Genomic DNA, 57671 nt, shown 5'->3' on the forward strand with positions numbered 1-57671 from the left:
CCATGCTGGCTCTCCCGGCCTTACGGAAAAACGTCGGCAATTTTCCCGCCGGACCAGCCCACACCTGACCATTTGCGTTTTTTGTTTAAACAGCAAAACAGATTTAACTGGAAGTCAGAGCGTTGAAGCGATGACTCCGGTCCGGCTGAAAATCGATGAGTCGTTGACGGCTGACCGGGTCTGCCCGCAGGGATGCGGGCAGAGGGGACGGCCTGCATGGACGCAGGCTCGCCCCCGACCCGACAGGCAGACGGCATAAGACGAATGAATCGCATCGCGACGATTTTCCCGCCAGGAGCCTGGGTTGCAAGGGAGGCGGCGGTGAGCCTCCCTTGCACGTTCACGGGTACCTGTGCTTCAGAAAAGTGAAAAGCTGAAGTGAACGGAACCCTGAGTCGGAATCACATGCTCTCCATAATGCTTAACTGACAAGCATTACGCTTCTGACGCGGTTTTTTTATGCCTGCCGCCCAGCTTTCCGACCTTCGTCACACTTCCTGATTGCTGGATTATATGTCCAGTAAAAGCATTATTTGTCTGATAACGGTCGCTACTTGCCTCGGACCATAATTTCTCTCGTTAACTATTACGAGGAAATGAATATGAGCAAAAAATTAATTGCTGTCTGTGCGTGTCCGATGGGGCTGGCTCACACCTTTATGGCGGCGCAGGCTCTGGAAGAAGCGGCGGTTGAAGCCGGTTATGAAGTGAAAATCGAAACTCAGGGCGCTGACGGAATTCAAAATCGTCTGACGGCGCAGGATATTGCTGAGGCGACGTTAATCATCCATTCAGTTGCCGTAACTCCGGAAGATAACGAGCGTTTTGAGTCGCGTGATGTCTACGAAATTACGCTACAGGACGCGATAAAAAATGCGGCCGGCATCATTAAAGAGATCGAAGAGATGGTTGCCGCTGAACAACAATAATCATCGACAGGGAACTACGTATGGCCATTAAAAAACGCAGTGCAACCGTTGTGCCTGGCGCATCTGGTGCGGCAGCGGCAATAAAAAATCCACCGGCCTCCCGCAACAGCTTCTGGGGCGAACTTCCGCAACATGTGATGTCGGGTATTTCACGCATGGTGCCGACGTTAATTATGGGCGGGGTAATTCTCGCCTTCTCGCAACTGATCGCTTATAGCTGGCTCGATATTCCTGCTGACACTGGCATCATGGATGCGCTGAACAGCGGAAAATTTACCGGTTTTAATCTCTCATTATTGAAGTTTGCCTGGCTGTCGCAATCTTTTGGCGGCGTGCTGTTTGGTTTTGCTATTCCGATGTTTGCCGCGTTCGTTGCCAACTCCATCGGCGGCAAGCTGGCGTTTCCGGCGGGGTTCATCGGTGGGCTGATGTCTACTCAGCCTACGCAGCTGCTGAATTTTGACCCATCAACGCTGCAATGGGTAACCAGTGCACCCGTACCCTCTACCTTTATTGGCGCGCTAATTATCTCGATTGTTGCCGGGTATCTGGTGAAATGGATGAACCAAAAAATCCAGCTCCCTGATTTCCTGCTGGCGTTCAAGACCACCTTTTTGCTGCCCATTCTCTCTGCCATTTTCGTCATGCTGGCGATGTATTACGTGATCACGCCGTTTGGCGGCTGGATCAACGGCGGCATCCGTACTCTGCTGACTGCAGCAGGAGAGAAAGGCACGCTGATGTATGCGATGGGGATTTCCGCGGCCACAGCGATTGACCTCGGCGGGCCGATTAATAAAGCCGCTGGATTTGTCGCCTTCAGCTTTACCACCGATCACGTTCTGCCGGTCACCGCGCGCTCTATTGCGATTGTTATTCCGCCGATTGGCCTCGGGCTGGCAACGCTGCTTGACCGCCGCTTAACGGGTAAGCGTCTGTTCAGCGCCCAGCTCTACCCGCAGGGAAAAACGGCAATGTTCCTCGCATTTATGGGCATCAGCGAAGGGGCTATCCCGTTTGCGCTGGAAAGCCCCATCACAGCAATTCCCTCCTACATGGTTGGCGCCATTGTCGGATCGACGGCTGCCGTCTGGCTGGGTGCGGTGCAGTGGTTCCCTGAGTCGGCGATCTGGGCATGGCCGCTGGTGACCAATCTCGGTGTCTATATGGCAGGGATCCTGTTAGGTGCGGTGATTACCGCGCTGATGGTGGTGTTCCTGCGTCATCTGATGTACCGCAAAGGCAAATTGCTGATTGAAAGCCTCTGATCAAAAGGATTGTAACCATGAGCTTACTTGCCTCGCTGCGTGACTGGCTGACGGCGCAACATCTTGATGCGATGCTGCTGTCATCGCGACAGAATAAACAGCCGCATATGGGGATCTCCAGCAGTTCAGGGTATGTGTTTATCAGCCATGAAAGCGCGCATATCCTCGTCGATGCCCGTTATTACACCGATGTCGCTACGCGTACTCAGGACTACCAGATCCATCTCCTCGATGGCACGCAGACGTTGTATTCACGGGTGAATCACATCATTGCTGACGAAAAGCTGCAAACGGTGGGGTTCGAAGGCGAGCAGGTAAGCTGGGAAACGGCAAAGACATGGGCAGACAAACTGCATGGAAGACTGGTGAGCGCCGTGCCGGACGTGCTTCGGCAGGTGAAAACGGCACAGGAAATAGCCTGTATCCGAGAAGCCTGTCGGATTGCCGACCTCAGCGCTGAGCACATACGGCGTTTTATTAAACCTGGTCTGCGTGAGCGCGAGATTGCCGCCGAACTGGAGTGGTACATGCGTACGCTCGGCGCAGATAAAGCCTCTTTTGACACCATTGTCGCCAGCGGCTGGCGCGGGGCGCTGCCGCACGGCAAAGCCAGCGACAAGCGTGTCGAGGCGGGTGAGTTCATTACGCTGGATTTTGGCGCACAGTATCAGGGGTATTGTTCGGATATGACGCGAACGTTTCGCATACCCGACGCCAACCAATCTGCAGAAGAAAGCGCACTATTTTCGATTTATCAGGTTGTTCTGGAAGCGCAACTGGCGGCGGTGGCGGCAATTCGACCCGGTGTACGTTGCCATGAGGTGGACGCCGCCGCCAGGCAAGTTATTACGCAGGCGGGCTATGGTAATGAGTTTGGTCACAATACCGGACACGCTATCGGCATTGAGGTCCATGAAAACCCACGTTTTTCGCCCACCGATTCGACACCTTTGGTGGCGGGAATGCTGCTCACCGTTGAGCCAGGTATTTATCTGCCGGGGCAGGGCGGAGTACGTATTGAGGACGTGGTACTGGTTACGCCAGACGGCGGCGAGGTGCTCTACACCATGGCGAAAACATTGTTACACACGGGAGAGGCGTGATGGACTTATCGCTACTGAAGGCGCTGAGCGAGGCTGATGCGATCGCCTCCTCAGAACAGGAGGTGCGGCAGATCTTGCTCGAAGAAGCAGATCGTCTGCACAAAGAAGTGCGCTTCGATGGGTTAGGATCGGTGTTGATCCGCCTGAATGAATCAACCGGTCCGAAGGTAATGATCTGTGCGCATATGGATGAAGTGGGATTTATTGTGCGCAGTGTCTCCAGTGACGGGGCGATCGATGTCTTGCCGGTGGGAAATGTGCGTATGGCGGCCAGACAGTTGCAGCCGGTGCGAATTACCACTCGCGAAGAGAGCAAAATCCCGGGCCTGCTCGACGGAGATCGCAGTGGCAATGAGGTGAATGCGCTACGGGTGGATATTGGCGCACGGTCTTATGACGAAGTACTTCAGGCCGGCGTGCACCCAGGCGATCGCGTTACCTTTGACACGACTTTTCAGGTTTTGCCGCACCAACGCGTCATGGGCAAAGCCTTTGATGACCGGCTTGGATGTTATTTGCTGGTCGCGCTGCTGCGCGAATGGCATGGCGCCGATCTCCCTTGCGAGGTGTGGCTGGTAGCCAGTTCCAGTGAGGAAGTTGGACTGCGCGGAGGGCAAACGGCCGCGCGTGCAGTTGCCCCCGATGTGGCGATCGTGCTGGACACCGCCTGCTGGGCGAAAAATTTTGATTGTGGCGCGGCCAACCACCGACAGCTCGGCAAAGGCCCGATGCTGGTGCTGAGCGATAAATCGCTGATTGCGCCGCCAAAGCTGACGGCATGGATTGAAAGTGTGGCCGCTGACGCGGGTATACCGTTACAGCTCGATATGTTCAGTAATGGCGGCACCGATGGCGGGGCTGTACACGTCAGCGGAACGGGGATCCCGACGGTTGTTATGGGGCCAGCCACACGGCATGGGCACTGTGCGGCATCGATTGCCGACTGTCGTGACATCATCCAGACGCAGCAGTTGCTGTCGGCGCTTATTTCACATCTTACGTGCGAAACCGTGGCTCATCTGACGGATTTCAGGTGCTGATTTCGCGCTAATCAGGAGTTGTTATGCTAACGATTCAATTTCTTTGCCCGTTACCCAATGGCCTGCATGCGCGTCCAGCATGGGAGCTGAAAGAGCAGTGTAGCCAGTGGCAAAGTGAGGTGATGTTTTTCAACCATCGTCAAAACGCCAAAGCGGATGCGAAAAGCTCGCTGGCGCTGATTGGCACCGGGACGCTGTTTAACGACAGCTGTAGCTTAACCATCACCGGTCATGATGAAGAACAGGCCAGACGGGCGCTGGAGGAGTACATTCAGCAGCGGTTTATCGACAGCGACAGCGTTCAGCCTGGGGCGGCGGAACTGGCGGCGCATCCGTTGCCGCGTTCGCTGATTCGGCTCAACCCGGATTTGCTGTATGGCACCGTGCTGGCAGGCGGCGTGGGGGCAGGTCAGCTCACGCTGTGGCAGAGTGATAATCTGGAGAGCTATCGCGCGATTGCGGCGAGTGCGGAAGACAACGCCAGGCTGGAGCACAGTCTGGCGACGCTGGCGGAGCTGCTCAATCAGCAACTCCGCGAGCGCGATGGTGAGAGTAAAACCATTCTCAGCGCGCATCTGTCTCTGATTCAGGACGATGAGTTCGCCGGGAATATTCGCCGATTAATGCTCGAGCAGCATCTGGGGTTAGGGGCGGCGATTATCACCAATATGGAACAAGTATGCGATAAGCTGTCGGCTTCCGGCAGCGATTATTTGCGCGAACGCGTCAGCGACATCCGTGATATCAGCGAACAATTGTTGCACATTACCTGGCCTGAAAAGCGGCCACGCCATGCGCTGGTGCTGGAAAAACCAACGATTCTGGTTGCTGAAGATCTGACGCCCAGTCAGTTTTTGAGCCTCGATTTGCAGCATCTGTCAGGCATGATCCTTGAGAAAACAGGGCGCACCTCGCATACGCTGATCCTCGCTCGGGCGTCGGCAATTCCGGTGCTTAGCGGCTTGCCGCTGGACGCGATTAGCCGCTATGCCGGGCAACCCGCGGTACTGGATGCCCGATGTGGCGTCCTGGCCATTAATCCAAACGATGCCGTTCGCGGCTACTACGCGATTGCGCAGAAGCTGGCTGATGAATGCCAGCGTCGGCAAGCGCTTGACGCCGCCCAGCCCGCGTTAACCAAAGATAATCAACGAATTGACGTTGCAGCGAATATTGGCACCGCGCTGGAAGCGCCGGGGGCGTTTGCCAATGGCGCGGAAGGGATTGGGTTGTTTCGCACAGAAATGCTGTTTATGGATCGCGACAGCGCTCCCGACGAGCAGGAACAGTTTGAAGCCTACCAACAGGTGTTGTTGGCTGCAGGCGACAAGCCGGTTATCTTTCGCACGATGGACATTGGCGGCGATAAGAACATCCGTTATCTCAATATTCCGCAAGAAGAAAATCCGTTCCTGGGCTATCGCGCGGTGCGGATTTATCCCGAATTTGCCGGGCTGTTTCGCACGCAGTTGCGCGCCATTTTACGCGCGGCCACCTTCGGTAATGCGCAGTTGATGATCCCGATGGTGCACAGCCTCGACCAGATTTTATGGGTAAAAAGCGAATTGCAAAAAGCGCTGGTGGAGCTGAAAGCGGAGGGTTTACGTCATGCTCCGACAATTTCATTGGGGATTATGGTTGAAGTACCGTCGGTGTGTTACATCATCGACCACTTCTGTGACGAGGTGGATTTCTTCAGCATTGGTTCAAATGACATGACCCAGTATCTGTACGCTGTCGATCGTAATAATCCTCGCGTGTCGCCGCTATATAACCCGATTACGCCCTCGTTCTTGCGGATGTTGCAGCAGATTATCCGCGTGGCGCACGAACGCGGTAAATGGGTAGGCATTTGCGGTGAACTGGGCGGGGAAAGTCGTTACCTACCGCTGCTGTTGGGCTTAGGGCTTGACGAGTTAAGTATGAGCAGCCCACGGATCCCGGCGGTGAAAAGTCAGCTTCGTCAACTTGACGGCCAGGCGTGTCGCGAACTCGCTATGCAGGCCTGCGAGTGTCGCAGTGCTCAGGAGATAGAAGATTTGCTGAACCAGTTTGCACCGCAGAAAGACGTGCGCCCGCTACTGGCGCTGGAGAATATTTTTGTTGGCGAGCCTCTTGCCAACAAAGAGCAGGTGATCCAGTTCTTATGTGGCAATCTTGGGGTAAATGGACGCACCGAACATCCGTTTGAGCTGGAGGAAGATGTCTGGCAGCGCGAAGAGATAGTGACTACTGCCGTTGGTTTCGGGGTTGCTATCCCACATACTAAATCCCAGTGGATCAACCATTCCAGTATCAGCATTGCCCGGCTTGCTCAGCCGATAGACTGGCAGTCCGAGATGGGCGATGTTGAGCTGGTGATCATGCTAACGCTGGGGGCTGATGAAGGCATTAACCACGTGAAGGTCTTCTCGCAGCTGGCGCGTAAGCTGGTGAACAAGCAGTTCCGCCAGTCGTTGTTTGCCGCGACCGATGCCGAAAGCATTCTGGCGTTGCTGCAGGCGGAACTGACGTTTTAAACGCCACTGTGAGGAGCGTTTTCCAGCCTACGGTAATGGGATTGCAGGCTGGGCAAAACGCTTTTACAAGAGGAATTTTATTAATCCGCGGTGTGTTGAATCGACAGTTTCCCGGCCCTTAACAACGTCATCTCTTGTTTGCAGAGCAGTACTACCGCCTGGCGACCTTTTACGCGTCGGGCGGTGAGCGCTCTTTTTACGGTCCGACGATCCGCACCTGATTCCAGCATCTGAAGACATATCAGGGAAAGTGCACGTCTGTTTTTCATCGAATATTCACTTTGTTGAGTAAGCCTGCACGTTATGCGCGAAAGGGCATTATTTTACAACGATACAAGTGGATATGACTAACGCGTTGGTGTTGCCTCAATCAACGTGCTGACTGAAAACGGGCGCCGTACTCGCCCGGCGTCAGGCCAAACTGACGGCGGAACAGGCGGCAAAAATAATCACTGTCCTGATACCCGCAACGCTGTGCGACTTCGCTAATCGACAAATGATATTTCTGTAAGATAATGCGCGCCTTCGCCATTCTCACCCACCGCAAATACTCAACAAATCCCATGGTGCCATGCTGGGTAAATACTTTTGATAAGTGATTCGGTGTGATATTGAAAAAATGCGCTACGTTTTCCCGGTTCAGCGGCTGGGCATAGTTGTCCTGGACCCAATTACATATGCTGTGATAGAGAAATTCAGAGCGCGGGCGCGCTATATCAGGCCGGGTGTTTACCACGCTGCGGCACAGGTGCAGCAGGCTCAGCACCAGCGGCTGAATAATATCCTGGGCCTGTGGTGAGCGGCTTAAATGGGTTAATGCGGTAAGCATCGCCTCGCCTTCACCGCGCTGCGGATGCGGTAACTCAATGCGACGTACGGGACGTAGCAGCGATGCGGTTCGGTTGTCATAAAAAGAGAGGCCCAGCCAGGCCGGTGAAAATACCAGGCTCAAGAGCATCACCGGTTTATCGCTGCCTGGTAAATTCGCCGCTTTCGCCGGGATGAACAACATGTCGCCTTCCGCCAGGCTGTGCTGCTGTTTTTCCAGTTGGTTGCTGTACTCTCCGCGCAACACGATATCCAGGCGGGGCAGGTCAATACATAAACTGCCGGTCGGTAATGTGGCTAGTTGCCTGGCGAACCATACGCGCCCCAGACGCTGCGGGTTTAACACCAGGCCGCTGAACAGATCGGCAAAAAACTGTTGGTCGGCGGGCAGGCCTGGCTCTTTCATTGCTCTTTCTCTGCGCTATAAGTGCATTAACTGTCTGAACTCTTTCACTTTACTCCGACTCACCGGGATTTCAAATTCCAGGTCTTTTAAGCGCAAAATGTAGGTGTTGTTAAACCAGGGTTCGATCTCGCGGATTTTATTCAAATTCACACAGAATGAGCGGTGGCAGCGGAAGAAATGCGCAGCAGGCAGTTTGCTGCAAAACTCGGTGATGTTCATTGGCATCACATACGACTCGCGCCGGGTATAGACGAACGTCATCTTTTCATGGGCTTCAGCGTAGTAGATGTCGTTGATCGGGGTTACGATGATCCGCTCATCTTTGATCAGGTTGATCGTATCGTTTTCACGGGGCGCTGGGCCAGATGGTGAGGTTCCCGCTTGCTGCTGTTGCCAGGCGGCCTCCAGCTTTTGCAGCATGCCGACAATGCGTGATTCCTGATACGGTTTCAAAATATAGTCAAAGGCCTCCAGTTCGAAAGCTTCTACAGCGTGCTCTTTCCATGCGGTAATAAACACAATAAAGGGCTTATGCGCGAACTGGCTGATGTTTTGCGCCAACAGTACACCATCCAGCGAGGGAATATTGATATCCAGAAAAATAGCGTCAACGCGGTTGTGCTGGAGATATTTCAGCACGTCAAGACCGTCGTCAAATGTACCGACAATCTCCATCTGGCTGTGCTCTTTTATCAGCCAGCTTAGTTCCTGTTGGGCCAGGAATTCATCTTCGACAATGATGACTTTCACGACTTCACTCCTGGTTAAAGCAATAATGTGGCCGGTGCGGCTGCGGGCGAGTGCTGATTAGGCACATAAAAGGCAATCTCTGTGCCTGGCTCCAGACGGCGGATCAGTAATCCTTCACCGTAGAGCAGCTTAACGCGATGATGCACATTCAACAGGCCAATTTTATTACCCGGCATTTCATTGGACTCGACCCGTTCAATCACTTTCGGATCGATACCATGACCGGTATCCCGCACGGCAATCCGTACCCGGTTCCCGCACTCTGCAACGCTGATGGTGACCACGCCTTTCCCTTTGCAGGGTTGAATACCATGGACGATGGCGTTCTCAACAAGCGGCTGAATCAGTAGGCTGGGAATATAACAGCTTACCTCTTCATCAATATCATAAATAACCGTCAGCTTGTCGCCAAAACGGGCCTGTTCGATGGCGATGTAATCCTTGATTTGATACAGCTCTTTCTTGATGTCGATCTGCTCATCATCTTTTAATTCAATATTATAGCGAAGATAGCGCGACAAATTAAAAATGAGCTGACGCGCAGTGTCCGGGTTAAGCCGCACCGACGAGGAAATAGCGTTCAGGGCGTTAAACAGGAAATGGGGATTTATTTTACTCTGCAGTGCTCTTAGCTCTGCCTTATTTGCCATTTCGCGTAACTGTTCCGCCCGAGAAACCTCAAGCTGAGTCGAGATAATTTGCGACAGGCCGATGGCCATTTCCTGCAATGAGGAGGTGATCTGGTGAGCGTGACAGTAGTAGATCTTTAGCGTGCCGGTAACAACGCCTTTCTCCCACAGCGGGATCACCAGCATGGAGTGTATTTCCGGTGTCCGATGCGCTTCATCATTGTTTTTTATGATGATTTTACCGTAATTGATCGCCTGTCGCGTGGTAGGGCTGACGAAATCATCGTTATCGCGGTAATTCAGTTCACCCACGCCAACGTAGGCCAGAACGTGCTGGGTATTGGTAATAGCGACGGCATCAGCATGAATATCATGGCGAATAATCTCGCATACCTGGCGGAGCGACTCGCTGTTGACGTGACGGAAAAGCGGCAGGGTTTTGTTGGCGATATCCAGCGCCAGCTTGGCCTGCTTCGCGGCGCTGGCTTCTTTCTCACCTTCCACGCTTTGAACCAGCATAACGATAAAGCCAATACAGACGCTGCCCAGGATCATTGGGATACCGATTTTCGAGACGATATCCAGCCCCAGTTCGGTGGTGGGTGCCCAGGCGACGACGAGGATCATGGTCAGAGATTCGCATAGCATTCCGCCTAAAATACCTGCGCGCCAGTGCTGCGCTTTGGGGATCTTACGGTTGATCCACCCGGCAATGCAGCCGGCCAGAATACTGGTAATAAAGCAGGGTAGGGCGGTGACGCCGCCAATATCAATCAGGTAGCGGTGGGTGCCGGCGATGAGCCCCGTAATGATGCCGACCCACGGACCGAACAGAATTCCCCCTGACATGACCGCGATAATACGTACGTTAACCAGTGAGCCTTCAACCGGTACGCCGGACCAGGTACTGAACAGGGCAAACATCGAGAAAATCGCGGTGACGGCGAGCAACTCTTTCGGGGAGTGAGCTGACTTGTGCAACAGTTCGCGAAACAGGCGGATACGAATCAGGAAAAACAGACAAAACAGCATCAGCGCTGCCCGGTCAAATACCGCCAGCAGCATATTAAATATTTCGTGCACGGGTGACTCTTGCGCAGGGGTTAAACCTCTATGATAGGCAACCTGAGTCTGGATGACCAGCGCCCGCGCAGTCTGCGGCTAATGAGGAAAAACCTTAATATTAAAAGGGGATTGTTGCATTGTTGTTGTATTTACAATACCTGTCTTCTAAGCGCAAAGAGCAAGGTAATGTTTTCAACAACAAAATGTTAAATGATGGTAATTTTTAGCTGTGTGTGAAAATGAATATTTCCTCATTATGTTTTCCTGTTCCTCATTTGTGTCGAAAAAAATATTTTGTTTTGCCTCTCGACAGAAGGAAATTATTCAGGCTATTTTCTAAACGTGCCACCATCGTGGCAGCGTCGCTCGGACGGTCCGGGCGCTAACGTTAATCTGAGGATATTATGGCTGACTCCCGCCCTGAACGTCGCTTTACGCGTATTGATCGCCTTCCCCCTTACGTTTTTAACATTACAGCTGAACTGAAAATGGCTGCGCGTCGGCGCGGCGAAGATATTATCGATTTCAGTATGGGGAACCCGGATGGGGCCACACCTCCTCACATTGTTGAAAAACTGTGTACCGTGGCGCAGCGCCCGGACACGCATGGCTATTCCACGTCTCGCGGCATCCCGCGTCTGCGTCGGGCGATTTCCCGCTGGTATCAGGAACGCTATGACGTTGAAATTGATCCCGAATCCGAAGCGATTGTGACTATTGGTTCCAAAGAGGGACTGGCGCACCTGATGCTGGCAACGCTCGATCATGGTGATACGGTTCTCGTACCCAACCCGAGCTATCCGATCCATATTTATGGCGCGGTGATTGCCGGGGCGCAGGTACGGTCAGTGCCGCTGGTGGAAGGTGTCGATTTCTTTAATGAGTTGGAGCGCGCGATCCGTGAAAGCTACCCGAAACCGAAGATGATGATCTTAGGTTTCCCGTCCAACCCGACAGCACAGTGCGTCGAGCTGGAATTTTTCGAAAAAGTCGTCGCGCTGGCTAAACGCTATGACGTGCTGGTGGTTCACGATCTCGCCTATGCCGATATCGTTTACGATGGCTGGAAAGCGCCATCGATTATGCAGGTACCAGGCGCTCGTGATGTCGCGGTTGAATTTTTCACCCTGTCGAAAAGCTACAACATGGCGGGCTGGCGTATCGGTTTTATGGTCGGCAATAAAACGCTGGTCAATGCGCTGGCGCGCATCAAGAGCTATCACGATTACGGGACGTTTACACCGTTGCAGGTTGCGGCAATCGCGGCGCTGGAAGGCGATCAGCAATGCGTACGGGATATTGCCGAGCAGTATAAACGCCGTCGCGATGTGCTGGTTAAAGGGCTGCATGAGGCCGGTTGGATGGTTGAGATGCCAAAGGCCTCAATGTACGTTTGGGCGAAAATTCCTGAGCAATATGCCGCGATGGGGTCACTTGAGTTTGCCAAAAAATTGCTGAACGAAGCGAAAGTATGCGTTTCGCCGGGGATTGGCTTTGGTGATTATGGTGATACACACGTGCGTTTTGCCTTAATTGAAAACCGTGACCGTACCCGCCAGGCGATCCGCGGCATCAAAGCGATGTTTCGCGCAGATGGCTTACTGCCTGCCAGTGCGAAATCGGCTATTGAAAGTACCGACTAACCAATCGTGAGATCCCCAAAAGCAAACAGGAGCCTGATGGCTCCTGTTTTTTTGCTGCGTCTTTTATTTAGATCATCAGGGCGAACGTACCGGCCCAAACGATGACCATAAAAGAAATGCCCATAAAGAAATATTTCACTTTTCATCTCTCCGCGTACCTGGGTACGTCTGAATGAACATATGCTTACCTGACAGAGAGCTGATGCACGCGCAAACGAAATGGAGAATATCCCTCGTTTGCCTGGCGGCATCACCTCAGAATTCTGAGCTTTAGTGCTCCAGACGGCGCTAATGTACGCCTAAAAATGAGGTGAGACAAGAGGCATTTTTCTATTTAATTTTAATAACTTACAAGTGTCGTGATTCGGCGACAGTTTAATTTCTGCCGGTAATAAATTGCTATTGAGCGACGTAATGATTAGTCGGAGAATTCTCATATCACCATAATATGAATACGGTTAATTTTTCGCGGAATTCAATAATGAAAAGGTTAAAAATGACCAGATTAATGATGTTAGCACTCGTTCTTACGCCAGTGGCGTCGATGGCGGCCTCTCCGTTGGCGTTTAATTTCAGCTGCGCAAGTATTGGTGGTGTGAATAGTGATGGTAAAGGCAACGTTTGGATTGATGGCTCAAAGGCAACCGTAAAGAGCTTCAATGACAACTACTGGGAAGCCAAAAGCGGGAAAAATACGCTTTCCATCTCCCGTAAAGATGACGGCAACCCGGAAGTTTCATGGACAGGGCCAAATCGTAAGCACGGCATTTGTCAGCCTGAAGACAATATTGACTATGCTCCGGGGGAAAAATTGACCCACAGCGGTCCTTCTTTCTCTTGCTCAGCGGTGGCAAAGGGAAGTATTGAAGAGGTTATTTGCCAGAGTCCATCACTCTCCGCGCTGGATGTTAAGTTGAACGGGGTCTACAAACAGGCGTTGGTTAAATCGAAAAATAACCCAACGCTGAAAGCGGAGCAGCGCGGCTGGGTTAAAGGACGAAACGAGTGCTGGAAAGAGCAGGATAAACCAGCCTGTATTGCTCGTAACTACAATGAGCGTATGGCTGAACTACAGAACGAGTGGGGTGTTAAGTAATTCAGCCACAGACAAAAAGAAAGGCCGTAAGGCCTTTCTTTTTAGATATATAACGAGGCTTCACCCATGGGGCGGGTTTTGAAGCGACGGTGGATCCAGAGATACTGCTCGGGCGCGCGCATGATCTCTTTTTCGATAATTTTATTCATATAAGCCGCAGCCTGGCTTTCATCTGCCGGGTAACCTTCCATTTGTGGTGTGATAAACAGGCGGTAACCTGAGTTATCTGCTTTTCTCACCATGGTTACGGTCAGCATCGCTGCGCCCGATAGTCGTGACAGCACGTAAGTACCATTGGTGGTTGCCACGTTTTTGACAGCGAAGAAGGGCGCGAACGAGCTTCCTTTACGGCCGTAGTCCTGATCGGGAGCGAACCATACCGCTTCCCCTTTTTTCAGGGCGCCGACAATGCCACGCAGATTATTTCTGCCGATCATGGCTTTGTTGGAACGCATACGACCGCGGGTTTGGATCCACTCCATCAACTTATTGTTGTGTGGGCGATAGGTTGCCATCATCGGCTGGCAAAGCCCCATTACGCGGCCACCTAATTCCAGCGACATAAAATGTACGCCTACAACCATCACGCCACGGCCTTCCATCTGGGCGCGTTTAAGGTTGTCTAACCCTTCTACATCAAACCATTTGCGAACCCGGTGATCCGGCCAGAACCAGGCCATGCCTGTTTCAAGCAGTCCCATACCGAGTGAACGGAAGTTCTCATCGACCAGTTTGTCTCTTTCTTCCTGCGACAGATTGGGGAAACAGAGTTCGAGGTTTTTACGTGCAATAGATTCACGGCGCTTTAAAAATGGGCGAGCCAGTGTTCCTGTACGGGTACCAAGAAAACATAATACGGGATAGGGAAGTTGTACCAGTAACCAGAGCACACCGACGCCAAACCACGTGAGCCAATAGCGCGGATGCAAAAACGCGCGTGAAAATTTACATTGGGGAAACATAAGCACCTGTTGTTGATACGAAATAGATGTATCGCGAAGACGCTGGGTCTGGCGCGTTACACTCTGCACAGATCGTTAGGCCGCCATAAACGACATTGGTTCCTGCAAAGAGTGTAAAACTGAGTCAGGACAAAACCACGAGGGGCATGAATGATCGGACGCACAATGTACACCCGAAGATTAATGTCAGCCAGAAATAATTACTCAAGTTTCGTAAATATTTTTGGGGCGATTAAGAACAAAAAAAGCCTATATATAATCCATTGTTTTTATGATGAATAAATAAAATCCAGGTGAATATCTAAATAGTAAGCAGATGAGTGATTTTTGTAACGTAAATGTTGCTTAAATTGCGAACTAATGGGAATTGTCTTAGAATATAAAATCAAGGGAGTGTAAGGACTTACGTAAAGTTTTACGGCAAACAGGAGGTATCGCAATGCTCTATTTTTGGATCTTTCTCGCATTGAGCATTCTGAGCGTCAGTTGCTACATCTGGCAGGTAATGGGCGCGGCGGCGTCAATAAGCGCTTTTATCGGCATGGGCATACTCACGGCTTTAATTTACGTTTTCACTATGCGGTTGACTAATGGTAACGAAATGGTAACCGGATTATTCCTTTTTCTTGCCCCGACATGCGGTTTGATCATTCGCTTTATGGTGGGGGACGGTAGGCAATAACCTGGCACGTTACGATTGGAAATGAATTATCACGGTTAGAGATTTATTTAGCTGAGCGTAGGGAAGTGCCAGCGGTGCTGGCACTTTTTGCGAGACTGGAATCGATTAACGGGCGTCAGCCAACTGGAGTGATGCTTCTTCTTGCTGAGCATTTTTCCGCTGTTGCTCAAGTTCCAGCGCCCCGCGATGAGAGAGGTAGCAGAACAGGATGCAACAGACAATTCCCCCCATCAGCAGATAGAAACCGCCATGCCATCCCATTTTGTCGACCATTACGCCAAACAGGCTGGTACCCAATGATGCGCCAAAAATGTAGCTCATAAATCCGCGTAATCCTACTGCGGAACCCACTGCGAAGCTGGGTACGATTTCCATGGTCTGAACGGAGGCCAGGAACTGAGGAACATAAATCAGGCAGCCAACGATGGCGGCAAAAATAGTCACCATCAACAGCGATTCGCTTTTCCAGTAGCCGATCAGACAGACGAAAATCAGCGCCATACAAATCATTGCCAATGGCATGCGGCGGCCTTTAAACAGTTTATCGGTAAGCCAACCCGCCAGTAATGTGGAAGGAATTGCCGCCCATTCGAAAAACAAAAACGCGACGCTCATTTCCTCTTTCGAGAAATGTTTTTCGGTTAACAGATAAATTGGCAACCAGCTAATCATGCCAAAACGCACCATATAGACAAAGACATCTACCAGTGAAACATACCAGGCATTTTTATTACGCAGGACATAGGTGCAGAAAATCTGGAAGGCGCTCATATTTTCTGGCGCCTGGACAGCGTGTCGGGCATTTAATACAACTTTCTCTTCCGGCATCATTTGTTCCAGAGCCGGTAAACCTTCCTGGCGTGGTGAGCCTTTCCCCAGCATCAGCACGATAACTGCAAACAGTACGGCAACGCCGGCCGGAACAATATAGCTGGCGCTTTGCCAGTGTTCACTTCCCAAAATGGCAAAGGCGGCACCAACGATCGGGGCAACAATACCACCACCGACATTATGTGAGATATTCCAGAACGCGCCAACGCGTCCACGTTCTTTACGCGGGAACCAGTTAGCGATAGTAATAAATGAAGGGCCGACGCCCATCCCCTGGAACAAGCCGTTGAAGACAACCAGCGCGGCAAAAATCCAGAATCCGGTACTGAACCCTAAACCTACGTTGACGATGGCGCACAGAATCAAACCGCATGCCATAAATACTTTGGGGCTGGCTTTGTCTGCCAGGCTGCTCATAATGCCTTTACTGATGCCATAGGCGATAAGCATACAACTGCTGAGTAAACCGATCTGCGTGGCGCTGAGATCCAGATGCTCTTTCAGATATGGAGTTGAGAGCGTGAAGTTATTGCGCACAATATAGTACGCAAGATAGCCCAGGAATACGCTGAGTAATGCCTGAATGCGGTAGCGGCCATAAGTTTCCTGGACTTTCTCTGCCGGGACTTTATTTGCCGCTGGCCCTGCCTTAAATATTGATAACATATCATCACCTAAATTTATATTGATGTGAATATCAGGAGTTTTCGTGGTGAAGAGTGAAATAGGCAGGAGAGAAACTCAAGTCGATGAAATGGGTCACTATTGACTCATTTTATAGATGGTGCGGCAGATTTTGACTCTTTTTAAATAATGGCATTTTATTTCTGTTCTTTTGCGCGAAGTTTTATTGCTGGCATGTGCGGATATTAACAAATTCAGACTGTGTTTTCGGGTATTCTTAGCTGATGTAGTCACTTTTCGTATGGTTATTATTGCGAAAAACCTTATTCTTCTCTCCTGTAGGGATAAACGGGTAAGTTTTGTCTCAATATTATTTTTTGCATATGTTGGTATTTATGAACGGGATCACAAACAGACTTTACTGTTGGCGGCGTTTTTGGGCAATCTCGCTCTGTTTCATGTCGCTGTCGGCGAGCTGCCAGGCTTTGGGTAAAGAGCTGGTGATGGCAACAACCTTCTCATCCGGCGCCACGGCCTGGATTATCCAGCGCTGGCAGACGGAGCCGGGGTCGGTGATGATTCGCACGTTAAACCGGACCAGCAGCTCGCTGGAACAACTGCTTGATACCGCGAATGCGGAAAACGTTGATCTCATTTTGACCTCATCGCCCATGCTGTTACAGCATCTTCAGGAGCATCAGAAGCTGGCGCTCTTTGATAATGCGTTGCCGGAAAGCCAGAGGCTGGTGCCTGAGTCTATTCGTTCTACCTCCGTGGCCGTGGCGATATCCGGTTTTGGCCTGCTAATTAACCGTTCTGCGCTGGCGGCGCGACACCTTTCTCCTCCTGCTGACTGGGCGGATTTAACGCAGCCTAAATATCAGAATGCGTTGTTGATGAGTAGCCCGTCTCGTTCCGATACCAACCATTTGATGGTTGAGTCGCTGTTGCAGCAAAAAGGGTGGGAAGAGGGCTGGGCGACGCTGTTAGCGAGCGCCGGTAATCTGGTGACGATTTCATCACGCAGTTTTGGCGTAGCCGACAAAATTAAGAGCGGTCTTGGCGTTGCCGGGCCGGTCATTGATAACTATGCCAACCTGTTGCTCAACGATCCGCATCTGGTTTTTAGCTATTTTCCACGCTCGGCAGTGTCGCCAACCTATGTCGCCGTGCTCAAGAACAGCCAGCACGCCAGTGAAGCGCGTCGTTTTATCCGCTACTTATTAAGTCCGGAAGGACAGCGGATCCTTGCGGATGCGAATACGGGAAAATATCCGGTTACCCAGCTCGCGCCAGATAACCCACGGGCCGCTCAACAGGCGATGTTGATGAACCAGCCTGCGCTTAATTATCGGCTGATCCTTAAGCGGCAGCGGCTGGTGCAGCGAATGTTTGATACCGCCATCAGTTTTCGTCTCGCACAGCTGAAAGATGCCTGGCGGGCGCTTTACAGTGCGGAAGCGCGCCTGAAACGCCCGTTACCCGAAATCAGAGCCTTACTGACCAGCGTCCCGATAGATGCCAGGCGTAGTGAAGATGAGGCCTGGCTTGCTCAATTCGATAACAAAAGCTTTGCCGAACAGCAGATGATGGAGTGGCAGCTGTGGTTTCTTAAAAATCAACGTCAGGCGATAGCAAAACTGGAAGAGTTAAAATGAAAGGTGGATCGATACTGCAACGCCTGCGGCAGCTCAACATCAGCAGCAGCCTGCGGGGAGCCTTTCTGACGGGCGCACTACTGACGTTGAGCGTGAGCTGCGTCAGTTTGTACTCATGGCACGAGCAGAGCTCGCAAATACGCTATTCGCTTGATGATTACTTCCCGCGCGTGCATTCCGCTTTTTTGATTGAAGGCAATCTTAACCTGGTTGTGGATCAGCTTAATGAATTCCTGCTGGCCCCCAATACGACGGTGAGGCTGCAACTGCGCAATCAGATAATCTCGCATCTGGATAAAATTGAGGCACTGAGCCGGGGGCTACAACCCGCAGAACAACAGCAGCTGGCGGTGATTTTGCAGGACAGCCGGGCGCTGATGGCGGAACTGGACCGGGTGCTCTACAACATGTTCCTCGTGCGTGAAAAAGTGAGTGAACTCTCCGCACGCATCGACTGGCTACATGATGATTTTAACACCGAGCTGAATTCACTGGTGCAGGATTTCACCTGGCAGCAGGGGACGTTGTTGGATCAAATCGAGGCAAAAAGTGGCGATGCGGCGCTGTATCTCAAACGTGCGCGAGAGGTGCAAAACGAGCAGCAGCAGGTGTACACCCTGGCAAGAATTGAAAACCAGATCGTGGATGATTTACGCGACCGGCTTAATGAACTGAAGTCGGGCAGCGACGACGGGATGCTGGTGGAGAACCATATCCGCTACCTGGAGAATCTGAAGAAAACCGCCGATGAAAACATCCGTACCCTCGATGACTGGCCCAGTACAATCACCCTGCGGCAAACCATTGATGAACTGCTGGAAATCGGGATGATGAAAAATAAAATGCCCGATACGATGCGCGATTATGTCGCTGCGCAAAAGGCGCTCATTGATGCCAACCATGCCAGAGAGGCAACGCTCGGGCGCTTTCGAACACTGCTTGAAGCGCAATTGGGAAGTAGCCATCAGCAAATGCAGATGTTTAACCAGCGGCTGGAACAAATTGTTCGCGTCAGTGGCGGACTTATTCTGTTGGCGACGCTGCTGGCGCTCCTTCTCGCCTGGGGACTTAACCATTATTTCATTCGTTCCCGGCTGGTGAAGCGTTTTACCGCGCTCAACCAGGCCGTGGTGCAAATTGGTCTTGGCCGAACGGATGCCACTATCCCGGTTTACGGGCGCGATGAATTGGGGCGTATCGCGGGCTTGCTGCGCCATACCCTGGGCCAGTTGAATGCGCAAAAAAATCAGCTGGAGCAGGAAGTGGCGGAGCGTAAGGAGATTGAGTCCGATCTCCGGGCGACGCAGGATGAGCTGATCCAGACGGCTAAACTGGCGGTCGTCGGCCAGACTATGACCACTCTGGCACACGAAATTAATCAACCGCTGAATGCGCTGTCGATGTACCTGTTTACGGCTGGAAGGGCAATTGAGCTGGGACAACCCGCTCAGGCCAGAAGCACTTTAACCAAAGCAGAGGGGTTGATTACCCGCATCGATGCCATTATCCGTTCGCTACGTCAGTTTGCGCGTCGGGCTGAGCCGGGCGCGCCTTTACATCCGGTTGATCTGCGACAAACGTTTGCGGCTGCCTGGGAACTGCTGGCTATGCGCCATAAGCAGCAGGGCACGCTGACGCTTCCTGCTCACAGCGTGTGGGTGGCAGGTGATGAAGTGCGTATTCAGCAGGTACTGGTAAACATACTGGCAAATGCGCTGGATGCCTGTCCGGCTGCCGCGGGAATAGAGGTTCACTGGCAGACCGAGGGCCGCCGATTGTGCGTCTTAGTCTGTGATAACGGCCCCGGCTGGCCAGGCGCGTTGTTGCCATCACTATTAAAGCCGTTTACCACCAGTAAGGATGTGGGTCTCGGAATTGGTTTATCGATTTGTGTATCGTTAATGACGCAAATGAACGGCGAGCTGCGCCTGGCCTCGACGCCGGGGCGGAATGCCTGCGTCGTGCTGGAATTTAATCTGACGGATGTAAACGATGTTGTGTGATGAATATGCTGTTTTGCTGATTGATGACGATGCTGATGTTCTCGACGCTTACACGCTGTTGCTTGAACAAGAGGGTTATCGTGTATACGCATGCAGTAACCCTTTTGACGCCCGAAATTGGCTCCAGGCCGACTGGCCGGGGATTGTCCTGAGCGACGTGTGTATGCCTGGCTGCAATGGAATCGATCTAATGACATTGTTTCATCAGGATGATAATCAGCTGCCGATCCTGTTGATCACCGGGCATGGCGACGTCCCGATGGCCGTGGAAGCGGTGAAGAAAGGGGCATGGAATTTTCTGCAAAAACCGGTCGACCCCGGCAAACTACTGTTGTTGGTAGAAGATGCGTTGCGTCAGCGAAAATCTGTGATTGCGCGTCGCCACTATTGTCAGCAAAAGCTGCAGGTTGAGCTGATCGGTTACAGTGACTGGGTCAATCAGTACCGTCAGCGTCTGCAGCAACTGGCGGAAACGGATATCGCCGTCTGGTTTTATGGCGAGGCGGGAACGGGGCGTATGACGGGAGCCCGTTATTTGCATCAGCTTGGGCGCAGCACCGAGGGACCGTTTATCCGCGGTGAGCTGACGCCCGCGAATGCGGGACAACTCAATGATCTTATTGCCCAGGCGCAAGGCGGTACGCTGGTCCTGAGCCATATTGAATGCCTGACGCGCGAACAGCAGCACCAACTGGTGCACCTGCAAAGCCAGGAGAGGCGTCCGTTTCGCTTGATCGGTATTGGCGCCACATCGCTGGTGGAACTGGCGGCAACTAACCAAATTGTGGCCGAACTCTATTACTGTTTCGCGATGACGCAAATCGCTTGTCAGTCGTTGTCGCAGCGTCCCGATGATATTGAGCCACTGTTTCGCCATTATCTGCAAAAAGCCTGTCTGCGCCTGAATCATCCTGTACCTGACGTTGAAGGGGAACTCCTGAAAGGCATGCGGCGCCGCGTGTGGCTAAGTAATGTTCGGGAACTGGCGAACGCCGCTGAGCTTTTTGCCGTTGGGCTACTTCCGCTGGCTGAAACCGCAAATCCGCAGCTGCATATGCCTGAACCGACGCCGCTCGATCGCCGGGTGGAGGAGTACGAACGGCAGATTATTACCGAGGCGTTAAATATTCATCAGGGGCGCATTAATGAAGTGGCGGAGTATTTACAAATCCCGCGTAAAAAACTGTATTTACGCATGAGAAAATACGGGCTGAGCAAAGAACATTATAAGTTTTAGCTGACAGGATTGGGCAGAGGTGACGTCAACGGTATTTCGGTGGTAACGTTGGCGTTCACCGAAATACGCGACGGAAGTTTGAATTATCTGTTTGTTTTCTTACCACATTAAATCATCAGGGATGACAAAATCAGCATACGGATCGTCTTCGTCCTTCGCTTCCTGGCTCAGCTCGCAATTTAATACAATATAGTTTGCATCGCGCTGGGCAATTTTATCGGCGACGACAGCCGGAATGATGGCATATTCGCTATCGCTACTGCTTTCAGCCGTCAGACGCGCAATGGCCAGGCGGCCCTTGATCAACTGTGACTGGGTCACTTTATCAACATAGACTTTTTTGATCAGATTATTATCAGTGAAGTTGTAACCAATATCGCCACGAGTAATGGTGATTTTGTTCATTTCAATAAGTTGCTTGATCTGTGCTTTATACTCTTTAGACAGCGCAGCCTGCTTTTGCTGCTCGCTGAGCAGCTTATCACGTTCGACCTGTGCTTTTTTATTCTCTTCCACCGCCTCTCTGGCTTCACGAGCCTGAACGCGCGATTTTTTCGCCGTTCTCTGCACTTTTGCCATTTTTTTACTGCTGACCAGACCTGCCTTAAGCATCTGTTCTTGTAGGGTAAGTTTTGTCATCGTCGCTTCTAATCCAATAAAATCGTTGTAGGGATTATAACCTTAACGTTCGGTGGGAAGCCAGATGAGGCGCGCGCTCTGCAGGTAGCTCTTTGGGCGACACCCGCGGTGGGAGCGATCCTGTGTCTTATTCCCGTTTGGTATCGGGTTAATAATGCCTCTCGTTAGAATTAGAAATAACATGCTATATATTATCAAATAATAAAATATAGATTCGGCAATGCCATATAAATGGATGTTTATCCTGTTTGTTCTAATTATATAGAGGTATATTGATTAATATTAAACCAAATAAATAGCCATGTGTCTGTTGAAAAGATGTAAAGTGCAGCTATGTCACGCCGATAACCATGGCGAAAATATGGATAAGGGAGGTAAGTGGCATGTGGTGGGTTTATCGAATGCCGATGAAAATGAAGTTAATAATCGCGCTACAACCACTATTATTGGCGTTATGTTGGTTTGCTGGTTCAGGAATATGGACGCGCATCGAAACAGAACGACAGATGGAGAATATTGCCCAACTGACAGCCCTCGCACGCAGTGCCGGAAATGTGGTGCATGAACTGCAAAAAGAGCGTGGAATGAGTGTCGGGTTTCTTGGGGCCGAAGGGAAGACGTTCAAAGATGAACTAAACGCGCAACGGGCGTTAACCGATCGCGAGATCGAGATATTTGTGCGTTCGCTGTCCGATACTGCCTTACAGGCAGGGGATGTGACCACCTCTGTCGCCGCGTTTAAGAAAAATATTCTGTCGCTGGCGACAATTCGGGAAAAGGTGACGCTATTGGGTCTGCCAGCCTCCGAGGTGGTTGAGTTTTATACTAGTGTTATTGCTGATGTACTGCATTTTGTTGGCCGGTTGGGGACGTTGACGGATTCCGGCGAGATGGCGAATTCATTTGCAGCCTACTACAACTTGCTGAATTTGAAGGAGCAAGCGGGCATTGAGCGAGCGCTGCTGTCAAATATCTTTTCCTCTGGTCATTTCGCCGACGGACAATTACATCAGCTTAGCGATGTGGTCAGTAAACAGAATGTCTGGCTGGCACAATCATTGCGCCTGAGTTCACCTGAACAGGCCTCCATGCTGAAAAGTCGCTTACAATCCACCGAAGCTACACAAGCGCTTTCATTACGCGAAGCCGCGTTTAGCCATGCGGCGAACGGTGGATTTGACGTCGATCCTACTGTCTGGTTTAAGGTACAAACCCAGCGTATTGAAGTGATGCGACAGATAGAAAATGTGGCGGCGAATCTTCTATGGGAGAGTGCCATAAAACTCGCACAGGATGCACGTAAAAACTGGCAGATATATATGGCCGTGAGCCTGCTGGCGCTACTGGCATCATTGGCGTTCGCCGGGGCCATCGCACTCAATATGCACCGTCAGTTCAGCGACACGCTAAGCAAGATTGCGGGTATGAACGGCGATCTGACTCAACGTCTGGCGACGCCAGGGAAAGACGAGCTTTCTTCACTCAATCGCGCCTATAACACGATGCTGGAAAATATTCAGCACATCGTACAGGAGATAAAACAAGGCTCTCTGGTGCTGTACGATGCCAGCAGCAGTATCACGGCGGGAAATCAGGATCTGGCCCAGCGCACCGATGAACAGGCCGCATCGATTGTAGAAGCCGTGGCCAGTATGGAACAGCTCTCAACGACGATTACGCAAACGGCGGACAATGCCCGCGAAGCGGAGCTCCTGACAATAAGATTGGAAAAAGAGGTTCGCCAGGCAAGTAACGTCGCCAGCGCGGCAAACCAGAGCATGGGAGAGATTCGCTCCTCCAGTGAGAAAATCTCAAATATCGTTACTTCAATTGATGATATTTCCTTTCAGACGAATTTGCTAGCGCTGAATGCGGCTGTTGAAGCGGCACGCGCCGGAGAGATGGGCAGGGGATTTGCGGTAGTCGCCAGTGAAGTACGCAATCTTTCACAGCGCTGTGCTAAAGAAGCGAATCAGATCCGTGAGCTGGTGGTGCAGAATATGGTAAAAATCAGCGAGGGCGTTGAGCGGGTTACAGCGTCAGCTACCGCGCTAAAAGCGGCGGCGGATAATACCACCAGTATGAAGCAATATATCGGCGATATCGCCCGGGTGGCGACGGAACAATCGCTGGGTGTTTCCCAGATAAACCAGGCGTTGAGACCCATGGAGCAGGTCACGCAGCAAAACGCGGCGTTGGTTTCTCAGGCCGCGAATGACAGCCAGCGGTTGGATAATCTCTCCGTAACCATGAGGGATCTGGTTAATCGTTTTGTTGTCTGACATAAAACCGCTATCCCGATCCGGCAAAGGTGTCGGATCGGGAGGGCTCATTACCTCAGGATGAGCCTTATTCTATTAACGTAGCGCCAAAACCACCCTTCGCCGGGCATACAACGTTATCGCAGACAAGTGAAAATCGACATTTGCTGTCCGTAACGTTCGGGATTTGAGTTCTTTCATGGTGATACCACGAATATGACCTTCATCTATCAGTTTCTTAATCTCCGCCGTGCTGAGTAAAAGCTGGCGCTTTAATATCGATAGCGCACTGATCTGAAAAGCACAGGTAAGCCTGATGCTGACGGCGAAGTGCTGATCAATGTTGATGCTGGCCTGCCATTGCTCCTGAACACGAAAATCAGGCTTACCCGCAAGCTCAGCGTTGTTTCGGCTCAGAGTGGCTTTATCATGAGAATAATAGTGAGCCGTACTGGCATCGTTCGTGATAAACCGATGGTACAGCTCTCGATTAATTTTGCTGATGTGAAACCGTGAGAACAGCGAGATATTCCACGTATATTCACAATGCGTGCATTTATAAATGCTCCAGATATCGAGCACTTTTTTTTGTGAATTAACCCTGAAGGCACCGGAAGGTGCAAACTCGCGTTTTATATTGCATGCGGGACAGCGTTTGGTAATTCGCTGGTACCCGGCAGGAGTGACAGTCCATGTGACTTTCATACCGTACCTTTTTTAACCCAAATAAATTCGGATCCGTATTGAACGAACCATCGTTTTTATATGAGAAAAATATTTGTTAGATATTTTTCAGTGGGTTAAGAAAAGATTTCTAACACGGTGACCCTGTCCGCCAGCCAATGAATTCCGTGAGATTAGCAGTGTGATAACAATTAAGTATATGAGTTGAGTCAATATTCGTTATGTTGCCGGGCTTTCGATAGTCGTCTGTCGCTGGTAAAGTGAGCAGCAAATACCGAATGTGGCCAGAAGGGAATGCCGTGTGACCGGACGTATTGATTATCAGGCTGAAAAGTACAGCTTTACAGAGGCTGCTGAAAGTTCTCGTCTTACCGGCCAATGGGCTGACGTCATTGCGGAATGTCGGGAAATGAAGGCCGGCCCGGAAGAGCGTTTGCGTATTGCCTTACTGAACGTGGACTATGTGACCAGCTTTGAGCTGCCTTTTCGGTTGTTATTACTTCGCACCCCGCAATTGATTGCCAGCGTGCGTGACGCGCTACAGCTTAGCCAGAAAAACGTCATCTTCAATGGTAAACGCTTTGGGTGTGTATATACCCTGAAAGCGAGCCTTGACGGTATACCGGATGAATTTCAGTACCGGCTGTCGCATCGTATCCGGCGCATAGATCCAGAAGGGTTGACCGAAGCCCCTTACCAGCAGATCGCAAAAGCGGTGAAATCTCCACGGGAACGCCTGAAGATGGCGCTCGAATCAGGGCTGGATGTCACGGCGTTGGACGGGCTTTTCTGGTTTGGCAGCCAGCGTATAGCGGCTGACGTACTGAGGCTGCGAAAATCAGGGATGCGGGTAGCGACGGGTCAGACAATGGTGTCTGATAATCTCACTGCAACAGTGAGAAATGTTCCGTTTTATCGCCTGGCTCAGGGCTGAGCTGAAGAGACCTTTTCCTGCCGTTTTGGGTCACAAGATAAAGGGTTTTTAGCAGAGGATATGAGCGTTCAGAGTGCCCTGCAGGAATGTGATTGATGAATTAATAAATTGATTTTTATGAAAATAAAAATACTTGAATTAAATTTCTATACACTTAGTTATACACATAAGAAAAAATAGTGCTTTTTATGTACTGGGTGTATTTTCCCCAGCCCAGCCCAGCCCAGCCCAGCCCAGCCCAGCCCAGCCCAGCCCAGCCTGTTGATTTACAAATTGTTACATACTTTGTTCATCAAATTTCATTGTTATCAGCGATTAACAAGCACTGGCAAAGGTTGTCACTCAGTAATATTCCCTAACATTCACTATTATTCACCATTCAAATTATTTGAATAAGTTTGAAAGTGTCATTCTTTACGTATTAATTCTTCTGTGCAAGTATATATACACCCAATAGAGACTAATTAAGTCTTAGTATAAATATCTAATGTGAAGGACATAGCCATGAGCTTATTGCCTCGGGAAAACGCACCCCAAAAAAGCTATAGACTTCTGAGAATATCAGAAGTGATTAATTTGACTGGCTTACCCAAGTCGACAATTTATCTAAAGATAAAGAATGATGAATTTCCGAACCAAGTTTCTATCGGTTCTCGTTCTGTTGCATGGGTGGAGCATGAAGTTAATGAATGGATAGAGAAGAATATTCTCAATAGAAAGTTAAACTCCTAAATTGAGGTGGCAATTATATGGTTGACAATGTTTTTAAGAAAAAATTGGCATCAATTAAGAACGAACATGTGTCGGTGTTAGACAGTTACAAAGTAAGTCCATTTAAAGAGTCTCATAGCGACACGGCCTGTATTGTGCGTATTATTGAAATATATTCACTGAATAAGCTGCGCGCTAAAGGTGAAAAGCTGTATTCACTTACGGGGTTAACAGTACCTGATACGGAAGCTGTGGCGAATGAGATCAACCTGCTCCTGAGCCGTTATGCCCAGTTGTGTCGTCAGGAAGAGGAAGAGTTATCTTTCAGGCAGCGTGAAGTGACAAACGCGGAAGTTGCATGGAAAAGCACATTCTCAAAAAACGGCGTCAGTAGCATTGCTGAAGCCAAAACGAATAAAACGGGGCATGCTGAACGAGCGGATGCTGAACGATGTTACCATCTGGCTGTTTCCCGGCTGAATGAGCAACATAGCCGACTGAGCACAATCAAGCTTTTACCGGGCGTACTGGCCGATGAAGTTAACTACATTGGTAAGGGAGTTGAGAAGCGTTTACTGAACATATTTCCTCAATCCGGCCAGAACCCTGCTGATTTTATTTCTGTGTTTAATGACGGTGACGTTGTCCGTGATATTAAATTTATTACAGATGCACTCAAATCTTTGTCTGATTCTGTGAGTGAAATTATTAGCCGTTGTAGCGTTCCAACTGATCGTTATGTATTAAATAACGGTAGAATGACAAGAGCTATGGCTTACAGGGAGTACTATCGAGCAGATAATTATGTATTACGTTCAGTCGTAAGTGACCGGGATTATGTTGAGCATGTAATGAAATACAATCGGGTTACTGAGTACAAAAATAAAATCTTTTCTTAAATACTAAAAAAGGTAAAAAACTATGTATGCCTTCAAAACTGAAAGGCCGGACGCAGCACGTCGTTATCATAATAAATTCGTTACTGGCACTAACTATCAGGAGGAATCAAAAAGACGCTTTGCATTAAGCGAACCCACTGAAAATATACTGCGTACCTCAATTCTGGAATCCGGGTGGCTTATTAAAAATATCACGCTACGTGATGTTAACGCCGTGTCAGGTAATGCCGTCAATATTGGTGCCAGTGAACTGCATACCGGACGTGTGGATGGTGGCCGTTTCCACAAAAAAATGGCAGTCAATGGTACGGAGTTCTTTCTGACAGAGACGGATACCTGCGCCCGGATCAGCTATTCCGATATGTCTCATATTTACCATACCGGCGTGCCGGATGAGTTTGAGAAAACGGTTGAGAGCTTTTTTGCCCAGGCATATGCGCTGGACATGCTGCGGGTCGGTTTCAATGGTGTGTCGATTGCAAATACTACAAACCCGGAAATCAATAAAAAAGGCGAGGATGTCAATATTGGCTGGCATGCACTGGCGAAAGCCTACGGGAACGGGAAGCAAATCATCTCTGAGCCTGTCACGCTGGGAGAGACTGGCACCTGGAAAAATATTGATTCTCTGGCCAACCATCTGATTACTGAGCTTATTGCTGAGCCGTTTCGTGAAGATCCTCGTCTGGTTGTACTGGTTGGGGCAGAGCTGGCAGCACATCAACGCCTGAAGTTATTTAATGCCGCAGACCGCCCGGCTGATGTGAATGCTGCACAGATGGCTACAAGTTCTGTTGCTGGCCGCTTTGCGTTTATTCCCCCGTTTATGCCGGGTAAGCGTCTGGCAGTAACGACGCTGGATAATCTGCATATTTACACCCAGGCGATAACACGCTGGTTTCGTGCTGAGTTTGATGATGAAAACAGTGAATACGTACATTCCTACCTGCGCAATGAAGGCTATGCACTCGGTGAACCAGAACTGTACGCGGCTGTCGATGAGAGCGCCCTGACGTTTGCGGATTGACTTAGCGACAGAAAGACCCGCTCAGAGGCGGGTCTCGTTTACAGCATCAGGAAAAATGAAGAACTATTTTTAAGCAGAGGCTTAAGCATGCCAGCGTTAATTAATCCAGGCAATGATCAGTTTTCGGTTATAAATTTCTTGCCTCACCAGGAATGCACGGGATATAGTTTAAAGGTTGCCGCAAAATCGGCAACCGGGCGTAGGAACCCGTGTTATCTGAAGGCGATACTACACGCGCCAGGCGTGTTTTTTTGTATCGCAGCTTTGACTCACCTAAAATTTATGGTGTGGTGGCTGATTGTATTTTTTTATTTTTTACGCCACATCATCAGTATTATGGTAGTCCAGGCGGGGCAGCTTTCGGGCTGGCCGGTATCCTTCAGAGCCGGTATTCCTACCCCCGTCTGGGCTACCACCCATGAGCGTAGGAACTCCGGTGGTAGCGTTACCCGCTATCTGAAGGAGGTTGCCATTATGGCTACAGTCCCTGCTTTATCTCACCCTGAATTTACCTTTGTCTTTCTGGCTGTTCGCCGTACAGACCGTGATGCCCGTCCACGTCCTGTGCGTGTAATCGCAGACTGCGAGCATGCTGCACGCCTTAAACTTGCCACTGAATTTATCCTGAGCTTTGCTGCCCGTATCCCTGTGAAAAGTGCCGGGGAGGTGGTTGCATGAAATCCATGAATTTTAAGCAAGGCTGCATATTGAGCGAACTGGGTGAGAGTCGTCTGTTACGGGCGGCACTGGCCAGTGAGTTTCTTGCAGAGGTCCTGTCCGTTCCCACAGTGAATGGAGCGAGAACGGTTTCAGCGGAAGGCGCTGCGGCTTTAGTGGCCTGTATTGCCGAACAACTGGATGGCGTTGTTAAGGAAACCAGCACAATTAAGGGAGTGATACGCGATGAATAATAATCAAAAATTAAAGGCGCATGCTTTACGAACAGCGGTCTTACGGTACTACATTGCTGATGCATTCATTTCCTTAATGGCGCGTGTTCATAATGAACCTGTTTATATTGAAGATGGCGAACGAATAGAACTCACCCACGAAAAAGTGGTGAGCAATATTATTTACCATATTGAAATGCCGTGGGTGAATGAGTTTGGGGCTGATGCTGGTTGCATACTGGCCGCAGAGAAACTAGAAAAAATGCTTAAACTAGGCTTTATGTCAGAAAATATTCGCCTGTCAGTTTTTGGTGTCACAGAGATGCGTGAGGTTTACCGGGATATTATTTTCGGTGCACCTGATGGCGAACTACCCGAAAGTTTTGAATTTGTGAAGCCGGAAGGTCAGGAGGTGCTGCTGTGAAAACACAGTCTGTATCCACGATTTCCGGGGCTGCGATTGGGCGCTGGCCTTATATCCTGTCAGCATTAGGTATCAAAGTACCGTCCGCAGGACATCATGGGGCTTGCCCTGCCTGTGGTGGTAAAGATCGCTTTCGACTGGACGATAAAGCGGGGCGTGGGACGTGGTTTTGTAATCAGTGCGGTCATGGCGATGGTCTTGATCTGGTTCGTCTGGTGACAGGAAGAAAGATAAAAGAAGCCGCCGGGATGGTATCTGAGGCGCTTGCATTACCCGAAATACAGGAGAAGCCCGCTTTGCCAGCCAGGAAAAAGGCCGCAGGAAAAGAAGCGGGTGCGGAGCGATATACCCGACTCAGACAGCAGTCCTGCAATGGTGAGCCGGTCTATCTGACAAACAAGGGCTTACACGGGTATTCACTTCCCTTGCTGTCACAGCCTTTGAATCTGGCCGGAATAACATTTTCCTCCGGTTCATTACTGCTGCCGTTGACGGATATCTCCGGGAATATTACTGGTGGTCAGCTTATCAATCCTGACGGGGATAAAAGTCTGCTGCCAGGTAGCCAGCTGTCTGGCGCATTCATTGCCCTGACCGATATACCCGCTGAAACACCTGAACAGGTGATTATCACTGAGGGTTTTGCCACGGCGCTTACCGTCAGTCTGCTGACTGAAGGATGGATCGTGGCGGCTGTCGCTGCCACCAATTTACTGAAGGTGACGGAGCAGATCCGAAAACGCTGGCCGGAAACCCGGATCATTCTGGCCGGAGATAATGATCTGGCTGACGGGAAAGAAAACACCGGGCGTATTCAGGCAGAGAAAGCCGCCAAAGCGGTGGATGGCTGGGTAACTCTCCCTCCGGTACGCCATAAGGCTGACTGGGATGATTATCGGCAGGAAGCGGGGAAAGAACGGGCGAGAGATGCCTTTCGGGAAGAAATGACGTTGCATGGCAAAGGGCAGAGCCGTTTACCTGAAGGATTCCGGCTGACAAAAGAATACTTGTGGTACGACAAGCTGGTTAATAAATCTGATGGTGATACGGAGATACGTAATATCAAAATTTGCAGTCCGTTACGGGTGACGGCAATCACCAGTGATGCTGATGGAAGTAATTACGGGCGTTTGCTGGAATGGGAAGATACCAACGGAAACAGCCGTAAATGGGCTATGCCGATGGAGATGCTGGGTGGCAGCGGGGAAGAGCTGCGCCGCGTTCTGCTGGTTAACGGGCTTTCTTACATCAACATTAACGGTATGGCCAGAGCATTCCTGATGGAATATATCTCGCTGTGTAAACCGGACAGAAAAGTAACCTGTGTGAATAAAACGGGCTGGCACGGCGGGGTTTACGTTCTCCAGGATGAAGTGATAGGGCGTGAAGCCCAGTCAGTCATCTTACAAACGTCAAGTGTGCAGGGGCGTGATTTTCGTGTTAGCGGTACATCAGAGGACTGGCGTGAAAATATAAGCCGTTACTGCATAAAGAATGCCCGTCTGGCCTTTGCGGTGAGTCTGGCATTTGCTGCCCCCCTTCTGAAACTGGTTGGTATCGGCGGTGGAGGTTATCACCTCAAAGGGGAATCAACGGATGGTAAAACCACGACAATGAAAGTGGCTGCATCAGTATGTGGTGGAACAGATTTCTGGCATACGTGGCGGGCGACGGGGAATGCCTTAGAAGGAACGGCGAGCCGCCGCAATGATGCCACGCTGATGCTCGATGAAATCAGGGAGGTTGACGGCAGGGAGGCGGGGAATATCGCTTATATGCTGGCTAACGGGCAGGGCAAAGCCAGAGCCAGAACAGATGGTTCGGTAAGGGAAACCAACCGCTGGAATCTGTTGTTTCTGTCCACCGGGGAACTGTCACTGGTGGAACATGCGGCAAGCGCCGGGGAACGTACGTATGCCGGGGTTGAGGTCAGAATGATCCAGATCCCAAGTGATTCAGGCAAATATGGCGTGTTTGAAGAACTTCATGGTTTCAGTAGCGGGAAAACCCTGGCTGAGCATCTTGAGCAGCACGTAGCGCATTATCATGGTGCACCATTCCGCGACTGGCTGCATTGCCTGACCGCTGATCTGCCGGAACTGACCAGTCAGGCGAAAGCCTTATTGAAAGAGTACACCCGAAGGCTGACGCCGGAAAATGCCGGGAATCAGGTTGGCCGGGCTGTTACCCGTTTTGCTCTGGTTGCGATGGCCGGGGAACTGGCCACAAAAGCGGGCATCACAGGATGGCCGGAAGGAGAAGCTTTTCGTGCCGCTCAACGTTGCCTGGCTGCATGGATGGCTGACCGGGGCCATACAGCTAATCAGGAAGATAAAGCTGCACTTGAACAGGTGCGGGACTTCATGACGCGTAATCAGTTCAGTCGGTTTGCTGACTGGAATGACGACAGGAACCGGCCTGTTTCAATGATGGGATTCAGAAAAGTCGATAAAGGAGACAACGTGACCGAGCCGGTTGTGACGTTCTACGTTCTCCCGTCAGGCTGGAAGGAGATCTGTAAGGGATTTGACTCGCGTAAGGTGGCCAGGTTGTGTGTGGCCGCGGGCTGGCTGAAACCCGGTGAAGATGGCCGGACGCAAAACAGCATTCGCCTGCCAGAAATAGGGCTTAAACGTGTGTACCAGTTCAATACACAGGTACTGGGAAGCGCCGAACCTGAGTAATTATCGCGTGAGTCTTATTTTTATGAGGTAACACTGGTAACAGAGGTAACGCCCGCTACTGATGCGGTTCTTCAGTGTTACCAGTCGAAAATACTGACTGGTAACACTGGTAACAAAAAATGGTGTGTTACCACGCGTTACCTCTTGATTATGCTAACTGGTAACAGATTAAATCCTTTTAAATCAATAACGTTACACGTGTTACCAGTGTTACACGTTCAGAACAAGAGGTAGGGATCCAAATCCCTTCTTCTGGCGGGCAACAGTATAGGGCACAGAACGATGAAGATGATGAGAATGTACTGCCCCACATGTCAGGCAGTAGCGCGGATAGGTAAAACAAACAGGAAACACCCACAACTGTACGATGTGTACTGCTATTGCTCTAATGTGGAGTGCGGTCACTCGTTTGTAATGAATGTTGCTTTCTCCCATTCCGTTAGTCCAAGCGCGCTGAACGGGCAGGGAAGGGTTAAAGAGCTAATTGATGCCATTCCACCCGAGGAGCGGGAAAAGGCTTTAAAGTTGCTGCTGGCTGCGCAAAATAATGGGTAAAGTATGCGTCGGGAATGGCTGAACCGTTCCCGAAATCTGAACACAGGATTTCAGTTTATAAGGACATAAAATTATTATTTTTCAGATTGTTATGTTTTTCATGTTTCACAAACCTTCATAAAATCACACACCTAAAATTAATTATCTATTTAATATCATAGGGTTGCGTATTCAGGTCATAGATACTACGGACAGTAAAACTGAAAAAAGCTGAAATTCTTTTCATTCTTTTCAGTTCCTGCCTCGCCGTGCATCCCCAGCACGGGCGCGGGCTGGCGGTATCGTTTGTAAAAAATCCCAACTGAAAAATTTTAGTGATATGAAAACCGCAGGCGGGTGCGGTGTAGTGCGATTTTGGTCAAAACATGAATTTATGCGTCAAATACATAGTGCTAAAGTTGAGTATGTAAATGAAATTTTGTAGATACTTTTGCGATGAGAATAATTATACTAATAGAGGCTATGGGGGAGAGGTAAGTTATGTCTGGGAAAATAGATATATTCTTGAGTCGTGTAAGTCACATTTCACAGTTCGTACTAGTTGCATTTGCAATTTTTGGTTATTTTTATACAGTTAGACCTATTTACCAAAAAGAGCTGCTGTCGGAAGATATTGCAAAAAAAGAAATTGAGCTTAATTCGCTTAGGAATAAGTTGCGCGAATCCGAAATTCATCTTTCAAATAATCTAGATAAACAATTGAAATTAGAATCCAATATTTCAAAACTAAATGATCAATATTTTAAGGCGGAATCCCAACTAACATCTATAACAGAAAAGTTGAACCAAGCTGAAAACAATCTCACTAAACATAAATTAATTACAAAAGACACGTTAGAGATGAATGCTCAAAATCTTGAGGATCTCTATTGGGAAAATCTATCCGCCCTTGTTGCAAGTAATTATGTATCGCATGCGGCATGGTTAGCTAACAATACAACATATGATAATAACCTAGTATATAAAGACTATAGAAAATTATACATAACACCGTATGATGCAATAAATAAAGCTCTTGATGAAAATGCTAATTTAATATCGAGCGCGAAGAATATTCCTGATTCACTTAGAAATGATATTAATAAAAAGGTACGCCAGAAACTCAATGAGAACAAATCAATTTTAAATGTATATCCGGATGGCTTCTATAATCGTGTGTCAAGTTCTGAGATGAAGCTACAGGATTATGAGCAGAGCAATGATATGGCTGATGTTATGAACTCACATGAAGGAGAGAGAAGTATTTCAAATTATATTTATGCTAAGAATAAAGAGTCGCAAACTATAGCGGTTGATTTTATAAACAAACTTAAAAAGCAATGAAAAGTGTAGGTGGGAGATGAACGTAAATACTAAATTTGATTTATGGCTGGTTAGGTTTAGCTATATCGCTCAAATAGCAATTTTATTTATTACAGTATTCACTTTATTTTATACGGTAATACCGTTGTATCAAAACGCTGCCCTACAGGAGTCTATTGCAAAAAAAGAGTTCGAGATGAAAACGTTAAAAGAAAAAATTAGCTTATTAAATTCTAATTTTATGCATGAAGCTGTTAGAACATTTTCATTTCAAGCTGTGAATATATGCTCACCCTCATTGCCTTTTTTACTTCAACCTATGATTATTCCATCTAAAGAACCAAGCGAGCGGAGAGAGAATAATTTAAAAAAAGTTTCTGAATATAGAAAAGCATTGGATAAAGATGTTTATAACTGCTTAGTAATGGCGGCGAATAACTCAACAGTTCTTTCAAAACTCAATAAAGCAGATTTTGATAAAGTGCTATTAGTTATTGATTCGATTAAGACTGAATTGAATGACTTGAAACGTTCTGCTCAAACAATTATAAATGACAACAATACACTTGAAAAAATTGGTTTGCGTGAAGGTAATAGTGAAGTAGACAATTTTATTGTCTCAATGGGAGTAACACAGGAACAGATCCAACAGGAAAAGGAGTCAAGTGCTCTTGTTGATGGTGCCACAGAAGTCTTCTACAAGTATGGAAAAGATGTTATGACCTTAATTAGTGATTCATTTGGAAAAATGAATTAATGCATAATTTTACTTTGTGCTATTTTTGTTTTTGAACTCGGCGCTAGGCTCAAATAATATACTTAGATAAATGGGCCTAGTTCTTTAATTTGTTTTTAGTACCTCTGAGAGTGATATCCTATACATTATATTATTTTTAGGGTTGGTTGTGATAAAATATTATCTTATTGTCTGGGAATAGACAGTGATGTTCATCCTACCGATTATATAAAGCCATTATATGATTCTAGTTGCATAAGATTTGTGAAGAATACCATTGAATCATATCCTTACGTTGCTTTAAATATTGAGCATGATTATAAGTACCTCGAATCGAATTCTTATCAACATGCGCAAGCTGCATTTCAATCCAGGCACTTTCAAAACCATGTTCATGTAGAATAGTGCTCATAGTATGTCTGAAGCCGTGACCAGTTAAGCGGCCATGATAGCCGAGTAGTTTTATCACTTTGTTGATGCTGGCTTCACTCATCGGCTTCCTGACATCATTTCGGCCAGGGAAAACGAGGCTGTAATTCCCTGTTATTTCTTGCAGCTTTTCCAGGATGCAAATCGCCTGCGTTGATAATGGAACCAGATGAGGACGACGTTTCTTCATCCGCTCTTTGGGGATCTCCCATAAGGCATTTTCTAAATCAAACTCCACCCATTCTGCGGCACGTAGTTCGATTGTACGCACTCCTGTTATCATCAGCAGCTGTGTGGCGTATTTGGTTACTAAACTGCCTTGATAGTTCTCCAGTGCACTTACAAAAGCAGGCAATTCACTTTCAGTCAGGAATGGGAAGTGTTGAGTTTTAGGCTTGTTGAGTGCAATAGCCAGGTCAGGAGCAAAGTTATATTTAGCCCGTCCGGTGGCGACGGCATAACGTAAGACTTCACCGCAACGGCGGCGGATCTTACTGGTTTGCTCCAAAGCACCTCTTTTCTCAATCTTTTGCAGAACGGTGAGCAACTCCAGCGGTTCAATCTGTTCGATTGGACGTTGGCCGATAAACGGGAAAATATCCTTTTCCATGCAGTTGAGAACTTCTTTCGCGTACCCTTCTGACCAGGTGGCTTTTTTTGAACCATGCCATTCCCTAGCTACGGATTCAAAGCTGTTCTCATGTGCAAACTGCAACGCAATTTTTTCAGCCTTTCTGGCCTCGCTGGGGTTGATCCCTTTGGCCAACATCGAACGAGCTTCATCACGTTTAGCACGCGCCTGTGCAAGCGATACATCACCGTATACGCCGAAGGAAATCATCTTGGGTTTGCCTGCAAAGCGGTAGCGATAACGCCAGCCTTTACTGCCTGCGGTGTCAATAAGCAGTGATAACCCCATGCCATCGTTCAATGTGTAGGGCTTATCCTTTGGTTTTGCTCGTTTTATTTGGATGTCAGATAGCAGCATGTGTATAGAAAAAAGATCGAACTCAGTTATACACAATCTTATACGCAAAGATGTATAGATTCCATTATAAATAATGACACTTCACTGGACGAGTAATATTAGTGATCGAGATTTAAATCAGTAGGTTATGGAGGTTATTAGACTTGCTGAGATGTAGTAATGGTGTCCCCTGCAGGAATCGAACCTGCAACTAGCCCTTAGGAGGGGCTCGTTATATCCATTTAACTAAGGGGACGAAGCGGCACGATTATAGCGTTTTTTACCCTCAACGGTAAGTCTCAAGCCGCCTGACTGCTCAAACAGTCACCATTCAAGCCTGTTTTTTCTGGTTTTTCTGCTTTTGCTCGTCGCGTTTGGCTTGCTGCCTGGCTTCTTCCTTGCGTTTGTTGCTCATATCATTGCGAATCTGCGCGTGGCTCATCAGCGCAAAGATAAACGTACCGCCGCAGATATTTCCGGCGAGTGTCGGTAACGCAAAGGGCCAGAAGAAATCACCCCAGTGCAGCGTACCATTAAAGACCAGATAGAGAATTTCCACTGAGCCGACGACGATATGTGTAGTATCGCCTAGCGCAATTAGCCAGGTCATCAGAATAATGACCACAATCTTCGCCGCTCCGGCCGCAGGAAACATCCAGACCATTGTGGCAATCAGCCAGCCAGAAATAATCGCGTTAGAAAACATCTCTGTTGGGCTGTTTTTCATCACGTCCATGCCGATTTTGACAAAGGCGTCGCGGGTCTGTTCATCAAAAATCGGCATATATTCAAAGGCCCATGCCGCAACGCCGGTACCGATAATATTGCCCAGTAAAACCACTCCCCACAGGCGCATTAACAGGCCAAAATTGCCGAGGGTGGGGTTTTGCATAACCGGTAGTACGGCAGTGACGGTATTTTCGGTAAAAAGCTGCTGGCGGGCCATGATGACGATGATAAACCCGAAGGTATAACCAAGATTCTCGAGTAAAAAACCTCCAGGCACGCCTTCTAATTGCACGTGAAAAATCCCTTTTGCCAGTAACGAGGCACCCATCGATAGCCCGGCAGCGATGGCCGACCACAGCAGCGCCATCGCATCACGTTCCATCTCTTTCTCCCCATCCTGGCGGATATGTTCATGGATCGCCATCGCCCGGGAAGGGAGTCTGTCCTCATCGACCTCTATCTTTTTACCTTCTAGCTTTTCATCACTTTCGACCTGGATTTCGTCGCTGTGCCGATCGATTTTTTCTTTCTCAATATCATTCATAGCCGAATCCTGAATAAGCACGTATTGCTAAAGCGTAGCGGTTTTTATCCGAAAATCAGCGGGACAAAGTCTGAGATAGCAAAAATGGTAACGTTTGTTTTTATCGGGTTAGCTAAAATAGAACCGCCACGTAGTGTGCATTACCAGGCTATGATCAAATCAGTAAGACCGGGTATATAGACATCGTTTGACGTGCTGTTACAATCGCTCACATCTTAACAGGCGGATACGTCATCGTTCCGTCATGGATGGCAATCAGCGATAGCCATATTACACAGGGAGACACTTATGAAGCTTCGCCTGTCGGCGCTTGCGCTGGGAACCACACTTTTGGTGGGGTGTGCGAGCTCTGGTACTGAACAGCAGGGGCGTTCGGATCCATTTGAAGGGTTCAACCGCACTATGTACAACTTTAACTTTAATGTTTTAGATCCCTATGTTGTTCGCCCGGTAGCAGTAGCCTGGCGTGATTATGTCCCGCAGCCGGCGCGTAATGGTTTAAGCAACTTTACGGGCAACCTTGAAGAGCCGGCCGTCATGGTCAACTATTTCCTGCAAGGCGATCCTTATCAGGGGATGGTACATTTTACCCGTTTCTTCCTGAACACCCTGTTGGGGATGGGCGGATTTATCGATGTGGCGGGTATGGCGAATCCGAAGCTACAGCGCGTTGAACCACACCGCTTTGGCAGTACGTTAGGCCACTATGACGTGGGTTACGGACCGTATATGCAGCTTCCGTTCTACGGTAGCTTCACGTTGCGCGATGATGGTGGCGATATGGTGGATACGCTGTATCCGGTATTGTCCTGGCTGACCTGGCCGTTGTCGATAGGTAAATGGACCGTTGAAGGGATTGAAACCCGCGCACAGCTGCTTGATTCCGACGGTCTGCTGCGTCAGTCTTCCGACCCTTACATCATGGTACGTGAAGCCTACTTCCAGCGTCATGACTTCATCGCGAACGGCGGGAAACTTAAACCAGAAGAAAACCCGAACGCGAAAGCCATTCAGGATGATTTAAAAGATATCGATTCCGAGTAAGGAATTGGTGCAAATAAAAAGGTGAGCTAAAAAAGCTCACCTTTTTTACGTCGGAAGAAAATCAGAATGCGTAGTTGAAGTTGGTACCGAACAGCCAGGCTTTACCTTCAGAGTCGAAAGTATACGGGCCTTCTTTGACGGTCACTTTCTGTCCGTGCATATAAGAAACACCAACATCAATAGATGCGTCATCATTGAATGCGTAAGTCGTACCCGCACTCAGCCACAGGCGGTCCTGGTCTGGAATGGAGATGGAACGCTTGCTCGCAGGAACTGGGCTGTCGTCATAGGCGATACCCGTACGGAAGGTCCAGCTTTTATCCATATAGTAGGTTGTGCCCAGCGCGATGCGGTAAGAATCCTTGAAGCCTTCTTCTTTATAGAACAGTGTCTGGCCGTTGGTGCCGGTGGCTTTCAGCTCCTGGAACTGGCTCCAACTGGTGTAAGCCATGCTGTAGTGAATAGCCCATTGCGGAGCGATGCGGTTATAGCCCGACAGTTCCCACATTTCCGGCAGGTTCAGCGTCAAAGAACCTGGGACGGTGGCATTGGTTGTTCCCCATGGGAACGCGGTGCCTGCGCCAGGTAACCCATTGACCTGGGTGCGAATACCGCTTTTGTAATCGCCATCGAAGTCGATTTTAACTTCAGAGCGGTACGTCAAGCCGTAACGGTTATTTTTATCCAGCTCGTACAAAATACCGGCGTTCCAGCCGTAGCCCCATTCGTCACCCTTCAGGCTGGCAATTTTGTTGCTGACTTTCGGTAATCCCGCAGTCATTTCACCGGAATAACGTTCAATTTTTGCATCGGCGTAGACGGCATTAAAACCAACACCAAAGCTCCAGCTGTCATTCAGGCGGTAGGCACCGCTCAGGTTAAGGTTGACTGTTTTAAGGTCAGTCTTCCCACCGTATTCACCGACGATATAGCTGTCATTAAACTCGGTCGCCAGACCATAGTTAGAGGTGACAGATGCCCCCCAACCAAACTGTTCGTTGATAGGCATCACGAAGTGAGCGTTGGGAACCCACGCCGTCGGGGCGATGTTATCTGCGTCGGTGCTACGTCCGGTGAATGGCGATTTACCGGAAATATTAACGTCTGGATCGATATACACTGCACCCGCAGAAAAAGTGGGGCGATCAAACATCATAATCAGTGCCGGGTTACGACTGGCGTTACCTGCATCATCTGCAATAGCGCCTTCACCCGAATATGCCCGGCCAAGGCCAGAGGAAGAAAATTCGTTTAACTGAAAGCCTGCAGACCAGGCCTGTGTGGAGATAATTGCCACTGCGACTGCGAGAGCAGACTTTGTAAACAGGGTTTTCTGGCTCATGACCATAACCTCATAGATTTATTTTTATACAAACAATGTTACATACCGTAACAGGAGCGCGAAGTGTAGGGTCTGAGGTACGACATAGAAATCAGACCAGTGCCGAGAGTATAGGTCTGACCAGCTGAAATGTTGCAAGTATGTTTATAAATATTTTCAATTCTGATCTCGGAAACGCGATCCAGCTGGCAAAATTGCGGGTATGCGCACTCACCTGTTTGGGTGATTTTTGTTTTAGATCATTTTTAAGTGTGATTTCGGTCACTTATCGCATTTCATACAATTAACGACTGGAGAGGCGAAAGAGGGGAGCGTAAAATATCCCCATCGTTTATCTGGCACCTCAGGTGCGAATACAGAGGAAATCTACAATGAGTAAATGCAGTGCTGATGAAACCCCGGTTTGCTGCTGTATGGATGTTGGCACCATCATGGACAACTCCGATTGCACCGCGTCATACAGCCGTGTGTTCGCGAATCGCGCAGAGGCAGAAGAAACGCTGGCCGCTCTGACTGAAAAGGCGCGTGGCGTGGAATCTGAGCCTTGCCAAATCACCTCTACTTTTACTGAGGAGTCAGATGGTGTGCGTCTGGACATTGACTTTGTTTTTGCTTGTGAAGCAGAAACGCTGATTTTCCAGCTGGGCCTGCGTTAATCCCTTCTATTTATGCCCTTGCTACCTGGTGGCAAGGGCATTTTCGTAACAGTCAGTGATTATTCACTGTGTCTTAGCTCCCACTTTCTTTTCTCTCCGCTTGGCTAAATGTAAAAAATTGGTTAAGACTGTGATCAGGTCAGACCACTTATTTTTATTTTTTACAGGGGAGTGTTATGAGTCAGGCTTTACCGCTGGTTACCCGCCAGGGCGATCGCATCGCCATTGTAAGCGGATTGCGTACGCCATTTGCCCGTCAGGCAACCGCATTTCATGGCATTCCCGCCGTAGATCTGGGGAAAATGGTTGTTGGCGAACTGCTGGCGCGTAGCGAAATACCCGCTGATGTGATCGAGCAACTGGTCTTTGGCCAGGTTGTACAAATGCCTGAAGCCCCCAATATTGCTCGTGAAATCGTGCTGGGAACCGGTATGAATGTGCACACGGATGCCTACAGCGTAAGCCGAGCCTGCGCCACCAGCTTCCAGGCAGTGGCGAATGTCGCGGAAAGCCTGATGGCGGGAACGATTCGCGCCGGAATTGCCGGCGGGGCGGACTCGTCGTCAGTCCTGCCGATTGGCGTCAGCAAAAAGCTGGCGCGTGTGCTGGTGGATGTCAATAAAGCCCGCACGACAGGGCAACGCCTGAAACTGTTTTCCCGGCTGCGTTTACGTGACCTGATGCCTGTGCCGCCAGCCGTCGCTGAATATTCCACCGGCTTGCGCATGGGGGATACGGCCGAGCAGATGGCGAAAACCTATGGCATTACTCGCGAGCAGCAGGATGCCCTGGCGCATCGTTCGCACCAACGTGCCGCTCAGGCATGGGCTGAAGGAAAGCTCGCCGATGAGGTGATGACCACCTACGCGCCACCGTTTAAAGATCCTCTTTCCGAAGATAACAACATTCGCGGCAACTCTACGCTGGCCGATTACGCCAAACTGCGTCCGGCATTTGACCGAAAGCACGGTACCGTGACTGCGGCGAACAGTACCCCGCTGACGGACGGCGCAGCCGCCGTGATATTGATGACAGAGTCGCGAGCGAAAGAGCTGGGGCTGGTGCCGCTGGGGTATTTACGCAGCTATGCTTTCACCGCAATTGATGTCTGGCAGAACATGCTGCTGGGGCCGGCGTGGTCAACGCCGCTTGCGCTGGAGCGAGCTGGACTGACGATGGCGGATTTAACCTTGATCGATATGCATGAAGCCTTTGCCGCACAAACGCTGGCGAATCTTCAGTTGCTGGGCAGCGAACGTTTTGCCCGCGAAGTGTTGGGGAGGGCACATGCCACTGGCGAGGTTGATGACAGTAAATTTAACGTGCTGGGCGGATCGATTGCCTATGGACACCCCTTCGCCGCTACTGGTGCGCGAATGATTACGCAAACCCTCAATGAATTACGCCGCCGTGGCGGCGGTTTCGGCAGGTGGTCTGGGTGCGGCAATGGTTCTGGAGGCGGAATAATGGAAATGACATCGGCTTTTACGCTTAATGTGCGTTTGGATAACGTCGCTATTGTCACCATTGATGTGCCCGGAGAGAAAATGAATACCCTGAAAGCGGAGTTTGCTTCTCAGGTTCGGGCCATCCTGAAACAAATTCGCGACAACAAAGCGCTGCGCGGTGTGGTGTTCATTTCAGCGAAACCCGATAACTTCATCGCCGGAGCTGATATCAACATGATTGGTAGCTGTCGCAGCGCGCAGGAAGCCGAAACGCTGGCCCGCCAGGGCCAGCAGATTATGGCAGAAATTCACGCGTTACCGATCCCGGTTATCGCCGCGATTCATGGCGCTTGTCTGGGCGGTGGCCTGGAGATGGCGTTGGCCTGCCATAACCGTATTTGTACGGATGATGCTAAAACCGTACTGGGTTTGCCGGAAGTCCAGCTTGGCCTGTTGCCCGGCTCCGGCGGTACGCAACGCTTACCACGCCTTATTGGCGTCAGTACTGCGCTGGATATGATCCTCACAGGGAAACAATTGCGCGCAAAACAGGCACTTAAAGTGGGTCTGGTGGATGAGGTCGTGCCGCAGTCTATTTTGCTGGAAGCTGCCGTTGAACTGGCTAAAAAAGACAGTTCTTCACACCGGGGCCTGCCCGTACGTGAGCGGGTGTTAGCGGGACCGCTGGGACGAGCACTGCTATTCCGTATGGCCAGTAAAAAGACGGCGCAAAAAACGCAGGGAAATTATCCCGCGACGGAACGTATTCTTGAGGTCATTGAAACCGGCCTTGCACAAGGAAGCAGTAGCGGTTATGACGCAGAAGCCCGCGCATTTGGGGAGCTGGCGATGACCCCCCAGTCTCAGGCGCTGCGGCACATCTTTTTTGCCAATACAGACGTGAAAAAGGATCCTGGTAGTGATGCAAAGGCGGGGCCGCTAAGCAGCGTCGGTATTCTGGGTGGCGGTCTGATGGGCGGTGGTATCGCCTATGTGACGGCCTGTAAAGGTGGCTTGCCAGTCCGTATCAAAGATATTAGTGCTAAGGGAATCAACCACGCGCTGAAGTACAGTTGGGATCAGCTTGAAACGAAGGTTCGTCGCCGTCATATCAAAGCCAGCGAGCGCGATAAACAGCTGGCGTTAATTTCGGGATCTACCGATTATCGCGGTTTTGCGCATCGCGATCTGGTTATTGAAGCCGTGTTCGAAGATCTGGCGTTAAAACAACAGATGGTGGCAGAAGTTGAACAAAATTGCGCACCTCACACTATTTTTGCTTCCAACACCTCATCTTTACCGATTAGTGATATTGCGGCTAAGACTGCCAGACCTGAACAAGTGATAGGTTTGCACTTTTTTAGCCCGGTTGAAAAAATGCCTCTGGTTGAGGTCATTCCGCATGCAACGACCTCTGAGCAAACTATTGCAACAACCGTCAAGTTGGCGAAAAAACAGGGTAAAACACCGATAGTCGTCAGAGATAAGGCCGGGTTTTACGTTAACCGCATTTTAGCGCCTTACATCAATGAAGCTATACGCCTGTTAACCGAAGGCGAGCGAGTTGAAGCCATTGACGCCGCGCTGGTTAAGTTTGGTTTTCCGGTTGGGCCAATCCAACTTTTGGATGAGGTCGGAATTGATACGGGCACTAAAATTATACCTGTGCTTGAGGCCGCGTATGGAGAACGTTTTAGCGCGCCTGCAAATGTTGTTGCTTCAATTTTGAATGACGATCGCAAAGGTAGAAAAAATGGTCGTGGTTTCTATCTTTATGGGGCGAAAGGGCGTAAAAGCAAAAAACAGGTCGACCCTGCAATTTATACGCTTATTGGCGCTCAGGGCCAGGCCCGACTCCCCGCCACGCAAATTGCTGAGCGGTGCGTCATGTTAATGCTCAATGAAGCAGCACGCTGCTTCGACGAGAAAGTCGTCCGCAGCGCGCGTGATGGCGACATCGGTGCTGTATTTGGTATTGGTTTTCCGCCATTCCTCGGCGGCCCGTTCCGGTATATGGATTCCCTCGGCGCGGGTGAAGTAGTTGCGGCTCTGCAACGGCTATCAACACAATATGGCTCGCGGTTTACACCGTGTGAGCAATTATTGCTGATGGCGGAACGTGGTGAAAAATTCTGGAATAGTAGGGAAACTGACCTGAATTCATGAGGTCAAAGGTAGGATGAATCCGCACTGAATGTATGGCCCATGCTCAAAATGTAAACAGAGATTGACTATACTTACGCCGTTGAGGTAAAAAACAGCGTTTCATTCGGTGAATGGATAAGGCACAATGCCGGCCACCATATCGTTACCACGGTCAATAGGGGCTGTGACTAACTGGTGTTGGTGATTCTGGTTAACAAAAGCGGTGCAATATGCAAGTTTTTATCATGCGTCACGGCGACGCGGCCCTCGATGCCGCCAGTGATTCGGTTCGTCCTTTAACCTCTTGTGGTTGTGACGAATCTCGCCTGATGGCGAACTGGCTGAAAGGTCAAAAAGTGGATATCGAACGCGTTCTGGTGAGCCCGTTCCTGCGAGCCGAACAAACGCTGGATGTGGTGGGGGAATGCATGAACCTGCCAACCGGCGTGGATGTTTTGCCGGAGCTGACTCCCTGCGGCGATGTCGGTCTGGTCAGCGCCTATTTACAGGCTCTGGCCAATGAAGGTATCGCCACGGCGCTGGTGATCTCTCACTTGCCTTTAGTGGGGTATCTGGTGTCTGAGCTTTGCCCAGGCGAAACTCCGCCGATGTTTACCACGTCAGCGATTGCCAGCGTAACGCTTGATGAAAGCGGAAAAGGGGTTTTCAACTGGCAGATGAGCCCGTGTAACCTCAAAATGGCGAAAGCGATATAAGTAGGCCGGATAAGGCACAACCACCATCCGGAAAATAAAAGAGCCGCAAACGCGGCTCTTTCTGTTTTTCTGCATCAGGGAAGTTCTGGCGGCAGCCACTCTTCCACTTCAATCAGCACCAGCAGCGCGGCGTCGCCCCCATACTCTTTCGGCGCCTGATGAAAGGCCATCACGTGCGGATGCTGTGCCAGCCAGAGAGGCGTTTGCTGTTTAAGAATATGCTTTCCGTGGCCATGCATAACGCAGGCGCAAAATACGTGCTCACGACGACAGGCGGCGATTAGCGCGCCTAATTCCTGTTTGGCCTGTTGCTGGGTCAGTCCGTGCAAATCGAGAAATAGCTCCGGGGAGTAGTCGCCACGACGCATTTTCTTCAGTTCGAAATGGCTGACGTCAGCACGCAGATATCTCACCGGGCCGTCCGTGTTCAGCAACGGCTGAAATTCGTCAGAAAAATAGTGGCTGGCATCAGCCTGTTCCTGCAACAGCCTTTTAACCGGGACCTCGGTGATTTTTTTACGTAGCGGTCGGTGAACAATAGTGTCTTGCTTAATTTTACGCGTGCCGGTCATCAGCTGGCGAAACAGCGTCTGATCCTCCTCGCTGAGCGATGTTTTCTTTTTCATTCGAGAGTCTCATCTTTTATTTTCCGTTAGTTTAACCCGACTCGACGGGCATCCGATCGCTTAAAACGCAATTTTCGCGTTCAGGCCCGGTGTGGATGCTGATTTATCGCCGTCTTCGTGGCAAACTAGCCGCCGAAATTAATACGAGCATGCCCTGGAGGAATACGTGGATAAAATTTTCGTCGATGAAGCAGTGAGTGAACTGCATACCATTCAGGACATGTTGCGTTGGGCGGTCAGCCGTTTTAGCGCGGCGAACATCTGGTATGGCCATGGCACGGATAACCCATGGGACGAGGCCGTACAGCTGGTGCTGCCGTCGCTCTATTTACCGCTGGATATACCTGAAGATATGCGCACTGCGCGTCTGACCTCCAGTGAGCGCCATCGTATTGTTGAACGCGTGATTCGCCGCGTCAACGAGCGTATCCCGGTTGCTTATCTGACCAATAAAGCCTGGTTCTGCGGGCATGAGTTTTATGTTGATGAACGCGTGCTGGTTCCACGCTCACCGATTGGCGAACTGATCAATAATCGTTTTGCGGGCCTCATCAATGAGCAGCCGCAGCATATCCTTGATATGTGTACCGGCAGCGGCTGCATCGCTATTGCCTGCGCGTATGCTTTCCCGGAAGCCGAAGTGGATGCGGTGGATATTTCCACTGACGCGCTGGCCGTGACCGAACACAATATTGAGGAACATGGTCTGATCCATCACGTGACGCCGATCCGCTCCGATCTGTTCCGCGATCTGCTGAAAGTGCAGTATGACCTGATTGTGACCAACCCGCCGTATGTCGATGCGGAAGATATGTCCGATCTGCCAAACGAATATCGTCATGAACCTGAGCTGGGTCTGGCGTCAGGTAGCGATGGGCTGAAACTGACTCGCCGCATTCTGGGGAACGCTCCAGATTACCTGGCAGATAACGGTATTCTGATTTGTGAAGTCGGAAACAGCATGGTACATCTGATAGAGCAATACCCGGATGTACCGTTCACCTGGCTGGAGTTTGACAACGGCGGTGACGGTGTATTCATGCTGACCAAAGAACAGTTAGTTGCTGCTCGCGAGCATTTCAGCATTTATAAAGACTAAATACACGCGCACAAACACAACACTCATAACGGAGCCGTGATGGCAGGAAACACAATTGGGCAACTCTTTCGCGTAACCACATTCGGCGAATCACACGGGCTGGCGCTCGGTTGTATTGTCGATGGTGTTCCGCCGGGCATTTCTCTGACAGAAGCTGACCTGCAGCACGATCTCGACAGACGTCGCCCGGGGACGTCGCGTTACACTACGCAGCGCCGTGAACCGGATCAGGTGAAAATCCTCTCTGGTGTGTTCGAAGGCGTGACCACCGGTACCAGCATTGGTCTGCTGATCGAAAATACCGATCAGCGTTCACAGGATTACAGCGCGATTAAGGATGTTTTTCGTCCTGGTCACGCCGACTATACCTATGAGCAAAAATACGGTCTGCGCGACTATCGTGGAGGTGGACGCTCATCCGCACGTGAAACAGCGATGCGCGTGGCGGCCGGGGCGATTGCCAAAAAATATCTGGCGGAAAAATTCGGCGTTGAAATTCGCGGCTGTCTGACGCAGATGGGCGATATCCCGCTGGAGATTAAAGACTGGTCTCAGGTGGAGCTTAACCCGTTCTTTTGCCCGGATCCGGATAAAATCGAGGCGCTCGATGAACTGATGCGCGGCCTGAAAAAAGAGGGCGACTCCATCGGAGCAAAGGTCACCGTGGTGGCAAGCGGCGTACCTGCCGGCCTCGGTGAACCGGTATTCGACCGCCTGGATGCCGACATCGCCCATGCGCTTATGAGCATTAACGCCGTTAAGGGCGTAGAGATTGGTGACGGATTTGACGTTGTTGCGCTGCGCGGCAGCCAGAACCGAGATGAAATCACCAAAGAAGGTTTCCAGAGTAACCATGCGGGCGGCATTCTGGGGGGGATCAGCAGCGGGCAGCAAATTGTTGCACATATGGCGCTGAAACCAACCTCCAGTATTACCGTTCCCGGACGCACGATTAACCGCTTTGGTGAAGAAGTCGACATGATCACTAAAGGTCGTCACGATCCATGCGTTGGGATCCGCGCTGTGCCGATCGCCGAAGCGATGCTGGCGATTGTATTGATGGATCACCTGCTGCGTCAGCGGGCGCAGAATGCGGACGTGAAGACCGATATTCCACGCTGGTAAAAGATGAAAAAAACGGCACTTGTGGCGCTGACTCTCTTTGCCAGCGCCGCCTGTCTGGCGGCAACGCCCTGGCAGAAAATTACCCATCCGGTTGCAGGTAGCGCGCAGTCTATCGGCGCGTTTTCCAATGGCTGTATTGTTGGCGCCGATACGCTGCCTGTACAGTCAGAACACTATCAGGTGATGCGCACCGATCAGCGTCGTTACTTTGGTCATCCGGACCTGGTGATGTTTATCCAGCGTCTGAGTAATCAGGCGAATAATCTGGGGCTGGGCACGGTGTTAATCGGCGATATGGGGATGCCGGCCGGTGGGCGTTTCAATGGCGGTCATGCCAGCCACCAGACGGGCCTGGATGTGGATATTTTCCTGCAGTTGCCGAAAACGCGCTGGACCCAGTCACAATTGCTGCGTCCTCAGGCGTTAGATTTGGTCTCACGGGATGGCAAACATGTCGTGCCGTCGCTGTGGAAGCCGGAGATTTTCAGCCTGATTAGGCTGGCGGCAAAAGATAATGAAGTCACGCGTATTTTTGTGAATCCGGCGATTAAGCAGCAGCTGTGTCTGGATGCAGGGACCGACAGGGACTGGTTGCGTAAAGTGCGACCGTGGTTCCAGCATCGTGCGCATATGCACGTACGATTACGTTGTCCTGCTGACAGCCTGGAGTGCGAAGATCAACCTTTGCCCCCACCGGGTGACGGCTGTGGCGCAGAGCTGCAAAGCTGGTTCGAACCTCCTAAACCTGGAACCACCAAGCCTGAGAAGAAGACACCGCCGCCGTTGCCGCCTTCCTGCCAGGCGCTACTGGATGAGCATGTACTCTAATGGATCATTTTGTCTCTCTGTTTATGGTGTCGCCACTGCTGTTGGGTGTGCTTTTTTTTGTGGCAATGCTGGCAGGTTTTATTGACTCTCTGGCCGGGGGCGGCGGTTTACTCACCATCCCGGCATTGATGGCGGCCGGAATGCCGCCCGCGCAAGCACTGGCCACCAATAAGCTGCAGGCCTGCGGGGGATCTATCTCTTCCTCGATCTATTTTATTCGCCGGGGCGTGGTTAATCTGGCGGATCAGAAGCTCAACATCTTCATGACCTTTGTCGGTTCAATGAGCGGCGCATTGTTGGTCCAGCATGTGCAGTCCGACATATTACGCCAGATCCTGCCGGTGCTGGTTATCTGTATTGGCCTCTACTTTCTGTTGATGCCCAGAGTGGGCGAAGAAGACCGGCAGCGTCGACTGCACGGTTTGCCTTTCGCGCTGGTGGCCGGAGGCTGCGTTGGTTTTTACGATGGCTTTTTTGGTCCGGCAGCGGGATCGTTCTACGCGCTGGCTTTTGTCATGCTGTGCGGATATAACCTGGCGAAATCGACGGCCCACGCCAAAGTATTAAATGCCACCTCGAATATCGGTGGGTTGTTGCTGTTTGCCCTCGGCGGCAAAGTGATTTGGGCGACCGGGTTTGTGATGCTCATTGGCCAGTTTATTGGCGCACGGATGGGATCGCGACTGGTGCTCAGCAAAGGACAAAAACTCATTCGGCCTATGATCGTTATTGTCTCCGCCGTAATGAGCGCCAAGCTACTTTACGATAATCATGGACAGGAGATTCTCCACTGGCTGGGGATGAACTAATGAATAACACCCATCACTACGAACAGTTAATTGAGATTTTTAACGGCTGCTTTGCCGATGAATTTAATACCCGTCTGATTAAAGGCGATGACGAACCGATCTATCTTCCTGCTGATGCGGAAGTACCGTATCACCGTATCGTTTTTGCGCATGGTTATTACGCCAGCGCCTTACATGAAATTTCGCACTGGTGTATTGCGGGTAAAGCGCGTCGTGAGCTGGTTGACTTTGGTTACTGGTACTGCCCGGATGGACGCGACGCGAACACGCAATGCCAGTTTGAAGATGTGGAAGTGAAGCCGCAGGCGTTTGACTGGCTGTTCTGCATGGCGGCGGGCTATCCGTTTAACGTCAGTTGCGACAATCTGAACGGAGACTTTGAACCGGATCGCGTGGTATTCCAGCGTCGTGTGCATGCCCAGGTGATGGAGTATCTGGAAAAGGGGATCCCGGAGCGTCCAGCGCGCTTTATTAACGCGTTACAGAATTATTATCACACGCCTGAACTTAAGGCGGAACAATTCCCGTGGCCCGAAGCGCTCAACTGAAGCCGCCGCCACGTTTACAATGAGGAAAGAAGATGATCGCGGAGTTTGAATCACGCATTCTGGCATTAATCGACGATATGGTAGAGCACGCCAGCGATGATGAGTTGTTTGCCAGTGGCTATTTGCGTGGGCACCTGACGCTGGCCGTAGCAGAGCTGGATGCTGGCGAGGACCATTCCGCTGAGGCATTGTACGCCAATGTGACCAGCAGCCTGGAAAAAGCGATTAGCGCAGGCGAACTTTCGCCGCGTGACCAGGCGTTAGTGAAAGAGATGTGGGACATGCTGTTCCAGAAGGCGACAAAACACTAATTGCCCGTAGGCCGGATTAAGGTACAGGCACCGCCATCCGGCATTCTCACCTTACCGGGTGGCGTTAACGCTTACCCGGCCTACAATTTCACCGCTTTACCCTTCAATAACTTCCTGACCCACAACCGATTCGGGTTCAGTGCCGCCAGCGTATTGGCATCCATAGGAATAGGTTCATCGCTCATTTGCGAGGCCAGAATTTCTGCACACAGTGGGGCTGAACACAACCCGCGTGACCCCAATGCCCCCAGCATAAATAAATCAGCATAAACTGGGGCGTTCACCGCATGCGCTTTGTCTTCGGCAAGCGTGGCGTACTGGCTGAGCGTGGCGTCATAGTCCGCGACATTACCCACCATCGGGATGTGATCGCGCGTAGCGCAGCGGACCCCGCAGCGGGCAGCATGCGCACTGACGTCCACCTCTTTTGCCCATGCGGCGTGCGGGAAGCAGTCGATTAAGCGCTGACGATTTTGCTGCTGGTCCTCCTCGCGATACTCAGTCTCTTCACTCCCACGATGATAGCTGGCACCAATGCAGTGTTGCTGGTTTTGCGGGTTATGCGGCGTGAGGTAACCGTCGTAGCACAACACCTGGCGTAGCGCTGACAGCGCGGGCGTGGTGGGGATATGACTCACCTGGCCGCCAACGGAATAGACCGGTAACGTCTGCGTCTGCTCAAAGCTGTTAATGCGATGGCCGTTAGCCAGAACCACCGCTGCGTGAGTGGCGGTTTCTCCACAGGCAAACTGCAATTTCCAGCCTGCTGTCTGGCGTGAAAGTGAGGCCAGAGTATGTTGGTAGCGGGTGCGTAATCCCAGGGTTGTGGCATAGTCCAGTACGGCAGCGGTTAACTGCGCCGGGCACAGCCATCCACCGGCAGGATACTGAATCCCGCCGCACCCGGTTTCGACGCCGGTGGTCTGTAAAACTTGCTCTGCGTCAACGCCGACGGCAAGCGCATCGGGCAGTTCAAGAGACAGCATTTGAGTGATTTTCTGCTGACTTTTTTCATCCCATGCCAGTTGCGTCACGCCGCACCAGTCATGCGCGAACTCTACCGGAAGGGCATCATACAGGCGGCGGGCGAAGGTAAACGCGGTGGGGAAAAAGAGATTAATGGCCGCGTCATGCTTGCTGAGTAACGGATAGAGTGCGCCCTGGCGATTACCGGATGCGCCCCCGGCAGGTTTATCGTCCGCGCAATAGAGCGTGACCTGCCAGCCGCGGCGCAGTAGCGCCAGCGACAGCAATGCGCTGGCGATGCCTCCGCCAATAATAGCGGCTTCGCGCTTATCTGTGCCCGTGCGCGTGAACCACGGAGCCGATGAAGGGAGTGCCAGAGTCTGTTCCATAACGCCACAAAGCATTTCGCGTTTGCGGCCAAAGCCTTTGCGCTTTTGCATCGTAAATCCGGCTGCCTGCAACCCCCGTCGCACAAAGCCTGCCGATGTGAAGGTAGCCAGCGTGCCGCCGGGGCGAGCCAGTCGGGCCATCGCGTTAAACAGCGTTGGCGTCCACATGTCCGGATTCTTCGCCGGGGCGAAACCGTCCAGGAACCAGGCGTCCACTTTTTGATTCAGGGAATCATCGAGTTTGCTGGTCAGTTCGTTAATATCGCCAAACCACAAATCCAGCGTGACGCGCCCATCATCAAGAAGCAGACGATGGCATCCCGCCAGCGGCAGGAACGCCGTGGCCCACGGGGCAAGCTCCGACCAGTGCTGATGGGCTAAGGTTAGATCTTCACGCGTCAGCGGATATTTTTCAAAACTGATGAAATGTAATCTTTTCAGGGTAGCGTCAGGGTGCGTATTACGAAAATCAGTAAATGCCTGCCAGAGAGTCAGGAAATTAAGCCCGGTGCCAAACCCACTTTCCGCCACCACGAAAAGGGGACGTGAATGCACAGGGAATCGCTGTGCGAGATGATTCCCGCCGAGGAAGACGTAACGTGTCTCTTCCAGCCCGTTATCATTGGAAAAATAGACATCATCAAAATCTCGGGAAACAGGTGTACCCTCAGCGTTGAATTCAAGGTTGGCAGGTTGTATAGCGTATTGTTTCACGTAAGTTACTCGTCTGGCAGGCTGTGCCCCGATCTTAGCGATGAGTGCCTGGCTGCGCAAATTTCCACATTAAATGGCTGATCGGACTTGTTCGGCGTACAAGTGTACGCTATTGTGCCACTCGAAACTTTAAAATAGTGCGACTTACAGAGGTATTGAATGAAACGTGCAGTGATTACTGGCTTGGGCATCGTTTCCAGCATCGGTAATAACCAGCAGGAAGTCCTGGCATCTCTGCGTGAAGGACGTTCAGGGATCACTTTCTCTCAGGAGCTGAAGGACTCCGGCATGCGTAGCCACGTATGGGGCAACGTAAAACTGGATACCACTGGCCTCATTGACCGCAAAGTAGTGCGCTTCATGAGCGACGCATCCATCTATGCATTCCTTTCCATGGAGCAGGCTGTGGCGGATGCCGGTCTTGCTGCAGAAGATTACCAGAATAACCCGCGCGTTGGCCTGATTGCAGGTTCCGGCGGCGGTTCCCCGCGTTTTCAGGTGTTCGGCGCTGACGCAATGCGTAGCCCGCGTGGTCTGAAAGCGGTTGGCCCGTATGTGGTCACCAAAGCGATGGCGTCCGGCGTTTCTGCCTGCCTCGCAACGCCATTCAAAATTCACGGCGTAAACTACTCCATCAGCTCTGCCTGTGCGACATCTGCGCACTGCATCGGCAACGCAGTAGAACAAATTCAACTGGGTAAACAAGACATCGTGTTTGCTGGCGGCGGCGAAGAGCTGTGCTGGGAAATGGCGTGTGAATTCGACGCCATGGGCGCGCTGTCTACCAAATATAACGACGATCCGTCTAAAGCTTCCCGTACCTATGATGCAAACCGCGACGGTTTTGTTATCGCAGGCGGCGGCGGTATGGTCGTGGTCGAAGAGCTGGAACACGCTCTGGCTCGTGGCGCGCATATCTACGCGGAAATCGTCGGTTACGGCGCTACCTCTGATGGCGCAGACATGGTTGCCCCGTCTGGCGAAGGCGCAGTACGTTGCATGCAGATGGCGATGCACGGTGTAGACACCCCGATCGACTACCTGAACTCTCACGGTACTTCTACTCCGGTAGGCGACGTGAAAGAGCTGGGCGCAATCCGTGAAGTGTTTGGCGACAACAGCCCGGCAATTTCTGCAACCAAAGCGATGACTGGTCACTCACTGGGCGCGGCTGGCGTGCAGGAAGCTATCTACTCTCTGCTGATGCTGGAACACGGCTTTATCGCGCCGAGCATCAACATTGAAGAGCTGGACGAGCAGGCGGAAGGTCTGAACATCGTGACCAAACCGACTGAGCAGGCGCTGACCACCGTGATGTCCAACAGCTTCGGCTTTGGCGGCACTAACGCGACGCTGGTCATGCGTAAGCTGAAAGCGTAAGTCTGCAAGATGATGTAGAAGGGAGCCCGATGGCTCCCTTTTTTATTTATTCATTTTTTCGTACTCCGGCGCGATTTCCGCCGACCAGGCTTTGGCTCGTGTGATATCACCAGTGCTGTAGATTGGCTGTTCAAATTGATTATCCAGATCCCGCACGCGATAAATTTTCCAGCGACCTTCTTCCCAACGCGTATACACTTCCAGTTGCATGGGTGCTTCGCCTGCCGGCCCACCTAATTGTACTTCCACCTTTTCACCACCGAGAAAGGGCTGAGTCGCTCCAACCCGTAACAGCGGGATCCATTTGGGGTCGTAATCCTGCACGTACATAAAGTAGTCAGAATTTATTATTTCCTGCTCGTAAAGGCTGTCAATCAGCGCCAGACGGTCGATAACGTCTTTCGCCACATAACGTTGCATGAGCGCAGACGTATCTCGATCTTGTGTGTAGGCGGACATCCACGCGAGATAGAATTGTTTTACAGCCTGTGTGCTGTCTTGATGAGGCGCATAGCAGCCGCAAAGCATCAGGATGAGAGCAATAAGCGAAAATGCTTTCATTACCGTGTCCCTAAAAATATATTCCGGCAAAAAAGATCGTTGAGTGTCCCCCTGATTGAAAACTATTTCCTCATTGTTAGTGCTTTTCTTCAATAATATAACCCTCTGTTTTGTGGATGCCTTCGGTGATTTCGAGGTTGACAAGTTTAGCCCCTCACAGGCAGACTCCAGCTTCAACATTATCCTCTTGATAATGCGTAAGCGTTTAACGTTATCCAACGCACCTTAATCCTGAAAGTCAGGTAGAGGGGGCGTGGGCATTCCTCGCCTTACTCTGCATTTTGGAGTAACGCATGACAGCAGTAACCCAACAAGAAAAAACACCGTCGGCGAACTTTTCGCTGTTTCGTATCGCTTTTGCGGTTTTTCTGACCTACATGACGGTCGGTCTGCCTTTGCCCGTCATTCCTCTGTTTGTGCACCACGAGCTGGGCTATGGCAACACCATGGTTGGTATCGCCGTAGGCGTACAGTTTTTGGCAACGGTCTTAACCCGCGGCTACGCCGGGCGCTTAGCCGATCAATATGGCGCTAAACGTTCGGCGTTACAGGGGATGTTTGCCTGTGCGCTGGCGGGGGCGGCGTGGCTTTTAGCCGCGCTATTGCCTGTCTCTGTCCCGGTGAAATTTGCGTTGTTAATCGTCGGGCGTTTGATCCTCGGCTTTGGCGAAAGCCAACTGCTCACCGGAACCCTGACCTGGGGACTGGGGCTGGTTGGCCCAACGCGATCCGGTAAAGTAATGTCGTGGAACGGGATGGCGATTTACGGTGCGCTGGCTGCCGGTGCGCCGTTGGGCTTGCTGATCCATAGCCACTTTGGCTTCGCGGTGCTGGCGGGAACCACTATGGTATTACCGCTGCTGGCCTGGGCATTCAACGGCACCGTTCGTAAAGTGCCTGCGCATGCCGGGGAACGACCTTCACTGTGGAGCGTGGTCGGGCTTATCTGGAAACCGGGCCTGGGTCTGGCATTGCAGGGCGTGGGTTTTGCCGTCATCGGTACGTTTATTTCGCTCTATTTTGTCAGCAATGGCTGGACGATGGCGGGATTCACCCTGACCGCGTTTGGCGGGGCATTTGTGCTGATGCGCATTCTGTTTGGCTGGATGCCGGACCGGTTCGGCGGCGTGAAGGTCGCCGTTGTCTCATTGCTGGTTGAAACTGCGGGCCTGATCCTGCTGTGGCAGGCTCCCTCTGCCTGGGTTGCTCTGCTCGGGGCGGCATTAACCGGGGCCGGGTGTTCGCTTATCTTCCCGGCATTGGGCGTTGAGGTTGTGAAGCGAGTGCCAGCACAGGTTCGTGGTACGGCGTTAGGCGGTTACGCCGCATTTCAGGATATCTCCTACGGCGTAAGCGGCCCTGTCGCCGGGGTGCTGGCCACCGCGTACGGTTATCCCTCGGTATTCCTTGCCGGGGCGATATCCGCCGTGGTGGGGATTGTTGTGACGTTGCTGACTCTGCGAAAAGGCTAAGCGACCAGCCAGAAAATGGCTAACGCAATCATCAAGGCAATAAATATTAGTCCCGGTCGTGCCGACAGTGATTTAACCGTTTCAATCATCGGCGCGAACGGGCTGTAAATGGGTTGGGGATGGCGCGGCTCGTTTAATTCCTGCTCCCGGTCACGTTCCACGCGGCGCAGGAAGATTTGATTCAGCAAGTCCAGCACCTGAACTGTGGTCAGAATCGATTGTGGTTGGATCTGATATGTCTGCTGCGCGTACTCTTTGATTGCCGTCAGCTCATTGGGCTCTAACGGCAGCTTCAGCGCTGCCTGCAGCGTTTGTAGCGTCGGAGCACTTTGCAGACTGAGCGTCTGGCGCGCCTGCAGCCAGGTGACCAGATGCGTAAATTGTTTGGCGGGGATTAGCTCTCCGCTTTTTACCCCAGATAGCTCCAGCATAGATTGCCAGATCATCTTACCGGATTCTCCCGTGGCCGCCGCCAGTTTGGTAACTAATTGATTCAGCGTATTGTGCTCTGCGGGTAATAACGGGCGATCGGTAGCCGGACGCTGCTGCGGCTGCGGTATTGAAAGCTGACCTTGTTGCAACAGTGTCAGCACGTTCTTCAATTGTTCCGGCGTGAGTTGGCTAAGCGCCGTCTGCCCATACTGCTGGCGAATAAAATCACTCACCGCCTGACGGTTATTTCCCTGACTTAACAGTTCAGTAAGCTGCGACAGTACCTGACGATTAGCATGGTTCTGCTGTGCGACTTCCAGCCGCTGGTTCAGGTTTTGCTCTGCGGCAGGAAAGTGACGTGACTGCAACGGTGTGTCACTTTTAACGCCCAGATCGTGTTTCATTCCAGCCCACACCTCAGCGCTTTGCTGTTGGGTGAGCGAAATCAAACGGGTAATCAGCCGTTCCAGCACGGTACGTTGTAACGTGGATAACGGTTGCTCACCTGCAACGGAGGGGACATTTTGGCCTTCGCCGGGAGGGCGAGCGGGCGTACCTGAAATGGGCTGCATCGTCTCTGTTCCTTAAATCTGTGCTGACCAGGTCTCGCAGTATGCCTGGCGGCGAGATTATGGCACACTTGCCCGGTTAACTCTCGTTCTCAAACAGGTGCGAAAGACGTGAAAATCCTCGTTGATGAAAATATGCCCTATGCCCGCGAACTGTTCAGTCGTTTGGGGGAGGTCAAAGCGGTTCCTGGCCGTCCGATTCCCGTTGCTGAACTGGATGATGCGGATGCTTTAATGGTGCGCTCGGTGACGAAAGTCAATGAATCACTGCTCAGCGGAAAACCGGTTAAATTTGTCGGTACGGCAACCGCAGGCACGGACCATGTAGATGAGGCCTGGCTTGCGCAGTCGGGAATCGGTTTTTCCGCAGCGCCCGGATGTAATGCGATTGCGGTCGTAGAATATGTTTTTTCAGCGTTGTTGATGCTGGCGGAGCGCGACGGTTTTGCGTTACGCGATCGTACCGTGGGTATCGTCGGTGTTGGCAACGTGGGTGGACGTTTGCAGGCGCGACTGGAAGCGCTGGGGATCCGTACTTTGCTGTGCGATCCGCCAAGAGCCGATCGCGGTGACGAGGGCGATTTCCGCTCGCTGGACGAACTGGTACAGCAGGCCGATGTGCTGACGTTCCATACGCCGCTATTTAAAGACGGCCCGTATAAGACACTGCACCTGGCGGATGACGCGCTGATGAGTCGACTGAAGCCCGGCACTATTCTGATCAACGCCTGCCGTGGGCCGGTTATCGACAATACGGCATTACTGAACCGGCTTAACGCCGGGCAGGCGCTGAGCGTGGTGCT

Annotated in this window: 53 protein-coding genes and 1 tRNA gene (1 of these 54 running past the window's edge); 36 read left to right on the top strand and 18 right to left on the bottom strand. The window is 50.8% G+C overall.

Features of this window, described 5'->3' with window-relative positions; all coding sequences use genetic code 11:
- The first annotated feature begins 602 nt into the window (after nucleotides 1-602).
- The 5 genes from FDX11_RS12420 to ptsP are packed head-to-tail and all read left to right on the top strand — an operon-like array spanning nucleotide 603 to nucleotide 6859.
- Complete coding sequence (locus tag FDX11_RS12420) at nucleotides 603-929, top strand: PTS fructose transporter subunit IIB (protein WP_003028254.1); 327 nt, start codon at nucleotides 603-605, stop codon at nucleotides 927-929.
- 20 nt (nucleotides 930-949) lie between these two features.
- Complete coding sequence (locus FDX11_RS12425) at nucleotides 950-2197, top strand: PTS fructose transporter subunit IIC (RefSeq protein WP_042306972.1); 1248 nt, start codon at nucleotides 950-952, stop codon at nucleotides 2195-2197.
- 17 nt (nucleotides 2198-2214) lie between these two features.
- A complete protein-coding gene (gene ypdF, locus FDX11_RS12430) occupies nucleotides 2215-3300 on the top strand; it encodes an aminopeptidase (protein WP_137397997.1) in 1086 nt (361 codons plus the stop codon).
- Nucleotides 3300-4340, top strand: a complete 1041-nt coding sequence (gene ypdE, locus FDX11_RS12435; RefSeq protein WP_061382150.1) for an aminopeptidase — start codon at nucleotides 3300-3302, stop codon at nucleotides 4338-4340. Before ypdF ends, ypdE begins: the two co-directional genes overlap by 1 nt.
- 23 nt (nucleotides 4341-4363) lie before the next feature.
- Nucleotides 4364-6859: a phosphoenolpyruvate--protein phosphotransferase gene (ptsP, locus tag FDX11_RS12440; RefSeq protein WP_137397998.1), complete on the top strand. Its 2496-nt coding sequence runs from the start codon at nucleotides 4364-4366 to the stop codon at nucleotides 6857-6859.
- 80 nt (nucleotides 6860-6939) lie between these two features.
- Here ptsP and FDX11_RS12445 read toward each other — a convergent pair whose 3' ends face one another.
- From FDX11_RS12445 to FDX11_RS12460, 4 genes are all read right to left on the bottom strand, one after another.
- Entirely contained in the window at nucleotides 6940-7128 is a 189-nt protein-coding gene (locus FDX11_RS12445; protein ID WP_079223248.1) for a hypothetical protein, read from the bottom strand.
- A gap of 101 nt (nucleotides 7129-7229) precedes the next feature.
- Nucleotides 7230-8093: a helix-turn-helix domain-containing protein gene (locus FDX11_RS12450; RefSeq protein WP_061382148.1), complete on the bottom strand. Its 864-nt coding sequence runs from the start codon at nucleotides 8091-8093 to the stop codon at nucleotides 7230-7232.
- A gap of 15 nt (nucleotides 8094-8108) precedes the next feature.
- Nucleotides 8109-8843 carry a LytTR family DNA-binding domain-containing protein gene (locus FDX11_RS12455; RefSeq protein ID WP_042306983.1) on the bottom strand — a complete coding sequence of 245 codons (735 nt, stop codon included), beginning with the start codon at nucleotides 8841-8843 and terminating at the stop codon, nucleotides 8109-8111.
- 14 nt (nucleotides 8844-8857) lie between these two features.
- On the bottom strand, nucleotides 8858-10555 hold the full coding sequence (locus FDX11_RS12460) for a sensor histidine kinase (RefSeq protein ID WP_137366402.1): 1698 nt from the start codon (nucleotides 10553-10555) through the stop codon (nucleotides 8858-8860).
- Between the two features lie 386 nt (nucleotides 10556-10941).
- Between FDX11_RS12460 and alaC the strand changes: the two genes are divergently transcribed.
- Nucleotides 10942-12180, top strand: a complete 1239-nt coding sequence (alaC, locus tag FDX11_RS12465) for an alanine transaminase (RefSeq protein ID WP_042306985.1) — start codon at nucleotides 10942-10944, stop codon at nucleotides 12178-12180.
- A gap of 67 nt (nucleotides 12181-12247) precedes the next feature.
- On the opposite strand, the gene ypdK is transcribed toward alaC, so the two are convergent.
- On the bottom strand, nucleotides 12248-12319 hold the full coding sequence (ypdK, locus tag FDX11_RS12470; protein WP_010723117.1) for a membrane protein YpdK: 72 nt from the start codon (nucleotides 12317-12319) through the stop codon (nucleotides 12248-12250).
- A gap of 342 nt (nucleotides 12320-12661) precedes the next feature.
- Between ypdK and FDX11_RS12475 the strand changes: the two genes are divergently transcribed.
- Nucleotides 12662-13276 (top strand): lysozyme inhibitor LprI family protein, encoded by a 615-nt coding sequence (locus FDX11_RS12475; protein ID WP_079223252.1) that lies wholly within the window; start codon nucleotides 12662-12664, stop codon nucleotides 13274-13276.
- A 41-nt stretch (nucleotides 13277-13317) separates the two neighbouring features.
- Here the strand turns inward: FDX11_RS12475 and lpxP are convergent, their stop codons facing one another.
- The gene (gene lpxP, locus FDX11_RS12480) at nucleotides 13318-14238 is read right to left on the bottom strand and encodes a kdo(2)-lipid IV(A) palmitoleoyltransferase (RefSeq protein WP_042306988.1); all 921 of its coding nucleotides are present in this window, start codon (nucleotides 14236-14238) and stop codon (nucleotides 13318-13320) included.
- A 439-nt stretch (nucleotides 14239-14677) separates the two neighbouring features.
- Between lpxP and FDX11_RS12485 the strand changes: the two genes are divergently transcribed.
- Nucleotides 14678-14920: a DUF2545 family protein gene (locus FDX11_RS12485; RefSeq protein ID WP_042306990.1), complete on the top strand. Its 243-nt coding sequence runs from the start codon at nucleotides 14678-14680 to the stop codon at nucleotides 14918-14920.
- 105 nt (nucleotides 14921-15025) lie between these two features.
- On the opposite strand, the gene pgtP is transcribed toward FDX11_RS12485, so the two are convergent.
- Together pgtP and FDX11_RS25475 are read right to left on the bottom strand one after the other, a co-directional pair.
- Nucleotides 15026-16417, bottom strand: coding sequence for a phosphoglycerate transporter PgtP (gene pgtP, locus FDX11_RS12490; protein WP_061382146.1), 1392 nt, complete (start codon nucleotides 16415-16417; stop codon nucleotides 15026-15028).
- 376 nt (nucleotides 16418-16793) lie between these two features.
- Nucleotides 16794-16961 carry a hypothetical protein gene (locus tag FDX11_RS25475; RefSeq protein ID WP_249360738.1) on the bottom strand — a complete coding sequence of 56 codons (168 nt, stop codon included), beginning with the start codon at nucleotides 16959-16961 and terminating at the stop codon, nucleotides 16794-16796.
- Between FDX11_RS25475 and pgtC the strand changes: the two genes are divergently transcribed.
- From pgtC to pgtA, 3 genes are read left to right on the top strand one after another with little or no spacing between them, the layout of a single operon-like run.
- Nucleotides 16879-18033 carry a phosphoglycerate transport regulator PgtC gene (gene pgtC / locus FDX11_RS12495; RefSeq protein ID WP_249360737.1) on the top strand — a complete coding sequence of 385 codons (1155 nt, stop codon included), beginning with the start codon at nucleotides 16879-16881 and terminating at the stop codon, nucleotides 18031-18033. The two genes, FDX11_RS25475 and pgtC, sit on opposite strands and share 83 nt — an antisense overlap.
- An 11-nt stretch (nucleotides 18034-18044) precedes the next feature.
- Nucleotides 18045-20036, top strand: coding sequence for a two-component system sensor histidine kinase PgtB (pgtB, locus tag FDX11_RS12500; protein WP_170975610.1), 1992 nt, complete (start codon nucleotides 18045-18047; stop codon nucleotides 20034-20036).
- Complete coding sequence (pgtA, locus tag FDX11_RS12505; protein WP_137398000.1) at nucleotides 20026-21273, top strand: two-component system response regulator PgtA; 1248 nt, start codon at nucleotides 20026-20028, stop codon at nucleotides 21271-21273. Before pgtB ends, pgtA begins: the two co-directional genes overlap by 11 nt.
- 99 nt (nucleotides 21274-21372) lie before the next feature.
- Here the strand turns inward: pgtA and FDX11_RS12510 are convergent, their stop codons facing one another.
- A complete protein-coding gene (locus FDX11_RS12510; protein WP_079223254.1) occupies nucleotides 21373-21912 on the bottom strand; it encodes a DUF2058 domain-containing protein in 540 nt (179 codons plus the stop codon).
- Nucleotides 21913-22295: 383 nt separating this feature from the next.
- On the opposite strand from FDX11_RS12510, the gene FDX11_RS12515 reads away from it, so the two are divergent.
- The gene (locus FDX11_RS12515; RefSeq protein ID WP_137366406.1) at nucleotides 22296-24194 is read left to right on the top strand and encodes a methyl-accepting chemotaxis protein; all 1899 of its coding nucleotides are present in this window, start codon (nucleotides 22296-22298) and stop codon (nucleotides 24192-24194) included.
- A 75-nt stretch (nucleotides 24195-24269) separates the two neighbouring features.
- Here the strand turns inward: FDX11_RS12515 and FDX11_RS12520 are convergent, their stop codons facing one another.
- Nucleotides 24270-24878 carry a DUF1062 domain-containing protein gene (locus tag FDX11_RS12520; protein ID WP_137398001.1) on the bottom strand — a complete coding sequence of 203 codons (609 nt, stop codon included), beginning with the start codon at nucleotides 24876-24878 and terminating at the stop codon, nucleotides 24270-24272.
- A gap of 280 nt (nucleotides 24879-25158) precedes the next feature.
- Here FDX11_RS12520 and FDX11_RS12525 point away from each other — a divergent pair, with 280 nt between their 5' ends.
- The 11 genes from FDX11_RS12525 (at nucleotide 25159) to FDX11_RS25265 (ending at nucleotide 35040) form a co-directional block, all read left to right on the top strand.
- Nucleotides 25159-25791, top strand: a complete 633-nt coding sequence (locus tag FDX11_RS12525; RefSeq protein ID WP_061382131.1) for a hypothetical protein — start codon at nucleotides 25159-25161, stop codon at nucleotides 25789-25791.
- A gap of 504 nt (nucleotides 25792-26295) precedes the next feature.
- Complete coding sequence (locus FDX11_RS12535; RefSeq protein ID WP_000055090.1) at nucleotides 26296-26523, top strand: AlpA family transcriptional regulator; 228 nt, start codon at nucleotides 26296-26298, stop codon at nucleotides 26521-26523.
- Between the two features lie 17 nt (nucleotides 26524-26540).
- Nucleotides 26541-27401, top strand: a complete 861-nt coding sequence (locus FDX11_RS12540; protein ID WP_137398002.1) for a hypothetical protein — start codon at nucleotides 26541-26543, stop codon at nucleotides 27399-27401.
- Nucleotides 27402-27423: 22 nt separating this feature from the next.
- Nucleotides 27424-28428: a P2 family phage major capsid protein gene (locus tag FDX11_RS12545; protein ID WP_137398003.1), complete on the top strand. Its 1005-nt coding sequence runs from the start codon at nucleotides 27424-27426 to the stop codon at nucleotides 28426-28428.
- Between the two features lie 87 nt (nucleotides 28429-28515).
- Nucleotides 28516-29106, top strand: coding sequence for a host cell division inhibitor Icd-like protein (locus tag FDX11_RS12550; protein WP_137398004.1), 591 nt, complete (start codon nucleotides 28516-28518; stop codon nucleotides 29104-29106).
- The gene (locus FDX11_RS12555; protein WP_137398005.1) at nucleotides 29103-29339 is read left to right on the top strand and encodes a hypothetical protein; all 237 of its coding nucleotides are present in this window, start codon (nucleotides 29103-29105) and stop codon (nucleotides 29337-29339) included. The genes FDX11_RS12550 and FDX11_RS12555 overlap by 4 nt, the downstream gene beginning before the upstream one ends.
- Nucleotides 29332-29742: a hypothetical protein gene (locus FDX11_RS12560; RefSeq protein ID WP_137398006.1), complete on the top strand. Its 411-nt coding sequence runs from the start codon at nucleotides 29332-29334 to the stop codon at nucleotides 29740-29742. The genes FDX11_RS12555 and FDX11_RS12560 overlap by 8 nt, the downstream gene beginning before the upstream one ends.
- Nucleotides 29739-32426, top strand: a complete 2688-nt coding sequence (locus tag FDX11_RS12565; protein WP_137398007.1) for a DUF927 domain-containing protein — start codon at nucleotides 29739-29741, stop codon at nucleotides 32424-32426. Before FDX11_RS12560 ends, FDX11_RS12565 begins: the two co-directional genes overlap by 4 nt.
- A gap of 282 nt (nucleotides 32427-32708) precedes the next feature.
- On the top strand, nucleotides 32709-32981 hold the full coding sequence (locus tag FDX11_RS12570) for an ogr/Delta-like zinc finger family protein (RefSeq protein ID WP_137398008.1): 273 nt from the start codon (nucleotides 32709-32711) through the stop codon (nucleotides 32979-32981).
- 480 nt (nucleotides 32982-33461) lie between these two features.
- Nucleotides 33462-34304, top strand: a complete 843-nt coding sequence (locus FDX11_RS12580) for a hypothetical protein (protein WP_137398009.1) — start codon at nucleotides 33462-33464, stop codon at nucleotides 34302-34304.
- Between the two features lie 16 nt (nucleotides 34305-34320).
- Nucleotides 34321-35040, top strand: a complete 720-nt coding sequence (locus FDX11_RS25265) for a hypothetical protein (RefSeq protein ID WP_212734565.1) — start codon at nucleotides 34321-34323, stop codon at nucleotides 35038-35040.
- Nucleotides 35041-35266: 226 nt separating this feature from the next.
- On the opposite strand, the gene FDX11_RS12590 is transcribed toward FDX11_RS25265, so the two are convergent.
- From FDX11_RS12590 to FDX11_RS12600, 3 genes are all read right to left on the bottom strand, one after another.
- Nucleotides 35267-36436, bottom strand: coding sequence for an integrase arm-type DNA-binding domain-containing protein (locus FDX11_RS12590; RefSeq protein WP_137398039.1), 1170 nt, complete (start codon nucleotides 36434-36436; stop codon nucleotides 35267-35269).
- A 160-nt stretch (nucleotides 36437-36596) separates the two neighbouring features.
- A tRNA-Arg gene (locus tag FDX11_RS12595) sits at nucleotides 36597-36671 on the bottom strand.
- Nucleotides 36672-36746: 75 nt separating this feature from the next.
- On the bottom strand, nucleotides 36747-37679 hold the full coding sequence (locus FDX11_RS12600) for a formate/nitrite transporter family protein (protein ID WP_170973603.1): 933 nt from the start codon (nucleotides 37677-37679) through the stop codon (nucleotides 36747-36749).
- 297 nt (nucleotides 37680-37976) lie between these two features.
- Here FDX11_RS12600 and mlaA point away from each other — a divergent pair, with 297 nt between their 5' ends.
- Nucleotides 37977-38732: a phospholipid-binding lipoprotein MlaA gene (gene mlaA, locus FDX11_RS12605; protein WP_038642393.1), complete on the top strand. Its 756-nt coding sequence runs from the start codon at nucleotides 37977-37979 to the stop codon at nucleotides 38730-38732.
- Between the two features lie 61 nt (nucleotides 38733-38793).
- On the opposite strand, the gene fadL is transcribed toward mlaA, so the two are convergent.
- Nucleotides 38794-40074, bottom strand: a complete 1281-nt coding sequence (gene fadL, locus FDX11_RS12610; protein WP_042307042.1) for a long-chain fatty acid transporter FadL — start codon at nucleotides 40072-40074, stop codon at nucleotides 38794-38796.
- Nucleotides 40075-40445: 371 nt separating this feature from the next.
- Here fadL and FDX11_RS12615 point away from each other — a divergent pair, with 371 nt between their 5' ends.
- The 3 genes from FDX11_RS12615 (at nucleotide 40446) to sixA (ending at nucleotide 45039) form a co-directional block, all read left to right on the top strand.
- Nucleotides 40446-40730, top strand: a complete 285-nt coding sequence (locus tag FDX11_RS12615; protein WP_038642389.1) for a YfcZ/YiiS family protein — start codon at nucleotides 40446-40448, stop codon at nucleotides 40728-40730.
- A gap of 176 nt (nucleotides 40731-40906) precedes the next feature.
- Entirely contained in the window at nucleotides 40907-44344 is a 3438-nt protein-coding gene (gene fadJ, locus FDX11_RS25645) for a fatty acid oxidation complex subunit alpha FadJ (RefSeq protein WP_137398010.1), read from the top strand.
- A gap of 209 nt (nucleotides 44345-44553) precedes the next feature.
- Nucleotides 44554-45039, top strand: a complete 486-nt coding sequence (sixA, locus tag FDX11_RS12625; protein WP_006683612.1) for a phosphohistidine phosphatase SixA — start codon at nucleotides 44554-44556, stop codon at nucleotides 45037-45039.
- Nucleotides 45040-45113: 74 nt separating this feature from the next.
- On the opposite strand, the gene smrB is transcribed toward sixA, so the two are convergent.
- The gene (gene smrB / locus FDX11_RS12630; RefSeq protein ID WP_006683613.1) at nucleotides 45114-45665 is read right to left on the bottom strand and encodes an endonuclease SmrB; all 552 of its coding nucleotides are present in this window, start codon (nucleotides 45663-45665) and stop codon (nucleotides 45114-45116) included.
- 166 nt (nucleotides 45666-45831) lie between these two features.
- On the opposite strand from smrB, the gene prmB reads away from it, so the two are divergent.
- Genes prmB through FDX11_RS12660 form a run of 6 tightly spaced genes read left to right on the top strand, consistent with a single transcriptional unit; the run spans nucleotide 45832 to nucleotide 50385 of the window.
- Complete coding sequence (gene prmB / locus FDX11_RS12635) at nucleotides 45832-46764, top strand: 50S ribosomal protein L3 N(5)-glutamine methyltransferase (RefSeq protein WP_038642381.1); 933 nt, start codon at nucleotides 45832-45834, stop codon at nucleotides 46762-46764.
- Between the two features lie 39 nt (nucleotides 46765-46803).
- Nucleotides 46804-47889, top strand: coding sequence for a chorismate synthase (gene aroC, locus FDX11_RS12640; RefSeq protein WP_137398011.1), 1086 nt, complete (start codon nucleotides 46804-46806; stop codon nucleotides 47887-47889).
- Between the two features lie 3 nt (nucleotides 47890-47892).
- Nucleotides 47893-48717 (top strand): penicillin-insensitive murein endopeptidase, encoded by an 825-nt coding sequence (mepA, locus tag FDX11_RS12645; RefSeq protein ID WP_137398012.1) that lies wholly within the window; start codon nucleotides 47893-47895, stop codon nucleotides 48715-48717.
- Nucleotides 48717-49526: a sulfite exporter TauE/SafE family protein gene (locus FDX11_RS12650; protein ID WP_038642367.1), complete on the top strand. Its 810-nt coding sequence runs from the start codon at nucleotides 48717-48719 to the stop codon at nucleotides 49524-49526. The genes mepA and FDX11_RS12650 overlap by 1 nt, the downstream gene beginning before the upstream one ends.
- A complete protein-coding gene (locus tag FDX11_RS12655) occupies nucleotides 49526-50074 on the top strand; it encodes an elongation factor P hydroxylase (RefSeq protein WP_038642365.1) in 549 nt (182 codons plus the stop codon). The genes FDX11_RS12650 and FDX11_RS12655 overlap by 1 nt, the downstream gene beginning before the upstream one ends.
- Before the next feature lie 32 nt (nucleotides 50075-50106).
- Entirely contained in the window at nucleotides 50107-50385 is a 279-nt protein-coding gene (locus FDX11_RS12660) for a YfcL family protein (RefSeq protein WP_079223268.1), read from the top strand.
- Nucleotides 50386-50465: 80 nt separating this feature from the next.
- On the opposite strand, the gene mnmC is transcribed toward FDX11_RS12660, so the two are convergent.
- The gene (gene mnmC / locus FDX11_RS12665) at nucleotides 50466-52454 is read right to left on the bottom strand and encodes a bifunctional tRNA (5-methylaminomethyl-2-thiouridine)(34)-methyltransferase MnmD/FAD-dependent 5-carboxymethylaminomethyl-2-thiouridine(34) oxidoreductase MnmC (RefSeq protein ID WP_170975609.1); all 1989 of its coding nucleotides are present in this window, start codon (nucleotides 52452-52454) and stop codon (nucleotides 50466-50468) included.
- Nucleotides 52455-52613: 159 nt separating this feature from the next.
- Here mnmC and fabB point away from each other — a divergent pair, with 159 nt between their 5' ends.
- Nucleotides 52614-53834, top strand: coding sequence for a beta-ketoacyl-ACP synthase I (gene fabB, locus FDX11_RS12670; protein WP_042307055.1), 1221 nt, complete (start codon nucleotides 52614-52616; stop codon nucleotides 53832-53834).
- A gap of 42 nt (nucleotides 53835-53876) precedes the next feature.
- Here fabB and FDX11_RS12675 read toward each other — a convergent pair whose 3' ends face one another.
- Nucleotides 53877-54395 (bottom strand): YbjP/YqhG family protein, encoded by a 519-nt coding sequence (locus FDX11_RS12675; protein ID WP_079223274.1) that lies wholly within the window; start codon nucleotides 54393-54395, stop codon nucleotides 53877-53879.
- A 293-nt stretch (nucleotides 54396-54688) separates the two neighbouring features.
- Here FDX11_RS12675 and FDX11_RS12680 point away from each other — a divergent pair, with 293 nt between their 5' ends.
- Entirely contained in the window at nucleotides 54689-55867 is a 1179-nt protein-coding gene (locus FDX11_RS12680) for an MFS transporter (RefSeq protein WP_042307058.1), read from the top strand.
- Here FDX11_RS12680 and flk read toward each other — a convergent pair.
- Entirely contained in the window at nucleotides 55864-56871 is a 1008-nt protein-coding gene (flk, locus tag FDX11_RS12685) for a flagella biosynthesis regulator Flk (RefSeq protein ID WP_137360965.1), read from the bottom strand. The two genes, FDX11_RS12680 and flk, sit on opposite strands and share 4 nt — an antisense overlap.
- A gap of 108 nt (nucleotides 56872-56979) precedes the next feature.
- Between flk and pdxB the strand changes: the two genes are divergently transcribed.
- Nucleotides 56980-57671 carry the 5' portion of a 4-phosphoerythronate dehydrogenase PdxB gene (pdxB, locus tag FDX11_RS12690; RefSeq protein WP_042307060.1) on the top strand. 445 nt of this gene lie beyond the right edge of the window, so 692 of the gene's 1137 nt are visible here — the first part of the coding sequence; the start codon lies at nucleotides 56980-56982; its stop codon lies off the right edge, out of view.

Origin of the sequence: Citrobacter sp. wls714, from assembly GCF_005281025.1 — a bacterium.
Taxonomy (GTDB): domain Bacteria; phylum Pseudomonadota; class Gammaproteobacteria; order Enterobacterales; family Enterobacteriaceae; genus Citrobacter; species Citrobacter werkmanii.

Bases quoted from the DNA above. Each gene is read 5' to 3' on its own strand.
- FDX11_RS12420 (WP_003028254.1), top strand. From the start codon at position 603: ATGAGCAAAAAATTAATTGCTGTCTGTGCGTGTCCGATGGGGCTGGCT.
- FDX11_RS12425 (WP_042306972.1), top strand. From the start codon at position 950: ATGGCCATTAAAAAACGCAGTGCAACCGTTGTGCCTGGCGCATCTGGT.
- ypdF (WP_137397997.1), top strand. From the start codon at position 2,215: ATGAGCTTACTTGCCTCGCTGCGTGACTGGCTGACGGCGCAACATCTT.
- ypdE (WP_061382150.1), top strand. From the start codon at position 3,300: ATGGACTTATCGCTACTGAAGGCGCTGAGCGAGGCTGATGCGATCGCC.
- ptsP (WP_137397998.1), top strand. From the start codon at position 4,364: ATGCTAACGATTCAATTTCTTTGCCCGTTACCCAATGGCCTGCATGCG.
- FDX11_RS12445 (WP_079223248.1), bottom strand. From the start codon at position 7,128: ATGAAAAACAGACGTGCACTTTCCCTGATATGTCTTCAGATGCTGGAA.
- FDX11_RS12450 (WP_061382148.1), bottom strand. From the start codon at position 8,093: ATGAAAGAGCCAGGCCTGCCCGCCGACCAACAGTTTTTTGCCGATCTG.
- alaC (WP_042306985.1), top strand. From the start codon at position 10,942: ATGGCTGACTCCCGCCCTGAACGTCGCTTTACGCGTATTGATCGCCTT.
- FDX11_RS12475 (WP_079223252.1), top strand. From the start codon at position 12,662: ATGAAAAGGTTAAAAATGACCAGATTAATGATGTTAGCACTCGTTCTT.
- lpxP (WP_042306988.1), bottom strand. From the start codon at position 14,238: ATGTTTCCCCAATGTAAATTTTCACGCGCGTTTTTGCATCCGCGCTAT.
- FDX11_RS12485 (WP_042306990.1), top strand. From the start codon at position 14,678: ATGCTCTATTTTTGGATCTTTCTCGCATTGAGCATTCTGAGCGTCAGT.
- pgtP (WP_061382146.1), bottom strand. From the start codon at position 16,417: ATGTTATCAATATTTAAGGCAGGGCCAGCGGCAAATAAAGTCCCGGCA.
- pgtC (WP_249360737.1), top strand. From the start codon at position 16,879: ATGGCAACAACCTTCTCATCCGGCGCCACGGCCTGGATTATCCAGCGC.
- pgtA (WP_137398000.1), top strand. From the start codon at position 20,026: ATGTTGTGTGATGAATATGCTGTTTTGCTGATTGATGACGATGCTGAT.
- FDX11_RS12510 (WP_079223254.1), bottom strand. From the start codon at position 21,912: ATGACAAAACTTACCCTACAAGAACAGATGCTTAAGGCAGGTCTGGTC.
- FDX11_RS12515 (WP_137366406.1), top strand. From the start codon at position 22,296: ATGTGGTGGGTTTATCGAATGCCGATGAAAATGAAGTTAATAATCGCG.
- FDX11_RS12520 (WP_137398001.1), bottom strand. From the start codon at position 24,878: ATGAAAGTCACATGGACTGTCACTCCTGCCGGGTACCAGCGAATTACC.
- FDX11_RS12535 (WP_000055090.1), top strand. From the start codon at position 26,296: ATGAGCTTATTGCCTCGGGAAAACGCACCCCAAAAAAGCTATAGACTT.
- FDX11_RS12540 (WP_137398002.1), top strand. From the start codon at position 26,541: ATGGTTGACAATGTTTTTAAGAAAAAATTGGCATCAATTAAGAACGAA.
- FDX11_RS12545 (WP_137398003.1), top strand. From the start codon at position 27,424: ATGTATGCCTTCAAAACTGAAAGGCCGGACGCAGCACGTCGTTATCAT.
- FDX11_RS12550 (WP_137398004.1), top strand. From the start codon at position 28,516: ATGCCAGCGTTAATTAATCCAGGCAATGATCAGTTTTCGGTTATAAAT.
- FDX11_RS12555 (WP_137398005.1), top strand. From the start codon at position 29,103: ATGAAATCCATGAATTTTAAGCAAGGCTGCATATTGAGCGAACTGGGT.
- FDX11_RS12560 (WP_137398006.1), top strand. From the start codon at position 29,332: ATGAATAATAATCAAAAATTAAAGGCGCATGCTTTACGAACAGCGGTC.
- FDX11_RS12570 (WP_137398008.1), top strand. From the start codon at position 32,709: ATGAAGATGATGAGAATGTACTGCCCCACATGTCAGGCAGTAGCGCGG.
- FDX11_RS12580 (WP_137398009.1), top strand. From the start codon at position 33,462: ATGTCTGGGAAAATAGATATATTCTTGAGTCGTGTAAGTCACATTTCA.
- FDX11_RS25265 (WP_212734565.1), top strand. From the start codon at position 34,321: ATGAACGTAAATACTAAATTTGATTTATGGCTGGTTAGGTTTAGCTAT.
- FDX11_RS12590 (WP_137398039.1), bottom strand. From the start codon at position 36,436: ATGCTGCTATCTGACATCCAAATAAAACGAGCAAAACCAAAGGATAAG.
- mlaA (WP_038642393.1), top strand. From the start codon at position 37,977: ATGAAGCTTCGCCTGTCGGCGCTTGCGCTGGGAACCACACTTTTGGTG.
- fadL (WP_042307042.1), bottom strand. From the start codon at position 40,074: ATGAGCCAGAAAACCCTGTTTACAAAGTCTGCTCTCGCAGTCGCAGTG.
- FDX11_RS12615 (WP_038642389.1), top strand. From the start codon at position 40,446: ATGAGTAAATGCAGTGCTGATGAAACCCCGGTTTGCTGCTGTATGGAT.
- fadJ (WP_137398010.1), top strand. From the start codon at position 40,907: ATGAGTCAGGCTTTACCGCTGGTTACCCGCCAGGGCGATCGCATCGCC.
- sixA (WP_006683612.1), top strand. From the start codon at position 44,554: ATGCAAGTTTTTATCATGCGTCACGGCGACGCGGCCCTCGATGCCGCC.
- smrB (WP_006683613.1), bottom strand. From the start codon at position 45,665: ATGAAAAAGAAAACATCGCTCAGCGAGGAGGATCAGACGCTGTTTCGC.
- aroC (WP_137398011.1), top strand. From the start codon at position 46,804: ATGGCAGGAAACACAATTGGGCAACTCTTTCGCGTAACCACATTCGGC.
- mepA (WP_137398012.1), top strand. From the start codon at position 47,893: ATGAAAAAAACGGCACTTGTGGCGCTGACTCTCTTTGCCAGCGCCGCC.
- FDX11_RS12650 (WP_038642367.1), top strand. From the start codon at position 48,717: ATGGATCATTTTGTCTCTCTGTTTATGGTGTCGCCACTGCTGTTGGGT.
- FDX11_RS12655 (WP_038642365.1), top strand. From the start codon at position 49,526: ATGAATAACACCCATCACTACGAACAGTTAATTGAGATTTTTAACGGC.
- FDX11_RS12660 (WP_079223268.1), top strand. From the start codon at position 50,107: ATGATCGCGGAGTTTGAATCACGCATTCTGGCATTAATCGACGATATG.
- fabB (WP_042307055.1), top strand. From the start codon at position 52,614: ATGAAACGTGCAGTGATTACTGGCTTGGGCATCGTTTCCAGCATCGGT.
- FDX11_RS12675 (WP_079223274.1), bottom strand. From the start codon at position 54,395: ATGAAAGCATTTTCGCTTATTGCTCTCATCCTGATGCTTTGCGGCTGC.
- FDX11_RS12680 (WP_042307058.1), top strand. From the start codon at position 54,689: ATGACAGCAGTAACCCAACAAGAAAAAACACCGTCGGCGAACTTTTCG.
- flk (WP_137360965.1), bottom strand. From the start codon at position 56,871: ATGCAGCCCATTTCAGGTACGCCCGCTCGCCCTCCCGGCGAAGGCCAA.